The sequence below is a fragment of the Halorarum sp. SLYT50 genome (genome assembly GCF_059821265.1).
In genome coordinates this window covers 1933445-1986553 of record NZ_CM187555.1, presented here as the reverse complement: position 1 = coordinate 1986553, position 53109 = coordinate 1933445, and the positions used below count along the sequence as shown (strand labels likewise).

The following is a 53109-nucleotide window of genomic DNA, read 5'->3' as shown; positions in this document are numbered from 1 at the left end:
AACGCCGAGGTCGCCGCCCTGCTGGAGGAGTACGCCGACCTGCTGGAGGCACGGGGCGAGGAGTACAAGCCGAACGCGTACCGTCGGGCGGCCGAGAACGTCCGCGAGTACCCCCGCGCCGTCGAGGACCTCGCGGCCGAGGGGGAGGAGACGGTCGCGGAGATCGACCGCGTCGGCGACGCCATCGCCGCGAAAATCGTGGAGTACGTCGAGACCGGCGAGATAGCCGAACTGGAGGACCTCCGCGAGGCGCTCCCGGTCGACATGGCCGCGCTCACGCGCGTCGAGGGGGTCGGCCCGAAGACGGTGGGGAAACTGTACGAGGAACTCGGCGTCACCACGCTCGAGGAGTTGCGAGACGCCGCCGAGGCGGGTCGCATCCGCGAGGTGAAGGGGTTCGGCTCGAAGACCGAGGAGAACATCCGCGAGAACGTCTCGTTCGCCCAGCGGGCGGGCGAGCGCCAGCGGCTTGGCGACGCGCTCCCGCTGGCGGACGACGCGCTCGCGCACCTCCGGGGCGTGGACGCGGTCGACCGCGCGGAGGTCGCCGGGTCCATCCGCCGGTGGCGCGACACCATCGGCGACGTGGACGTCCTCGTCGCGAGCGAGACCGACGGGGCCGTCGTCGACGCGTTCGCCGAGTGGCCCGCGGCCGACGACGTCATCGAGGCCGGCGAGCAGAAGGCGAGCGTCCGCGCGGGCGGCGTCCGTGTCGACCTCCGCGTCGTCGTCCCCGAGGAGTTCGGCGCGGCGCTCCAGTACTTCACCGGGTCGAAGGCGCACAACCTCGCGGTACGCAACCGCGCCATCGACCGGGGACTGAAGCTGAACGAGTACGGCATCTTCGACGTCTCGGGCGTCGAGGACCCGGACGCCGACCAGCGGGCGGGCGAGCGCCTCGGCGGCGCGACCGAGGAGGAGATGTACGAACCGCTCGACCTGCCGGTGTTCGCCCCGGAGATTCGGCAGGACTCGGGTGAAATCGAGGCCGCCGACGAGGGGAGACTTCCGGAGCTTCTGAACGAGGAAGCCATCCGCGGCGACCTCCACACCCACACGGAGTGGTCCGACGGGAAGAACACGATAGCGGAGATGGTCGCGGCCGCGGCCGAACACGGGTACGACTACCACTGCGTCAGCGACCACGCCGCCGGGCCGGGCGTGTTCGGGAACACGGGCCTCTCGGACGCCGAGGTGCGCGAGCAGATGGAGGAGGTCGAGACCGTCCGCGCGGACGCCGACATCGAGGTGTTCCACGGGGTGGAGGCGAACGTCGACGCCGACGGCGACGTGACCACGGACGACGACCTGCTGGCGGAGTTGGACCTGGTCGTCGCCTCTCCACACGCCGCGCTCGGGCAGGGAGAGGGGACCGACCGGCTGATTCGGGCGGTCGAACACCCGGAGGTGGACGTGCTCGGTCACCCGACGGGCCGGCTCATCAACGAGCGGCCGGGCCTCGACGTGGACTTCGGACGGCTGGCCGACGCCGCCGCGGCCGCCGGGACGGCGCTGGAGGTGAACGCGAACCCCGCGCGTCTCGACATGCACGGCGAGGCCGTCCGCGCCGCCGTCGAGGCGGGCGCGACGGTAGTCGTCAACACCGACGCCCACTCGCCCGCGGAGTTCGACTACGTCCGGTACGGCGTCCACACCGCCCGACGCGGGTGGGCAGAGCCGGCCGACGTGCTCAACGCGCGCGACGCCGACGGCGTCCGGGTGTTCCTCGACGGCCGATGACGGACGAGCGCGCGGTGACGCCGGAGCGCGACCCGCTCCTGCTCGACGCGATGCTCGGGAAACTGGCGACGTACCTCCGGATGTGCGGCTACGACGCGGCGTACGCGCTCGACCGGGGGGTCGAAGCCGACGGCCGCCTGCGGACGCTCGCGGCCGAGGAGGGACGCCGGCTCCTCACGCGCGACCGGAGCCTCGCCGCGTCCACGCCGGGGGCGGTACTCGTGACCGACCGAGCGGTGGAGGACCAGTTACGGGAACTCCGCGACGCCGGCTTCGACCTGACGCCCGCGGACCGGCCGACGCGCTGTGGCGCGTGCAACGGCCCGCTCGCGCGCGTCGACTCCGGGGAGCCGCGCCCGGAGTACGCCCCCGACCAGCGACCCGTGTGGCGGTGTCGCGACTGCGGACAGTGCTTCTGGCGGGGGAGCCACTGGGCGGACGTGCGGGCGCGGCTGCGAGCGCTGTGAGCGAGCCGTACGCCGAACGAAGCGACCGACGGAGAACGGAGGACCGGACCGAAAGACACCGAACCGGGACGCGCTCAGCGCGGCGTCCACTCGTCGCAGGCGTCCATGTCGTCCATGAGGCCGTCGTGGAGGCCGCAGTACGGCTGCATACCGTCGTCCGTACGGACGTACTGGAAGTGTTGACAGCTCCCACAGTAGACGTCGCCGGCGTTCGCAGACCGGCCCTCCCGCTGCGACCGAGACTGCGACCGTGCGTCCGCGGAGGGGGACGGCGACGACCGCGACTGGGGAGTCCGGGTCGACGCCGCGTCGCCGTCGAGCGAACGGATGTCGTCCGTCGTCGCCCCGCCGTCGCTCACCGTCGCCCCGCCCGTCGATCGACGGGTCCGGCGCGAGCGCGTTCGGCCGCCGGAGTCGTCCCCGTCCGACCCCCCGTTCGTCGCGTCGTTGGTCTGCGTCTCCACGTCGCCGTCGGGCGTCCCACCGAGGAAGCCGACGCCGCCGAGCCCCCCCATCGAACCCTTCGCGCCGCGGAGCGAGGACTCCGGAACCTCGACGACGCGCGTCTCGCCCTCGCGGGTGACTTCGAGTTTGACGGTGCCGCCGGGGTCGTTGCGCGACTTGAAGTTGGCGACGCCGACGAACAGACACCAGAACGTGGTGATGGCTCCGAAGAAGTAGACGATGACCGTCGGGAGCGTGAGGTTCGCCAGCCCCGCGCCGCAGTTCGTCCCGGACCAGTGGCAGGGGTACGCGTGGGCGAACAGCGCGACGCCGAGCACCGCGACGCCGGCGCCGACGACGGCCGCCGCCCGCGTCCGTCGGTCGGCGGGGAGCACCGAGAAGATGCCGAGGAACACGGCCGGGAGGCCGAGACCGGCGAGCACGCCGCCGAGTTCGCGCGCGCCGGTGAGTCCGAGCGGTCCGATGCCGAGGTCCGTCGCCGCGACGACGATGCCCGCGATGACGAGGAGCGCGCCGAGCAGGAACAGTCCGACCCCCAGATACAGTCGCCGGAGGCTGGCGTACTCACCCACCTGTCCCTCGTACGCCTCCGCGAGACTGGTCATGGAACCCGGTATGACACCCGTACACAAAACGGTGCGTCAGACGCTCGGCTGACGCCGTCCCGTCGGCGGGGTGGCGGGCCGACGGGCCTCCGGCGGGCGGCGGCCCGCGGCTTCGAAAGCGTTACCCTCACCGCTTTCGAAGTCGAGGGCATGGCCGACGACGAATCCGAGGAGGAAGCGGAGGAATCCGAGGAGGAAGAGCCCGCCGTCGAACTCGGAGACGGCCCCGAGGTGGAGGGTGCGCCGCTCGCCCGCGTCGCCTCCCGCCTGACGTGGCCCCAGGAGAAGTCGCGCGTGCTCGCGAAGGAGGGCGACGCCGTCGTCCGGACGCCCGACGGGCCGCGCGAACTCGAGGCGGTGCTCGGCGAGGTGGACGAGACGTACTTCGACCGCCGACAGTCGTTCGTCGAGGCGGTCGAGGGCGTCGTCGGCACCGGCCCGGTCCGAACGACCGAGTAGCACCGGGCGCGCGCCGTCCCGAGACGCACTCTTTTGTCCCGGAACCGCGAACCGCGAGCCATGGCGCTGCCAATCGACCCCGACGCCGTCGCGGCGGGCGACTACGGCGAGAAGCGCGCGACGCTCGAGATGGACCACGAGGCGGCCGTCGAACACGTGCGCGAGACGTTCACCGACCACGGGTTCGGCGTCCCCGTGGAGTTCTCGCCGTCGGACCTCCTGAACGAGAAGGTCGACGCCGGCCGGGAGCCGTACTACGTCCTCGGCGCCTGCAACCCCGCGATGGCCGACCGGGCGCTCGACGCGACCGACGGCCGCATCGGCGCGCTGTTCCCGTGTAACGTCGTCGTCTGGGAGGAGGAGCCGGGCGTCCAGACGGTGTACCACGTGAGCATCATGCGCATCGCGCGACTGCTGGGGCTCGACACGGACGCGGAGGCGATGGCGGACATCGTCGCGGAGACCGGCGAGATGGTCGACGCGGCGTACGCCGACCTCGACACGTGAGAGAGCCGGAGCGCTGAAACGACGGAACACTGAAGCGCCCGCGTCGCCCGAGTCCGGCCTAGCGCCGGTCGCGGTCGGTCGCGTCGGCGTCGCGGCCCGCGTCGGCGTCCACCGGGTCGCCCGGGTCGCCGCGCTCCTCGCGGAGTTCGGCGAGTTCCGCGCGCGTCTCGGCCAGTTCCCGCTCCAGTTCGTCGACCCGGTCGTCGTCCGGGGCGTCGCGGTCCTCGCGCGAGGACCGCGATATCGAGTAGCCGAGCGCACCCCCGAACGCGAGGACGGCGACGGGGACGCCGAGCAGGAGGACGAACACGAGGAGGATGACGAGCAGTTCCAGACCGCCGGGAATCCCGCCGAACAGGAGGGCCATGTCCGGGGCGAGTCGGGCGCGACAGTTAGCTCTTGCCCGTCGCGAAGTCGGCCAGGCTCGACTGGAGGCCGGCCGCCATCGTCGACTTCGAGCGGAGTCGGGACAGCGAGACGGGCAGGTGTTCTGCCACCTCGCGGACGGCCGCCCCGAGCGTCTCCGCCTCGCCGTGTTCCCCCTCGAACGCGTTGCGGACCGCTTCGCGCACCTGCCAGACGCCGACCGGACCCCAGTAGTCGTCCGAGACGTGCCGGAGGACGAGCACCTTCGCCTGCCGCCCCCGCTCAGAGAGGTGTTCGAGTGCGCCGAGGCGGGCGGCGTAGTACGCGCCCGCCGTCTCGTCGACGTACCGCGTGCGGCCCTCGCGGTTCTCGTGGGCGCTCGACATGGCGACGCCTGTCTGGGGGTCGGGGTTCCAGATGCTCCCGGGGGCTTTCATCTCGACGAGTTCGTACTCCCAGTCGCCTGGCGCGAGCACGACCCAGAACGCGTTGCCGAGGTACTCGTTGCGCCACACCTCCACCGCGTCGACGCTCGGCGCGTCCCGAACGGTCCCCCGGAGGTACTGGCCGACGGTGTCGTCGACGGCGGTGATGGACCACCGCGTCGGCACCAGCCGCCGGGCCTCCTCGCGCCCGAGCGCGCCCGCCGAGAGGATGGAGTTGATGTCGTACACGTCGAAGTCGCGCCGGTAGAGGTACGTCATCGCTCCCTGCGCGTTCCAGTCGTCGTCCTCGAGCGTCTTCTTGACCGGCCGGGGGACGTGGGGGTTCTCCGCGAGTTCGGCCGACCGGGCGCGGGCGCGAGGACCGGTCGGCGTGGCGATGTCGTCGTCGGTCACGTCGAAGTCGAGGTCCGGCCCCCCGTTCAGCCCGATCTCCACGTCGACGGGTCGGTCGGCGATGGCGACCTCCCGCTGGGTGCCGAGGAACCCGTCCCACGCGTCCGCCACGTTCCCCACGTCTGCCGTCCGGTTGGAGTTCAGCAGCGACGTGCGCCGCTCGAACACGTCCGAGATGGAGACCCGCTCGTCGTACCAGCCGGCGCTGGTCTCGAAGCGCGCCGCGTCGGCCTCGTGGCCCACTGGCGAGAGGATGCCCGTCGACACCTCGGGGTAGTTCGACCGGCCGACGAAGATGGACGGGGAGACGGACCCGAATAGGGCGTCGCCGCTGGTCGCCTCCTCGAAGCGGTGCTGGAACGACTCCAGGTGGTCGATGAGTTCGTAGGACTTCTCCTCGGCGAGGCGGCGGCGCTCGGCCCGCTCGTTGGCCTCGAACTCCACGAACTCGTCCAGCCTCATGCGGTCGAGGCTAGCGGGGCCAGCGGTATGAACGTTCCCCGCGCGAGCGCCACGGTTCCGCCGGGAGACGGCGTCGAGCGGCGAGTGGCGGCGGATTCGACCGCCGCGCACGCTCGAACGGAACCCTTTCGCCGCCCGCCCCCGGACGACGCCCCATGCCGGTCATCGAGTGCGACCCGGCGGCCGCCCGCGAGCGACTGGAGGCGGGCGGGGTCGCCGTCACGGCGGGGAACACCGACCACGAGCGGTGGCGCGCCGAGGGCGACGGCGCGGTCGCCGTCGCGTACGACGACAAGGTCGTGGTGCAGGGGGGGGACCCGACGCGTCTGACCGGACTGCTCCGCGAGGGGGGCGGGCGGGGACACGTCTACTTCGACGGGGCCTCCAGGGGGAATCCGGGTCCGGCGGCCGTCGGGTGGGCCATCGTCACGAGCGACGGCGTCGTCGCGGACGGGAGCGAGACGGTCGGACGCGCGACCAACAACGAGGCCGAGTACGCCGCGCTGGTGCGGGCGCTGGAGGCGGCCCGCGACTACGGCCTCTCGGAGGTGGACGTGCGCGGCGACTCCCAACTCGTCGTGAAGCAGGTCCGCGGGGAGTGGCAGGTGAACGAGCCGCGACTGCGCGAGCGCCGGGTGAGAGCGCGCGAACTGCTGGAGGGGTTCGACCGCTGGAGCATCGAGCACGTCCCGAGAGAGATAAACGAGCGCGCCGACCAACTGGCGAACGAGGCACTCGATGACGCCTGACGACCGCACCGACGCGACGGAGCCGACGGGAGGACGACCGGCGGACGAGGACGGGGACGAGACCGAGGCGAGCGACGACGGGGGACGGGAACCGGACCCCGAACTCCCCGAACGGGTCGTCGAAGCGGCCGAGCGACTCACGCACCTGGCCCGCACGGCCGTCGACGACGAGGAGGCGGCGGCCTACCGGACGGACCGGAACGACCGCCTCGCTGACCACGGGTTCGCCGCGCGCGTCCGCGACGCCGACGACACGCTCGTACTGTACCCCGAGGAGTGGTTGGTCGACGGGACGGCGCGCGTCGACCGCATCGAGGACACCTCGCGCGCGGTCGAGCGCGCGCTCTCCGGTGCTGGGGACCCCGACGACTGGGCGGCCGTGGAAGAACACAACGCTGCGCTCGTGGCGGAGGTGGCGGGCGAACACGGAGCCGTCCACGAGGCGAACGCACGCGCGTTCGCCGACTTCATGGGGAACCACTACGCGCGCCGCGTCGACGACGCGACGGCGGACGAACTCTCCGAGTTCCTGACCGAGTACTACCCGCGCAACGCGTGGCCCTCCGCGGAACAGCGCGAAGTCGTCGAGGACTCGCTCCGTCGCCTCTTCGGCTGCGCCGACGCTCGGTACCCGCTGTAGCCGCCGAAAAATCCGACCGACCAGTCGACTCGACTACGCCTCGATGAGCGCCCGAACGTCGTCGGCCCGGTCGTCGTCCGTGACGTACTTCGAGAGCATCCAGTCGATGCGGTCGAGGACCGTCTGGCGGCCCTCCTCGGTCAGCGCGTACTGGTTCGTCCGCTTGTCCAGTTCGCTCTTCTCGACCAGGTCGAGTTCGACGAGGTCGTCGAGGTTGGGGTAGAGCCGGCCGTGGTTGACCTCGGCGTCGTAGTAGCTCTCCAGTTCGCGCTTGATGGCGAGCCCGTACATCGGTTCCTCGGCCAGGATGACCAGGATGTTCTGTTGGAACGCTGTCAGGTCGCGCGCCGCACCCGCACCATCCGTTTTACTTTGTGCCTCTGACATGGTATGTATAGGAGGATGTCATCCGTCTATTTAACCCTTGTTAACGGAATCGACCGTTTCGGTCGGTAAAAGGTAGAGAAACGGCTGTTTAGGGGCCCCAGTTAACAGTTCCTGGTTACGGTACGGACGAACGTGGGTGTCCTTGGTTACCACACGGGTGCCCCCCGGATAAGTCCTGTCCCAGCACCCCGACCGGCGCATGTCGAAAGGACTTTGCCCGAATTCGAGGTATCCACGGGCGCATGACGAATCTCTGGGAAGACCTCGAGACCGGGCCGAACGCTCCCGACGAGATATACGCGGTCGTCGAGTGTCTGAAGGGCGAGCGCAACAAGTACGAGTACGACAAGGACATCCCCGGCGTCGTCCTCGACCGCGTCCTGCACTCGAACGTCCACTACCCCTCCGACTACGGGTTCATGCCGCGGACCTACTACGACGACGAGGACCCGTTCGACGTACTCGTCCTCGTGAAAGACCAGACGTTCCCGGGGTGCGTCATCGAGGCTCGCCCGGTCGCGCTCATGAAGATGGACGACGACGGCGAACAGGACGACAAGGTCGTCGCCGTCCCGACCGAGGACCCCCGGTACGACCACGTCCACGACGCCGGCGACCTCACCGACCAGAAGAAAGCCGAGATCGAGGAGTTCTTCGAGACGTACAAGAACCTCGAGGAGGGCAAGCAGGTCGAGACCCTGGGCTGGGAGAACGCGGCGGCCGCCAAGGACGCCATCGAACACGCGCAGGACCTCTACGAGGAGCAGTTCGCGTAGACGGCGCCGTTCCCCGCGACCGGGGTCTCGCGCTGGGGTCGCATTATCGCCGAGTATATCGCCGCCTCGTCGCATGAGTTATGCGTATGGGTAATTATTAGGGGGACGAGCGGGTACGTTCGGACGAGCATGGCAGCGAAACGCCCCTCTCTCGGCGTGCGTCACCTCACGGTCGTCCCGACCAACTTCGACCCGCCGGCGGTCGACGACGACAGCGGCGACGCGGACTCCTGACCCGGACGGCGCGTCGGCGACCACAGCACCCGTGGGGCGAAGCCCTATAACCGCCCCGCGGTTAGGAGACGTGTAATGGCGAAGTGCGACGAGTGCGGCGAGTACGAGAACATGCCGTACCAGTGTCGCCGCTGCGGGCGGACGTTCTGTGCGGACCACCGGCTCCCCGAGAACCACGACTGTCCGGGCCTCGGCGAGTGGAACGACCCCGGCGGTGTCTTCGACTCCGGCTTCGACGACTCGGTGCGGACCGGCGGGTCGGGGGGGAGCGGCGGTGGGGTCACCTCCCGGGTGAAGTCGCGCATCGACCGCGAGACGGGGACCGGCGGGTTCCTCGGGTTCTTCCGCGGGAACATGACGTACGTCTTCCTCGGACTGATGTGGCTGACGTTCGGCGCGGAGTTCCTCGTGCTCAGCACGTCCGGGTACGCCGCGTTCGCGGACCTGTTCGTGCTCCGGGCGAGCGAACTGGACAACGTCTGGACCGTCGTGACCTCCATCTTCGCGCACTCGCCGACCGGGCTGTTCCACATCGCGGGGAACTCCATCGCACTGTACTTCTTCGGGCCGCTTGTCGAACGGTATCTGGGGTCGAAGCGATTCACCGTCATGTTCCTCGTGACGGGCGCGGTGGCGGGGCTCTCGCAGATCGGCGTCGGGATGCTGCTCGGCGCGCCGCCCGAGGGCGGCGTGCTCGGCGCGTCGGGCGCCATCATGGCCATCCTCGGGTTCCTCTCGGTCGTGAACCCGAACCTCAGGATCATGCTGCTGATTCCGCCGATTCCGCTGAAGATACGGACCCTGACGCTCCTGTACGCCGCCGCGTCGCTGTTCGGCGTCGTCTCCGCCGGCAGCCTCCTCGGCGGGAACATCGCGCACGCCGCGCACCTCTCGGGGCTCGTCCTCGGCGTCCTGTACGCAGGCGTGGCGAACGGCAAGCGGAACGTCCCGAACCAGATCGGCAGCGGCGGCGGCGGGATGGGTCCCGGCCGCGGCCGGTTCTGACCCGATGCCCGTCCCCGCCCGCCCCGAGTTCGTCCCGGACCCCGCGCTCGACCGCGGGGAGATGGAGGCGCTCCAGCGCGACATCGCGGCCGCCGCGGCGTTCGAGGACGACCTGCCGTTCGACCTCGCGGCGGTGACGCTCGCGGACGACCCGCCCGCGGACGCACCGCTCGTCGCCGGCGTCGACCAGGCGTTCCTCGACGAGGCGGCGGTGTCGGCCGTCGTCGTCGCGCGCGGCGGCACGGTCGTCGAACGGGCGTACGCCGTGTCGCCGCTGTCGATACCGTACGTGCCCGGCCTGCTCTCGTTCCGCGAGGGTGGCCCCATACTCGACGCGCTGGCGGCGCTGGACTGCGACCCGGACCTCTACGTCTTCGACGGGAGCGGTCGTATCCACTTCCGGCAGGCCGGCCTCGCCACCCACATGGGGGTGACGCTCGACGCCCCCGCCGTCGGCGTCGCCAAGAGCCTGCTGTGCGGGACGCCGCGCGAGGACGTGGACGGGCGGCCCGCGGGCTGGCGAACCCCCGTCGAAGCCGACGGCCGGGTCGAAGCCCGTCGCGGGCCCGGCGGGGACACGGAGTCGGTCGACGGTGCGGTCATCGGGTACGCCTACCAGTCCCGCCAGTACGATTCGCGGGCGGTAATCAACCCGCTGTACGTCAGCCCGGGCCACCGCGTGGGCGCGGGGACGGCCGTCTCGCTCGTCGCGGCGCTGTGTGACGGGTACAAACTCCCCGAGCCGACTCGGCTGGCGGACGCGTACGCCGACGAGGCGAAGGCGACCGTCCGCGAGTCGGCCGGGGTGGACGAATCGGACGGCTGACGACCGCCGTCGTCGCCGCTCGTTCCGTGACGCGGGAGTTAACACCCATGCGCTTGAGGGGCGAGTATGGAACGGACGGTCCTCATCACGGGCTGCTCGTCGGGCATCGGTCGCGCGACCGCGGCGGCGTTTCTCGACGAGGAGTGGACGGTGTACGCGACGGCCCGCAACCCGGCGGACATCGAGACGCTGGGCGACCGCGAGGGCTGTCGAATCGCGACGCTCGACGTGACCGACGGCGACGACGTGGAGCGGGTGGTCGACCGAATCCTCGACGAGGAGGGACGCATCGACTGCCTCGTGAACAACGCGGGGTACAGCCAGCGCGGTCCCGTCGAGGACGTGCCGACCGACGCGGTCCGCGACCAGTTCGAGACCAACGTGTACGGTCCCCACCGGCTCACGCGGGCGGTGCTGCCGGCGATGCGTCGGCGCGAGGACGGCGCCATCGTGAACGTCTCCAGCGCCGTCGGTCGGGTCGCCACGCCCGGCGCGGGCGTCTACTCCGGGTCGAAACACGCGCTCGAGGCCATGACCGACGCGCTCCGCAACGAGGTGCGCGAGTACGGCATCACGGTGTCGCTCGTCGAACCCGGACCGGTCGACACGGCGTTCGGCGAGCGCGCGAACGCCGAACTCGACGAACTCGACCGCTCGGGCGCGTACGACAGGTACTACGACCTGTACGACGACTACGACTCGCTCGGGGCGGGCGCACCCGGAACGGTGCCGCCCGAACGCGTCGCGGGCGACATCGTGAACGCCGCGAGCGCGACCAAGCCCGCCGCCCGCTACCCGGTCGGCGTCGTGGCGAAGGGGGCGGAACTCGTCCGGCACCTCCCCGCCTCGCTCTCGGACAAGGTGTGGGGACTGGTGCGGACGGTCGTCTGAACCGGCCGTGAACGACGCGACGTCGGACCGCGTCGAGACGATGCACCGGAACCTCGACGCGACGGCCGAACTCCCGGTGACGCGCGAGGCGAGCGCGTACCTCGGCGAGGCGGCGGCAGTCGCGCGCGACCTGTACGAACGGGAGGCGTCGGACGCCGTGGTCGGAGAGCGTGCGGGCCACGTCGTGCGTCTGCTCGACGCAGTCGACGGGACGGGCAACGAGGAGGCCGACGACCGTGTGGCTGCGGCGCGGGCTGCCGCGGCGGCACTCGCGGGCGACTGGAACGGAACAGCGTCGAGCGGTTGCGACGGGGCGGGTGACGGCTGAGCGGCGGCCGGTATCGGAACCCGATTACGCGAGGCAGGCGGCGACGACGCGCAGCGCGTCCACGCCGCGAACTTCGTCGGCGAGCAGGGGGACGCGCTTCACCTCGCGGCCGCGGAACAGGTCGGTCGCACGTGCGAGAGCGTCCTGCTGGACCTTCCAGCGGCGCTGGCAGAACGCGCAGTCGTCGAGGTTCGGCCGCACCACCCAGTCGTCGTCGACGGCCGACCCGGCCACCTCCCGGGGGTCCTCCATCACGCGGTTCACCACGAGCGTCCCGACCGGAATCTCGAACTCGTCGAGTCGCTCGACCAGTCGTTCGGACTCGACGACGCTCATCTCCTCTGGCACCATCACCACACGGAAGTCCGTCCGGTCGGGGTCCCGGAGCGTCGCGCGGAGCCGCTCGATGCGGTCTTTCAGTTCCTCCAGGTCCGCCCCCTCCTCCCCCTCGCCCATCCCGAACAGCCCCTTGAACCCGTCCATCATCCCGGAGAAGCGCTGGCGCATCGTCATCAGGCGGCCGACCATCGAGTCCAGGAGTTCGGGAAGCTGGAGCAGGCGGAGCGTGTGACCGGTGGGCGCGGTGTCGACGACGACCCGGTCGAACCGGGGGTCGTCGAGGTGTTCGAGCAGTTGGCGCATCGCGGCCGCCTCGTCCGCGCCGGGCATCGTCCCCCCGAGCATCGCGCCCATCGGCGAGTCCTCCACCGCCTCCCCCATCCCGCCGAGGCCGCCGAGCGGGTCCCCGTTCGCATCCGCGCCCGCGCCGCCCCCGTCGGGCCCGCTCTCGGCCCCACTGCCGCCGAGCATCCCCTCGGCCATCGCGTCGTCCGGGTCGATTTCGGCGGCGTACAGCGGCACGTCCTCGCGGACACGCGAGGGGTGCGCGGGCACGTCGGTCCCCAGCGTGTCGGACAGCGAGTGGGCCGGGTCCGTCGAGACGACGAGCGTCGCCGTCCCCCCGGCCGCGCTGGCGAGCGCCGTCGCCGCCGCACAGGTCGTCTTGCCCACGCCGCCCTTCCCCCCGTAGAGGACGTACTCGGGCGCGCCGGCCGCCGCCTCGGGCGTCACGCCGACGCTCGCGTCGGCCCGGTCCGGCGTGGTCTCGGCGGGGTCGGGCGGCGCGTCGCCGTCGTCGATGTCGTCGACCGCCTCGACGTCGATGTCGGTCATGGCTCCGCGTGGGAGACGCGCGCTTGTCTATCCGTTGGTCCGCTCGTCACGCGAAGTAGTCCGTCAGCCGCGCCGCCGCCTCCTCCACCCGGGGGGTGACCAGCGCGAACCGGAGCCAGTCGTCGCGCGCCGACCCGAACGTCTCGCCGGGCATCCCCGCGACGCCCGCCTCGTCGACGAGGCGCTCTGCGTTCGCCATCGTCCCGGGGAAGCCGTCGAAGCGCGCGAGGACGTAGAACGCCCCGTCGGGGCGGGAGTACTCCGCGCCTGCGGCGTCGAGCGCGTCGGTGAACGTCTCCACCCGCCCGCGCAACAGTGCGCGGGCGTCGGCGTAGTAGTCCGCGTCCGTCTCCCGGAGCGCGTTGAGCACCGCGTACTGGGAGGGCCGCGAGGTGGCGACGTTCACGAGCATGTGGCGCGTCTTCGCCGCGCCGACGAGCGACTCGGGGAAGACGGCGTACCCCACGCGGAACCCGGTGATGGCCATCGACTTCGAGTAGCCCGTCGTGACGACGACGCGGTCGGAGTCGAGCGTCAGCGCCGACTCGAACTCCCCCGAGAAGTCGAAGTGGTCGTACACCTCGTCGGCGACGAGCGTGGCGTCCACGTCGGCAGCGAGGTCCGCGAGCGCCCGCATCGTCTCCCGGTCGTACACCGCCCCGGTGGGGTTGTTCGGCGTGTTCACCACGACGAGCGCCGTCTCGTCGCTCGCCGTCGCGCGGAACCGGTCGGGGTCGAGCGAGCCGTCCCGCTCGGCCGGGACGTACGTCGCGTCCCCGCCGAGCATGCTCGTCTTGCCCGGGTAGTACGGGTAGACGGGGTCGGTGAGGAGCACCTCGCTCCCGGCGTTCCGGTCGAGCGCCTCGGCCATCGCGAGGTAGTTCGCCTCGCCCGTTCCGTTGGTGACGACGACCCGGTCGGGGTCGACCCCGCGCCGGGACGCTATCTCCTCGCGCAGGTCGAGCAGCCCCTCGCTCGGCGGGTACTGGAACGCCGCCGGGTCGGCGTCGGCGTACTCGCGGAGTCCCTCGCGGAGCGCGGTCGGCGGCTCCCAGTCGGGGTTGCCCGACACCATGTCCACCACGTCCCGGTCCGCGCGCGCGGCGTACTGCATCACGTAGAAGAACTGCGGGCGCTCGTACTCCATGTTCCCCCTCCCGGGCGCTGGCACGTGGGTGTTTCGTCGCCTCACCGCGACCCACTGGGAACGAGTGGCACGGCATCGGAACGGCTATTCCGGTGGGGCGATACCCCCTACCAGCACCTCCATGACCCCGTTCGTCCGTTTTTGAGACCCCGTCGGTTCCGGCGAGCCCCGGCGACGGCGGAGCGCCGCCGTCCAGTCACCGTCCGCCGCGACGGCGGACGCAACCTCCACGGCGACTACCCACTCCATGACATCCCACGCGGACGACGACGCGTTCGAAGACCAGCGCGCGAACGTCGACCGGCCGATGCGCCGGCTGTTCGGCGAGTACGGACGCGACCGTTCGCGCTCCCGCTCGTTCCCGACGCCTGGGTGCCGAGCGATCGGACGGCGCAGTTCTGGTTCGCGGTCGGCGTCGTCGCCGCCTCGTTCGTCGGCGAGTCGGTCTTCTCGCTGACGAAGGGGTGGGGGCTCAACGAGTTCGCCCAGTCGGTCCAGCACGACGTCCGGACGGACACGTACTGCGCGATGCAGCGGCTCGACCTGGCCTTCTTCGCGGACAAGCAGACGGGCGAGCTGATGAGCATCCTGAACAACGACGTGAACCGCCTCGAACAGTTCCTCAACGGCGGCCTCCAGACGGCGACGATGATCGGCGTCACCGCCGTCGGCGTGGTGGGCGTGCTCGTCTACCTCCAGGCGCAGTTGGCCGTCGTGACGCTGGTCGTCGTCCCCGTGGTCGCCCTCTTCACCCACAAGTTCGTCCAGTACATCCAGCCGATGTACGCCGACGTCCGCTCGACCGTCGGCCGGCTCAACTCCCGGCTGGAGAACAACCTCGGCGGCATCGAGGTCATCAAGGCGAGCAACACGGAGTCGTACGAACTCGACCGGGTCGAGTCCACCTCGAAGGAGTACTACGACACCAACTGGCGCGCCATCCGGACCCGCATCACGTTCTTCCCGGGGCTCCGCCTGGTGGCCGGCGTCGGCTTCCTCCTCACGTTCGTCGTCGGCGGCATCTGGGTGTTCGACGGCCCGCCGCTGTTCTTCAGCGGCGAGTTGAGCGCGGGCGCGTTCGTCACCTTCATCTACCTCTCCCAGCGGTTCATCTGGCCGCTCGCGCAGTTCGGACAGCTCGTCAACATGTACCAGGAGGCGGTGGCGTCCGCCGAACGGGTGTTCGGCCTCATCGACGAACCGGGAGCGCTCCCGGAGGACCCCGACGCGCCCGACCTGACGGTGTCGAGTGGCGACGTGGCGTACGACCGCGTGAGCTTCGGCTACGACGGCGACGACCGGGTGATAGAGGACGTGAGCTTCGACGTCGCCGGCGGGGAGACGCTCGCGCTGGTCGGCCCGACCGGCGCGGGCAAGTCGACCGTGCTCAAACTCCTGTTGCGCCTCTACGACCCCGACGAGGGGACGGTCCGTATCGACGGGCAGGACGTCCGGGAGGTGAGCGTCGGGAGCCTCCGGCAACGCGTCGGCTACGTGAGCCAGGAGACGTTCCTCTTCGCCGGCACCGTCGCCGAGAACGTCCGGTACGGTTCGTTCGACGCCCCGCGCGAGGCCGTCGTCGAGGCGGCGAAGGCGGCGCAGGCTCACGAGTTCATCACCGACCTCCCCGAGGGGTACGACACCGAGGTTGGCGAGCGCGGGGTCAAACTCTCCGGGGGGCAGCGCCAGCGGGTCGGCATCGCGCGGGTCATCCTGCAGGACCCCGACGTACTCGTCCTCGACGAGGCGACGTCCGACGTGGACACCGAGACGGAGGTCAGGATTCAAGAGAGCATCGCCGAGGTGACCCGCCACCGGACGACGCTCGCCATCGCTCACCGGCTCTCGACGGTGAAGGACGCCGACACCATCCTCGTCCTGGAGGGCGGCGAGGTCATCGAACGGGGCACACACGAGTCGCTCCTCGACCGGGGGGGCCTCTACGCCGACCTGTGGGGCGTGCAGGCCGGCCAGCGGGACACCGTGTCGAGCCTGTAGCGGGCCGGGTCGCCCGACCTGTCCGGCGGCGGCGCGCACCTGCACCTTCTTGCGCGGGGCCGCCGTACCGCCGGCCATGCGCGAGTTCGCGGACGACCCGCCGGTCGAAGAGCGCGTCGGCGACGCCCTCCGGGCGGCCGGCGACACGGTGGCGTCGGCCGAGTCGTGTACCGGCGGCCTCGTCGGCTCGTTCCTGACCGACGTCCCTGGGTCGAGCGACTACTTCGACCGCTCCGTCGTGACCTACTCGTACGACGCGAAACTGACCGAACTCGCCGTCTCGCGCGAGTCGCTCGACGCCGAGGGGGCGGTGTCGGAACCCGTCGCCCGGCAGATGGCCGCGGGCGTCCGCGACACCGCGGGGACGACGTGGGGCGTGGCGACCACCGGCATCGCCGGACCCGGCGGCGGAACCGACGAGAAGCCGGTCGGGACGGTGTACGTCGGCGTCGCCTACCGCGGCGCGTGGGGGAGCGGGGAGAGCCGGACCGACGTGTCGCGATACGAGTTCGACGGGAACCGAACTCAGGTAAAAGAGCGAATCGCTCGGCAGGCACTCACAGACCTGCTTGACGCGGTCGAGTCGCGGTAAGTAGACCGAAACCGTTTGGAACCCGGAGGGCTCACGACCACGCGATGAACAAACGGGGGCACGTCCTGAACGCGGTCCTGCTGGCGGTCGGGCTGGGGTACATCCTGGAGCCGAGCGGCGACGTGGAGACGTTCGTCGAGATCGCCCGCCTCTCGGTGCCCATCGTGCTCGGGGCGCTGTTCCCGGACGTCGACACCGCGTTCGGCCGCCACCGCAAGACCCTGCACAACCTGCTCGTGCTCGGCGTGTTCCTGGCGTACCCGGTGTACTTCGACAACCTCCAGTTCGTCTGGGTCGGCGTCGCCACCCACTACGTCCTCGACCTGCTGGGGAGCAAGCGGGGCATCGCGCTGTTCTACCCGTGGGACCGGGAGTTCGACCTCCCGGTGGGCGTCGCCACGAGCAGCAAGTGGGCCGAGGTGGTGACCGTCGCCGTCACGCTGTTCGAGTTGGCCGTCCTCGCGGCGCTCCACGTCTACCTCGTCGACCTGAACACGGGCGCGGTCCGGACGGCGACGCTCGCGGGCGTGGTCTGACGCGCCGGAGCGGAACGGCGGCGCGGCGCTCGCGGGCGGGTCGTTTCGGAGGGACCGAGCGTTCTGGAGGGTTCGAACGCCCGAGGATTCGGTGGTTCGGGGTCAGTAGACCGCCACGTCGTCGAACCGGCCGTCGTAGGCGATGTGGCGGGGGTGGGTCGGCTCCATCCCCGAGAGGAACAGGCGGTCGAGCTTCCCGTACGTGTTCTCGTAACCGAGGTACGCGAACTCCACCAGACGGCGAACCCGCGTCGCCGGGTCCCGCCGGGCGACGACGGAGCGCTCGACGCGCGACCGGAGCGCGTCGACGAGCGCCCCCTCAGTCGGGTCGAGGCCGGGGAACTCGGTCCACGCCGCGCCGACGGTTCCGAGCAGGTGCGCGTACGAGGAGCCGAACTCCGGGAGGTCGAACGCCGCCGCGATGCGCGCCCCGCGGTCGTTCTGTCGGTCGAACAGCTTCGCGTTGTGCGTCTCGACCGCGTGGAGTCGGTCGCGGTACGCGCCCACCTCCCCGCGGGTGAGGCTCACGTTCAGGTACTCGGGGTGGGGGACGAGGACGGCCGCCTCCTGCCGTTCGAACTCCGCGAGCGCGCCCTCGAAGGAGATGAAGTCGGGCACCGGGTCGTCGAGACCCAGCGCGAGGAGGTGGCGGCGGTTGTTCCAGTCGCCGGTGAACACCTCCCGCGCCGGGACGACCGTGAGGTCGTCCGTCGAGAACCGTTCGGCGCGCTCGCGGATGACGGGCAGCCGCGTGAAGTGCGGCGCGTACACCAGCACGTCGATGCCCGCCGCTCGCGCCCGCTCGACGACGCGTTCGTCGAGTGTCTTCACGTGCAGGTCCACGCGCGTCCGACCGTCGCTCACGTCCGACCCGAGTGAGGGAGAACTGTTAGGGATTGCGTTTCCGGGAAACGCGAGCGCGACCGACCCGGGAAACCCTTTTGCGAGCGTCACCCGTCTGCGAGAGCATGTCCCCGTGGGCCTGCGGTATCGCCGGTTGTGGCGCCGTGTTCGACTCGGTCGAGGACGCGGTGGTCCACCAGACCCGTGAGCACGAACGACACGAGTGTCGGGTGTGCGGGACGGTCGTCCCCGAGGGGTACTTCGCCATCCGGCACGCGTTCGAGCAACACACCCGCGCGGAGTTCGTCCGCGCGTACGCCGCCGACGCGGACGCCATCCGCGAGCGCGAGCGGGTGAAGGCGGCTATCGAGGCCGAGATGGACCTCGAGTCCGTGGTGGCGCGAATCGACGGGAGCCCGTAGCGGACGCTCGGGCCGGTCGAACGCGCCGGTCGCGTACCGCGAGGGACTACCGCTCCTCCGAGTCGAGCACGCGAATCTGGTCGCCGCGTACCGTCACCGGAATCGGGACCGTCGCCTCGTACAGTTCGACGGTGACCTGGTCTTTCCCCTCGTCGATGCGCTGGACCTGCGCCTTCTCGCCCTTGAACGGGCCGGCGATGAGTTCGACGATGTCCCCCTCGGCGATACCCTCCACGTCGGGCGTCGGCGAGAGGAAGTGCTCGACTTCGGTCATCGACGAGCGGCCGGCCTCCCCGTCGGGCCCCTCGACGAGTCCGCGGGCGTGGGGCACCTCGTCGAGCGTGCGGCGGATGGCGGCGTCGTCGTCCGCCTCGACCATCACGTAGCTCGTGAGCTGGTCGGGCGCGAGCACGGCGTGGATGGAGGGTTCCTCCTTGCTCGCGATCATGTCGGCGACGGTCCGCTCCTGGCTGGCCGTCGTCTTCACCGAGTAGATGGGCATCTACACGCCCCCCGTCAGCACCGTCATGACGGCGAAGATGACGAACCCGAGGAACCCCACGAGGAAGATGCCGACGCCGGCGATCTTGGAGATCTGCGAGAACTCCCCCCACGAGGGCGTGCTCGCCAGCTTGAGCACCCGTACGTAGCTGTTCAGGTCGTACTTGACGTCCATATTGCCGGAGAGTACTTCGTCGCTCCTTCTATATCTGTTGCATCGTTGCACCGCTCGGGAACGGGACCGCGAGGACGCCGGACGTAACGGGCAGACGGCGCGAGGACGGAGAGAGCGAGCGGAGCCGAGGGTGACGGCCGACGACTCAGTTGACGTAGTCGATGTCCTCGAGGTTCTCCTCCGCCTGCTGCTGTGCGGCCTCGTTGCGGCCGTAAATCTGCGGGGAGTCGACGCCCGTGACGACGATCATCGTCCGCATCTGTCCCTCGAGGTCCTCGTCGATGGAGGTCCCCCAGATGATGCGCGCGTCGGGGTCGATGCGGTCGTATATCTCCTCGACGACCCCCTCCGCCTCCTCGATGCTCATGTCGGACCCGCCGGTGACGTTGACGAGCGCGGAGTTCGCGCCGGAGATGTCCACGTCGAGTAGCGGCGAGCGGAGCGCCGACTGCACCGACTCCTGCGCCTTGGTGTCGGACTCGGACTCGCCCAGACCGATCATGGCGACGCCGCCCTTCTCCATCACCGTTCGGACGTCGGCGAAGTCGAGGTTGACGAGACCGGGCTTGGTGATGAGTTCGGTGATGCCCTTCACCGAGCGCATCAACACCTCGTCGGATATCTTGAACGCCTGCTTGACGGGGAGTTTGCCGACCGCGTCGAGGAGGCGGTCGTTGGGGACGACGATGACCGTGTCGGCCACGTCGCGGAGGCGTTCGAGGCCGGCCTCGGCGTTCGTTCGGCGGACCTCCCCCTCGGCCGTGAACGGGGTGGTGACGATGGCGATGGTGAGCGCGCCGATGTCGCGGGCGGCCTTCGCGACGACCGGCGCGGACCCGGTGCCGGTGCCGCCGCCGAGACCGGCGGTGACGAACACCATGTCGGACCCGGAGATTGACTCGCTGATCTCCTCCTGGGACTCGATTGCCGCCTCCTCACCCACCTGCGGGAGCGACCCGGCGCCGCGGCCCTTCGTCTTCTCCTGGCCCATCAGGATCTTCGTGTCCGCCTCGATGTTGACGAGGTGCTGGACGTCGGTGTTGGCCGCGACCAGCGCCGCGCCGTGGATGCCCTCCTCGGACATCCGGTTGACCGTGTTGCCGCCGGCGCCGCCGCAGCCGACGACGGTGATGTTGGTCTGGAGGTCGTCGAGGACGTCCCGCAGTTGTTCGTCGGTCATCTTGCCCGAGTCGGCGGGCGCGGACCCGGTTCCCCCTCCGGCCGACTGCGAGTTGCCGACGTTGGCCGACGCCCCGTTCGCGTTCTGCGGCTCGCCCTCCCCCTCGGCCTCCTCGATTGCGTCCTCGACGATGGAGTCCATATGTATGGGCGCGTTTAGCGAACGGGACGTTATTATTGTTCCCCATTCGTCTTGCGCGCGTCAGACGCCGCGCCGTCTCCGACTCGCGCGCTCAGACGGGGAACGTCACTTCGCGCTCGCGCCGCACGTCCGCCGGCGTCACCGTCTCGCCGTCCACCTCGACGGCCTCCCCGCTCGCCAGCGCGCCGAACGCCGGCCCCTCGGAGACACCCAGCGCGGCCGCCGCCTCGGGGTCGAACGCGGCGGTCCGCGCGACCACGGCGGCCGGCCAGCGCTCGACGCGGTCGTACTTCTCGCGGAGCAGGTCCGCGAGTGCGTCCACGAGCGTATCGCGCGCGTCGGCGTCCGGGACCGCCGCGCGCCCGGCCGCGCGGGTGCCGCTCTCGCGCGTCTCGAACGCGACGGTCCGCTCCGCGACCGCCGCACGCGCCCGCTCGGCGTCGATTCCGTGCGCCTCCGCGAGCAGGTCCGCCGGCAGGTCGACGACGACGTACTCGGGCGCGCGCGCCGCGCCGAACCGGAGTCCCTCCCCGACCGGACGGAGGTCCGATTCGAGCGCCGCCACCGCGTCGAGCGAGCGGTCGTCCACCTCGCGGACCCACGTCTCGCTCACGACCCGGTAGCCGCGCTCGGAGACGGCGCGTTCGAGCGCCGGTCGGTCCCCCTCCACCAGCGCGAACCGGGCGTCGCTCGCGTCGAACGCCGCCGTCAGCGTGTCCGCGTGTTCCCCCGGGTGGCCGAGTTCGTCCAACTGCCAGTCCGACGCGACGTGCCCGACGCCCCACGCCGTCTCGCGGAGGACGCGCTCGAACCGCGGGGCGTAGTGGCCCCCGCCGAACCCGACGAGGTGGCGCGGGTCGTCGGGGTCCTCCACCGCGACCGTCGCCCCCCGCTCCGGGAGTTCGAGGACGGCGCGGGCCACCGCCTCGGCCCCCGCGGGGTCGTCCCACTCCGCGTCGTCGCTCCCGAGTTCCGCGAACAGCGAGGGGACGGCCACGTCCGTCGGTCCGTGGTGGGTGCACTCGACCGCGACGTCGTAGCCGTCGGGCGCGTGGTCGTCGAACCCCGCGACGAGCGCGCGCTGGACGCCCGGACAGGCGGGCGCGAACGCGCGGGCGTCGCCGCCGTACTCCGCGTCGCCGAAGTTGCCCGTGAAGTGGCAGGTGAGCAGCGGCCCGGTGTCGCCCGAGTGGCGCGAGACGAACACGAGCGAGTCGGGACGCGCGGAGAACGCGGGCGTCGGGTCGTCGAGGCGGATGTGGAGGTCGGCGAACGTCCGGAGTTCGACCGCCTCGTCCGCGACGGTCGTCCGGTGGTACGTTCCGCCACCGTCCTCGTTGGGACGGCGTTCGTCCTCGCGGGCGGTCCAGTCGGCGAGCGCGAGCATCCGCTCGCCGATGTGTTCGGACGCCCGGTCGGCGCGGGAGACGACGACGGCTAGCACTGGCCGGACGAACGCGTCGCCGCGTGGAAAAAGAGTCGATTCCGGGCGAGGGAGTCGGCGTCGGCGCGTCGGTCAGTCGGCCGACTGGCTCGTCGCTCCGCCCCACGCGTCGCGGACGGTGTCGGCGGTAATCCGGGTCACTCGCTTCAGGTCGTCGCGACGGAAGTACAGCAGGCCGGCGGTGAGAAGCACGTAGACGACCGAGTACGCGTGCAGCATGACGATGGAGTACGCCTCGGCGGTCGCCTCCGGGTACATCTCGATGAGGGCGAACTCGATGACCACCTGCGAGACGAACAGCACGAGCAGCGCGACCGCCTCCCGACCGGATATCTTGAAGTTGATGAGGATGGCCAGCGCGAAGAAGCTCTGGGCGGCGGTGAGCCAGATCTCGGCCGCCTGCTTCGTGTCGAACGGGAGCGTCCCGTACCGGCCGAGCGAGATGCTGTACACGACGACGAGCGTCCCGATGAGCAGCGTCCACTGGTTCAGCTTCGAGGAGATGAGCGCGTTGAACGCGGCGGTCGAGCGCGCCTTGTTCACCAGGTACGCGGTGACGATGAGTTCGGGGCTCTCGCTGGCGAGCGGCGCGAACCACTGCACCATGAAGAACTCGGGGATGCCGTACTGGAGTCCGATGCTCTCCAGCCCGTGTGCGAACGGTTCGACCGCGGTGAAGATGAGGAAGCCCGAGTAGGCGAACAGGAGGAGGACCATCGGGATACGGACGTTCCGCGGGCGGGCCTGGAGGTACGCCGGGACGCCGACCTGCTCTTCGACCTCCTCGACGTCGCCGCGGACGATGATGGCGATGTAGGCGACGTACAGACCGACGAGGACGATGGTGTCGACGAAGCCGATGCCGCCGCTAAGCGGGACGAAGAACGCGTACACCGTCGCGGCGAACAGGAAGAGAATCTCCAGCGCGATACTCCGGTCGAGTTGGACGTAGTTCGAGAGCGCCCCGCTCCGTTCGACGACGTTGGTGTCCCTGGTCCCCTTCTGCGACTGGTACAGCGAGAACAGCGCGATGCCCGACCAGCCGAGGCCGATGAGGATGCGGTTCGCGCCCGTCATGTTCGCGACGGCGAGGTTCGCCCTGCTCGGGTCGTTGGCCGCCTGCCACGCGTACAGCGCGTCGACGGCGTACTCGGGCGCGACGGCCAGCACCGCGAGCACCGCGATGGCGAACGCGCGGGGGACGTCCTTCTCGGCCGTCTCCGCGCCCCAGGCGAGCAGGAACGACGCCGCGAGCACCGCGAGGCCGCTCACGGCGACGCGGGGCATCGTCGCGAGACTCTCGGCCGACCCGGTCGCCCAGACGGACACCCACGGCAGGCTCAACAGCGTCCCTCCGAACAGCGCCGTGAGCGGGTGGCGGAGGCGTGAACTCATTACGCGAGCAGTGCGCCCGCGGGGGTCTTACACCTGTCCCTTCGGGTCGAACGTGGCTCCGCGTCGGGTTCGGGCACGCAGACAGCAGCGAGTCGCCAGTCCCGGCCCACCAGGAGTGCGAACTCGCCCGACCGAGAGGGTCGACGGCCGCGGAACGCGAGGCGGACGCCGAGTCCCGCGGACGCGAGCGGCTCCGGTCGCCGTCACGGGGTTTATGCGGGGAGTCGCCCACTCGGAGGCATGGACGTGTACGGCCTCATCGGGAACCCGGTGGGACACTCGCTGTCGCCGCCGATGCACGAGGCGGCCTACGAGGAACTCGGGCTGGACGCGCGGTACGTCACCTTCGAACCCACGGACGGAGCCGCCGCGGTGGAGGGCGCGGCCGCGCTCGGCGTCGCCGGGTTGAACGTGACGGTGCCGTTCAAGGAGGCGGTACTCGACGCCGTCGACCCGGACGACGTCGCCGCGCGCGTCGGCGCGGTCAACACGGTCGACTTCTCGACCGACCCACCGACGGGGACGAACACCGACGTGGCGGGCGTGCGACGGGCGCTCGCGCACCACGGCGTCGGACTCGACGGCGCGCGCGCCGTCGTCGTCGGCGCCGGCGGGGCGGCCCGGGCGGCGGCGTTCGCGCTCTCGGACGGCGCCGCCGCGCTCCACGTCGCCAACCGCACGGAGAGGCGGGCGACGGCACTCGCGGCAGACGTCCGCGAGTCGCTCGGCGGCGAGGGCGAGGCGGGGGAGGCGGAGGACGGACCGTCGGACGTCACCGCCGGCGGACTCGGGAGCCTCGCGGACCACGTCCCGGGAGCGGACGTGCTCGTCAACGCGACGAGCGTCGGGATGGAGACGGACGAGACCCCCGTCCCCGCAGCGCTGTTACACGCGGACCTCGCGGTGCTCGACGCGGTGTACGCGCCGCTCGACACTCGGCTGTTGCGCGAGGCGCGCGCGGCCGGCGCGACGACCGTCGACGGCGGGTGGATGCTGCTGTATCAGGGCGCCGAGGCGTTCGAGCGGTGGACCGGGCAGGACGCCCCGCGAGAGGCGATGAATCGGGCGCTTCGGGCGGAATTAGGTTAACCGAACGTGACACTTGCGCTGGTTTTTTAAATACCGGCTTCGTTTTCTCGAGGGAGAATGGAGTTATTGGGGAAGATAAAGCGCCTGCTGGGCATCGGACGCGCGTCCGAGGAGAGCCGTGCGCCGGCGGAGACGTCGGTGACGGTCGAGCGGGAGCGCGACCCGGAACCCGACGCGGAGAGCGAGGCCGCCGTGAAAGGCGAGACCGAGGAGGTCGACGCCGCCCCCGGGGGCGAATCCACCCCGTCGACCGAGGGAACCGAGGCGGAGGCTGAGGAACCGGTGTCGGCCGACACCGACGCCTCGGGGTCGACCGAGTCCATCGTCGACGAGGACGAGGCCAGCGAACGGCCCACCGACGCCGCCGAACCCGCCGAGGCCGCCGGACCGGGAGCCGACGACGTCAGCACCGACGTCGACGAGGTGGACGTCGACACGAGCGGCGAGGACGAACCCGTCTCCGACCGCGACGAGGAGGAGGAACCGGTGTCGGCCGACACCGACGCCTCGGGGTCGACCGAGTCCATCGTCGACGAGGACGAGGCCAGCGAACGGCCCACCGACGCCGCCGAACCCGCCGAGGCCGCCGGACCGGGAACCGACGAGGTCGACACGGACGAGGAGGTCGGGACGGCCGACGAGGACACGGACGGCGTGGCGTCGTCCAGCGGGAGCGTCTCGGTGGACGAACTCAAGGGAATCGGCCCGGCGTACGCCGAGCGACTGTCCGAGATGGGCATCGACACCGTCGCCGACCTCGCGGACGCCGACGCCGCCGAGGTCGCCGAGGGAATCGACGTCTCGGAGAAGCGAGTGGCGCGCTGGATCGACCGCGCGAACGAGTACGACGAGTGACCGGCTGGTAACCGGACGCGTCGCTCCCCGCGGGAGGCTGGTTTCTCACGCCGTCGAGCACCGCCACCGGCCCGACCGGACGCGTCGATCGACGGACCCGCTCGGCCCGGCGTCGCGAGCGGAACGGCTTTTCGCCCGCCGGTCGGAGCGGTAGCATGGAGACGGGCTCGGATTCGGACTCGGGCGACACGGACGGCGCCTCGCTCCGCTACCACGTCGACGGCGCCCTCGTCCCGGCCGCCGAGGCGTCGGTGTCGGTCCGCGACCGGGGGTTCCGGTACGGCGACGCCGCGGTCGAACTCGTCCGGGCGTACGGCGGGACGCTCTTCCGGTGGGACGCGCACGTCGAGCGACTGTTCGAGACCTGCGAGACGCTGGGGATGCCGGCCGGCGAGGTGGGGCTCTCGGCGCTCGACCTCCGGGCGCGGGTGCGCGACACGCTCGCCGCGAACGGCCTCGCGGACGCCCGAGTCCGACTGTCCGTCACGCGCGGCGAGAGCGAGGGGGTCGCGCCGCCGCCCGCGTCCGAGGTCGACCCGACGGTCGTCGTCACCGTGGCACCGCTCCCCCGCGGCGGGAGCGGGAGCGACCCCGTCTGGGACGGACCGGCGACGCTCCAGACCGTCAAGACGCGCCGCGTCCCCGACCGGTCGGTGCCCGGCGACGCGAAGACCCACAGCTACCTCGACGCCGTGCTCGCCCGGGTGGAGACGCGCGTGACGGGCGCGGACGAGGCGGTCCTGCTCGACGCGGAGGGAGGCGTGACCGGCTGTGCGGCCGCGAACCTGTTCTTCGTCGCGGACGACGCGGTCCGGACGCCGGCGCTCGACGGCCCGGTGTTCCCCGGCGCGACCCGTGCGACCGTCCTCGAAATCGCCCGTAGCGAGGGGCTTCCGGTCGAGACGGGGCGCTACGCGCCCGGAGACGTGCGCGCCGCCGACGAGGCGTTCGTGACCTCGACCGTCGAGGAGGTGCGGCCGGTCGGGACGTACGACGGCGTCGACGTCGGCGGCGGACCGGTGACGACGCTCCTCTCGCGGCTGTACGACGAGCGGGTGGAACGGGTGTGTTATCCGACGGACGGCGGCCTCGACGGGACGGCCGACGGCGCTCCCGACGACGCGAACCAGTAGGCGTACACCGCTGGCCGCCGGAGGGGAACTGAACCATGGACGAGGACGCGCGCGTCGCGGCAGTCGAGGCGGTCCCCGACGACTCCACGCTGCTGTTCACCGTCCGCGACGAGTCGGGAGCGCTGGGCGAGGCGTTCCTGACGCGACTCGACGACGGGACGGTCGCGGCGTTCCGGAACTACTGTCAACACTGGACGGACGTCCGCCTCGACAAGGGGAGCGGCGCGCTGGTTCGCAACGGCGAGGTGGTGTGTCAGAGACACGGCGCGACGTTCCAACTCGACTCCGGGCTCTGTGACTTCGGCCCCTGCGAGGGGTCGGTGCTGGAGGACGTCGCCGTGGAGACCGTCGACGGGGCGGTGTATCTCACGGACGACGACTACGCGTTCGAACACGCGGGCGAGAGCGGGGCGGACGAGCCCGGAGGGGGGAGCCGTATCGACTTCACGGGGTCGTAGCCGACACCCGAGCGAGACGCGGGTCGTGCCCGTCAGCGCCTCCCCAGCGCCAGAACGACCGCGCCGAACGCGAGCGCGCACACCCCCGCCGCGAGCAGAGGGGCCCGGTACCCGCTCAGGGTGCCGAGGGTCGCGAAGAGGACCGGACCGGCCGCCCGACCGAGGAACGTCGCGCTCCCGCGGAGGCTCAACGCGCCGGCGCGAAACCGCGTCGGGACGATGTCGCTGACGCCGGCGTCTATCGACGGGAGCGTCAGCCCCCAGCCCGCGCCGAACCCGAGCGTCGCGACGGCGATGAGGAGCGGGGTGTCCGCGAGCCACGCGCCCACGAGTCCGACGGCGATGGCCCCGAACCCGACCGCGATGATGGTGTAATCCGAGCGGTACCGGGCGAGACGCGCGTTCTGCGTGGCGGCGACGATCGACCCCACCTCCCCGGTCGTCACCACGAGGCCGACGAGGACGGGCGGCAGGCCGTACGTCGCCGTCAGCAGGAAGGGGGAGCGCGGTGAACACCGCTCCGAACAGCAGGAGGTCGACGACGAACGCCGAGCCGTACAGCATCGTCGCTTCCCGAGCGGAGAGCGCGGACACCACCCGCCTGAGGTACGTGAGACTCCCGGTCTCGCGCTCCCCGAGGGGTTCCTCGAGGACGCGGAACGCGAACAGCGCGACCGGCACACCGAGGAGGTAGGTGGCGAACGGCGCGTTCCACGACAGGGCGACGAGCGCGCCCCCGGCGAGCGGGTAGACGGCCGCCCCGGCCGAGAGCGCCGCCGTGTTGACCCCGAGGACCGCGTTTCGCTGGACGTCCTCGAAGACGTCGCCGATGAGCGTTATCGTGGTGACGCCGATACCGGCCAGCGCCGCCCCCTGCACGAACCTGAGCGCGAGGACGAGCGAGAACGGCGGGCGGAGCGCGATGGCGCTTCCCGCGAGGCTCCAGACGAGGAGGCTGGAGACGAGCACCCGTCGCCGGCCCACGCGGTCTGCGAGGAGCCCCACGGCGGGCGAGAGGAAGACGCCCGGTACCAGCACCGCCGAGAGGAGGAGGCTCGCCTCCGCGTCGGTGAGTCCGAACGCGTTCCGGAAGACCGGGAGCCCGGGACTGATGAACGCCACGCTAAACGGCGCCAGTACCGTGCTCAGGAGGACGACCTGGAGGGTCCGGGAGCGCCACGGAATCGAGCGGTCTTCGGACGCGTCGTCTGTCGTCATCGGGGCACCTGCCGAGCGAACGAGCCGGGTCGGTCGTCCCCGGCGCACCGTCGGGAACGCCGCTCGCGCACCTGTTCGTGAGAGAACGTGTTAAACGCACCTCCGGGACTCGACGACTCGGGCGCTCCGAGAGAACATAGCGGGAGGTAGATTTGAACTACCGATCTCCGGGTTATGAGCCCGGCGGAATCTCCTGGCTATCCCATCCCGCTATCGAAACGAAGACCGCCGCGGCACGTAAGGGTTGTGTTTTAGGTGCCCGCCGTATGCGACTCTCACCCACACGTCCGACCGGTCACTCGAGGACGCGCCAGGTGAACAGGCTCTCCGCGACGTAGTTCACGAACATGCCGACGCCGATACCGGTGGCCTTGGAGACGACGAACCAGCCGTCGATGCCGGCGACCGTGAGCGGGAGCGCGAGCCCGCGGTACAGCAGCGAGAACGTGGTCAACTGGACGACGATTCCCCCGAGGCGCACGACGTTCGAGCGGGCGAGGCGGCGCAGCGTGGCCCCGAGGTCGGTCGTCCCCTCCTCGGAGAAGGTGTAGCGGTCGTTGAGCAGGAACATCACGACCACCGCCACCTCGATGCCGACGAGCACCGCGAGTTCGGGGAACACGCCGAGTTCGCGCAGGGCCGTCGACGTCGTCACGTCGAAGCAGAACCCGACGACTCCGACGGAGACGAACTGTCCGAATCGGGCGGCGGAGGCGAGTTCTCCGAGCGCGGCGCCCGCCCCGTCGGTGTCCCCGTCAGCGCGTGGGGTGTCGGGTCCGTCGCCGCGTCCGGTGTCGTCGGCGCGGCCGCTCATCAGACGCCGTTACCCGCCTCCGACTCGGGGTCGCGAGAGGCGGACTCGCGCTCGACGAGCGTCGGGGCGTCGGTCCGGTCGAGGAGACGGTGGAGTCGGTCGTTCCGGATGAGGCGGGCGCGGTGGCGCGCGACGAGCAGCCCCCGCCCCATGTCGAGCGTGTCGTCCACGGGGGAGACCGTTGAGCCGGGCTGGTCCTCCCACGTCACCGGCACCTCCAGGAGCCGGTACTCCATCGCAGCCGCGACGGCCAGCAGTTCGATGTCCCACGCGAAACCCGGTTCGTACAGGTGGTCGCGGACGGACTCCCACGCCTCGGCGGTGAGCGCTTTCGCCCCGCACTGGTAGTCGTACAGTTTCGCGTCCAAGAGGCGGCGCGCGACCCACGCGAAGCCGTCCCCGAGGAACCGGCGCGCGAACGTCTGGTGTGAGCGCACGTCGGCCGCCGGGTGGCGGCGCGAGCCGACGCCGATGTCGGCGTCGCCGGCGCGCACCCGCGCGACCACGTCGGCGAACGAGTCGGCCGGGGTCGCGCCGTCGGCGTCGACGAACGCGAGGACGTCCGTCGAGAGTTCCTCGAACCCGGCCGAGACCGCCGCGCCTTTGCCGCGGCGGCGCCGGACCACCCGGCAGTCGACGTCCGGCGGGAGGTCGAGCACGGGCGGGTCCGTCGACGGAGGGGCGTCGAGTTCGACCCGGAGTTCGTCCGGGTCGAGCGTCGCTCGCAGGTCGCGGAGGAAGCCTGCGAGACGGTCCGGTCGGGGTCTGTACGCGGGAACCACGACCCCGACGGTCGGCGACATGCACACCGATAGGCGGGGGACGGGTGAAAAAGCGTCCGAAACCGACCGCTCCCGCGGTACGAACCGGGCCGGCGGCGCTGTCGGGCGAGCGGCCGGCCACGGCGGGTGCATCCCAAAAGGGACTTACCCGGGCGGGCACCTCTCACTGTCGATGGAATACGGGCTCGTCGCCGTGTGGCTCCTCGCCTTCCTGGCGCTCTCGTCACTCGGCCTCCCACTGGCGGCGCGGCTGTTCCCCCGCTTCGAGACCGGGGGGTCGGGTTCGCGCTCCCGCTCGCGCTGCTCGTCTCGGGGTCGTCGGCTTGGGTCGGCCGCGTCGCGTTCGGGGTCCGCGGCCGGCTGGTCGTCCTCGCCGTCCTCGCGGCGCTCGCGGCGTTCGACCGCGACGCCCTCCGCGAGGGGTCGGTCGAGTTCGACCCGCGTGTGAGCGCCGCCGTGAACCGTGCGGCCGCGGTCGACGCCGGCGTCGTGTTCCTCGCCGCGTTCGCCCTCCTGCTCGCGGTCCGGGCGACCGACCCGGCGGTCCACGCCGGCGGCGGAGAGAAGTTCCTCGACTTCGGCCTGCTCAAGTCGCTGCTGCGCGGCGGGGTGCTCGCTCCCGAGGACATGTGGTTCGCGAACGAGCCGGTGCGCTACTACTACGGCGGGCACCTGCTCACGGCGCTGCTCGCGACGTTCACCGGGACGCCCGCCCGGTTCGCGTACAACCTCGCGCTGGCCGGCTTCTACGCCGCGCTCGTGACCGCCGTCTTCGACCTCTCGGGCGCCGTCGCGGCGGCGCGCGGCCTGTCGCGCCGCCGCGCGGGGCTGCTCGGCGCGTTCTTCGTCGGGTTCGCCGCCAACCTCTACACCGCGACCCGCGTCGTCCTCGGCGCGCTTCCCGAGGGACTCCGCGCGGCCGTCGGCAGCACGCTGGGGTTCGACCCCGCCGAGTACGTCGGCGGCGCGTTCTCCTACTGGACGGCGAGCCGCGTCATCCCCGGCACGATAAACGAGTTCCCGCTGTTCGCGTGGCTCAACGGCGACCTGCACGCGCACATGCTCGACACGCCGTTCCTCCTCCTCGCGGCCGCGCTCGCGTTCGCGCTGTTCCGCGCCGGCCCCGACGAGACCCGGCGCCGACGCCTGCTGCTGTTCGGGGTGGTCCCCGTCGTCGGCGGGTTCCAGGCGGTCGTGAACACGTGGAGCTTCCCGTCGGTGTTCGGGGTCGTGTGGCTCGGCCTCGCGCTCGCGCCGACGCCGCCGCGGACGCTCCTCCCGGCGACGCTCCGCGTCCCGGTCGAGCGTGCCGTCGCCGGGCGGCCGCGCGCCGAACTCGCCCGGCCGGTCGTCGCGCTCGCGCTCGTCGCCGTCGGGCGTCCTCGCCGTCCTCGTCGGGTCGCCGTTCCTGCTCGGCGCCGCCACCGGGGGCGGGAGTTCCCGGGTGCCGGCGCTCGTGACGCCGGAGATGCGCTCCTCGCTCGGGAACCTGCTGCTGGTCCACGGCGCGTTCGTCGCCGCCCTCGGCGCGTACCTGTTCGGCCGACTCCGGGGGGAGAGCGGGAGTCCGCTCGAACTGGCCGGCGTCGTGGTCGCCGTCGCCGTCGCCGCCGTCCTCGTGGGTCTGCCCATCCTCGCGGTGGCCGCACCGCTGCTCGTCGGCGGCTGGGTCGCCGCGCGGACCGAGCGGGCGGGGTTCGAGGCGGCGCTCGTCGTCGCCGGGACGGGGCTGGTGCTGCTCGTGGAACTGGTGTACCTGAACGAGCAGGCGGGGCCGGGCCGGATGAACACGGTGTTCAAGACGTACGCGCAGGTGTGGCCGCTGTGGGCCGCCGCGACGGGGCCGGCGCTCGCCGCGCTCCTCCGGCGACCCCGGCGGACGGCGTGGCCGAGTCCCGGCGCGCGCCGCGTCGCCGCGTCGGCGTTCGTCGCCGTGCTCGTCGTCTCCACTGCGGCGTACGGGGCGTTCGCGCTGCCGGCGCACTTCTCGGACGAGTACCCGGACGAACCGACGCTGGACGCCACGGACTTCGTGGCGACGTACCACCCGGCCGAGGAGCGGGCCATCGACTACCTCGACGGGCGCGCCGGCCAGCCGACGCTGCTGTCCGCGCCCGCGACGGGGACGTACCCCGACGCCGCGAACCGCCACGGCCACGAGCCGGGGATGTACTCGTGGTGGTCCAGCCCGGCGGCCAGCCTGACGGGCGTGCCGACCGTCGCCGGGTGGGAACACGAGGTGGGCTACCGGGGAGCGGAGGCGTACTTCGAGCGCGTCCGCGACGTGGACGCGGCGTACACCGACCCGGAGGAGACGGCCGGGGTGCTCAGGGAGTACGAGGTGCGTTACGTCTGGGTCGGCCCCGCGGAACGCGCACGGTACGGCGCGGACCTGCAGTCGTTCGGCGACCTCCGGGGCGTCGAACCGGTGGTGGAGACGCCGGAGGTGACGCTGTACCGCGTGACTCCCTCGGAACTCCCGGAGAACTGAGCGGGGTGCGTGGACCGAGCGAGCCGGCGAACCGGGAGAAGCGGAGAGACTGGGAGAGTCGAACGGGTCGAACCGGGGGCGGAGCGAAGTCGGCCGGGGGTCTCAGACGGAGAGGTCGCCCTTCGCCTTCACCACGTCGAGCGCCTCGCCGTCGATGGTCTCGACGTCGAGCCAGTGGGGGACGTACTGGCGCTTGTCGAACGCGTCCCGCTCGTCCTCGGTGCCGATGGTACACCAGAGCTGCGGCTCGTCGGGGCCGTGGTAGTCGCCCTGCCGGTCGATGGCGAACACCACGTACTCCTCGCCGTCGTAGTTGATGACCGCGTCCCGCCGGATGCCGGGGTCACCGTGGACGATGAGCTTCTGCATGCGCCCGGCTACCCCGCGTCCGACACTAAGGGTTTCGATGGGGTTCGGCGGGGGCCGATAGGTCCGGACCGCCGGTCCCCGGACGAGGGCGGAGGCGAACGGGAGACCCACACCGCAGACCCGCACCGCTTATGCGGCGCGCCCGCCCACGGCCACGCGATGTCCACCCTCGCCGAGAAGCGCGTGTTCACCGAGCAGGACGACCGGACCCGCGTGCTCGTCGCCAGTTCGCTCGGCGTCGTCGGCGTCTCCGTCTCGGGCGACCTCGTGGGCGAGTTCGGCGTCGAACACCGCTGTACCGCCCGCGACGTCGGGGCGAGCGCACGCGCGCTCGCGGTGGCCACCGACGAGGACGTGCTCGTCGGCGAGTACGAACCGACCGGCCACGGCCCGGCGGTCGCCGTCGCCCTCCGCGAGGCCGACGGCGGGACGGACGTGCTCGCGGCCGCGCCCGACGGCACCGTCTCGCGGCTCGCGCCCGACGGGACGGGAACGACCGACGACGGCGCAGGCGGCGGCGAGCACGAGTGGACCCCGCTCGGGGCCGTCGACGACCCCCGCCGGATGGACGGCCCGCTCGTCGCGGCGGCGGACGGCGTCCACCGCGCGGTCGGCGACGCGCTGGAGTACGCGGGACTGGACGACGCCCGCGACGTCGCGGCCCGCGGCGTCCCGCTGGCGGTCACGAGCGAGGCGCTGTACACGCTCGGGAACGGCTGGATGCGCGACGTCGAGGGTGCGTTCCGCGCGGTGGCGACCGACGCCGACGGCGAGCGAGCGCTCGCCGCGACGGCCGACGCGGTGTACGAACGCACCGCCGCGACGGACGTGGAGTGGGAGCGGCACGACGAACCGGACGTGGTCGACGTCGCCGTCGCGGGCGACCTGCGCGTCGCCGTCACTGACGGGGGAGCCGTACGCGTGAACCACGACGGCGAGTGGCGCGGGCGGAGCCTCGGCGTGCCGGACGTGGCCGCCCTCGCGGTGCCGACCGGGGCGGACGTGTCGGCGGACGAGGACGCGCCGGGTTCGCCCGAGTAGGAATCGGTTTGTATCCGGGGGCGGATACCCTCGCGTATGCTCGTGCCCGGCTCCGCCTCGCAGTCGCTCGCGGCCGCGCTCGCCGCCGAGACGGGGCTCCCGCTCGCGACGCCGGAGTACCGCTGGTTCCCCGACGGTGAGGAGTGCGCCTCGGTCCCCGACCTCGAGACGGGGGTCGAGGAGGCCGTCGTCGTCGCCGGGACGCCGTCGAACGACGCGCTCGTGGAACTCCTCCAGCTACAGGACGCCTGCCTCGAGGCCGGCGTCGAGCGCGTGACGACCGTCCTCCCGTACATGGGGTACGCCCGGCAGGACAGCGCGTTCGGACCCGGGGAGCCGGTGTCGGCGCGCGCGGTGGCCCGCGCCGTCTCGACCGGGACCGACCGGGTCGTGCTCGTGACGCCCCACGAGCGGAGCGTGACCGACTTCTTCGACTGCGAGACGGCCGTGCTCGACGCCGCCGCTCGCCTCGCCGCGCCGCTGCCGGACGACCTCTCCGAGCCGCTGTTCCTCGCACCGGACGCGAGCGCCGAGTCGCTCGCGACGAGCGTGCGCGACGCCTACGGTCGCGGCGCGACCGACTTCTTCGAGAAGGAACGCGACCGCCGGACGGGCGCGGTGTCGGTCGAACCCAGCGACGCCGACGTGACGGGCCGCGACGTCGTCCTCGTGGACGACATCGTCGCCACCGGGTCGACGATGAGCGAGGCCGTCGCCACGCTCCGCGAGCGCGACTGCGGACGCGTGCTCGCAGCCTGCGTCCACGGCGTGCTCGCGGGCAACGCCCGGACGAGGCTCGCCGCCGCGGGCGTCGAGTCCGTCGTGACGACCGACACCGTCGAGCGGACCGAGAGCGCCGTCTCCGTCGCGCCCGTCGTCGCTGACGCGCTCTGAGCGCGGGCGGCCGAGGGGGAGAGGCGGCGGGGACGGACGACGGCGAATCTCGTCACGTAACTAACTACTTGCGTCGTCCGTCCGTACGCCCCACATGAATCGTCGGGCTTGGATGGCCCTCGCACTCGTCGTCCTGCTGGCCACTGCGGGATGCGTCGCCCCGGGGAGCGCCGGGCCGACGCCCCGCGAGTACCCCGACCGGCCGGACCCGCTGACCGCCGACACGGTCGGGGTCTACGTCGCGCAGTACGAGGAGGTGTACCGGCACAACGCGATTCTCGACGGCGAGACCGAGGAGGTGAAGGAGATCGTCGTCGGCGCGGGCGTCGTCTCCGTGAACGAGACGGCCGACGGGTTCGAGGTGGTCGTCTCCGTCGGGTTCTACTACACGTTCGGGGACGACGGGACCGGGAGACCGACCGGCATCGCCGACGGGCGGCCGTACGAGGCGACGTACGTCGTGAGCGCGACGACGACCGAGCGAGTCGACGACACGCTGTGAGCCGGTGGGTACTCCCGGACTATCGGGGCCTCAGTTCGCGTCGGCGTCCCGCGCGACCAGCGCGAGCGTCCGCGGGAGTAGCTGTCGGTAGCCGAAGAGGTAGACGCCGAACACGAGCAGAATCGCCGCGAGCAGGAAGTCGACCGCGGCGTGCTGGAAGTTCGCGGCCGCGAGCGCGGTTCGCCCCACCTCCTCGACTCGGATGCCCGCGCCGGTGAACGCGACGCTTCCGACAGCCACGACCAACCACTCGAACGCCGCCCACACCGCGTCGAAGGTACCCTCTCGCATACGCCAGCGGAGCGGGTGGGTGGTCGTCAACCTTTCGCCTCGCAACGAAACCGTCTTCTGGGTGGAACGGCCGACACCGACCATGACAGGTCGATACGGGAACGTTGACTACGCTCGGCTCACGAAGGGAGGCGTACTCGTCAGCCTGCTCGCGTTCGGACTCGCGCTCGCGGCGCAGTTCGCCGCGAGCGCAGTCGGGGTGACCCTGCCGGGGTGGGAGCGGACGCTCCTGACCGACGTGGAGTACCTCGCGATACTCGGGATTCCGGTCTCCGTGTTCGTCTTCGGCGTCGTCATGCCGCTCACGGAGTGAACCGCGACGACCCGCGGCACCCGTCCGCGGACGACCGCCTCGTCCTCCGACCGGGCTGCCGCCGCTGTCCCGCGCTCGTCGAATCGCGGACGCGTATCTCGTGGGGGAACGGCCCGCGCGACGCGAGCGTGGTCGTGGTCGGGGAGGCGCCGGGCGCGGGCGACCCGGACGCGCCGGTCTGGAAGGGCGGCAACCACACGGGCCGTGCGTACACCTCTCGCCACTCCGGCCGGCGCGTCCGCCGGCTGATGGCCGCGCTCGGGTACGCCGACGACGCCTTCTACACGAACGCGGTGAAGTGCTTCCCCGAGGGCGACGACGGGAGCAACCGCAAGCCGACGGCCGCCGAACTGTCGAACTGCCGCACCCACCTCGAAGCCGAACTCGACGCCGTCGACCCCGCCGTCGTCGTGGCCACCGGGAAGCACGCGACGGAGACGCTGCTCGCGTTCGAGGGCCGGAGCCTCGAGGGGTTCGTCGACTCCGTCTGTGAACCGGTCGACTGTCCGGCGCTCGGCGTCACCCTGCTGCCGATTCTCCACCCGAGCTACCAGGACGTGTGGCTCTCGCGCCTCGACCTGAGCGAGGACGAGTACCGCGAGCGCATCGCGGAGCACCTGCCCTGACCGTCCGTGCGGTTCGGGCGAACCCACCCGTCGCCCCCAGATTCAAGCGGACTCGCGGAGATGGTCGGAGCATGAGCGAGGACTGCATCTTCTGTCGCATCGTCTCCGGCGACATCCCCGGCCGAATCGTCGGCGAGTCGGAGGACGCCGTCGCGTTCCTCGACGCGAATCCGATGGCGCCGGGCCACACGCTCGTCGTGCCGCGCGCGCACCGCGAGCGCCTCGCGGACCTGAGCGGCGAGGAGTCGCGGGCCGTCTTCGACCTGCTGTCCGACCTCGTGCCGCGCGTCGAGGCGGCGGTGGACGCCGACGGCGCGACGGTCGGCCTGAACGACGGTTCCGCGGCCGGACAGGAGGTGCCTCACGTCCACGCGCACGTCATCCCGCGGTTCGACGACGACGGCGGCGGTCCCATCCACGTCGCGGCCGGGTCCCGCCCCGACCTCTCGGACGAGGAACTGGACGACATCGCGGCGGACATCTCCGGGTCGTCCGGGCAGTAGCGGGCTCTCACCCGAGCGCGAGACGGTATCGTATCGAGGGGCGGTCAGCGGCCAGTCACCGCCCGAGCGACGCGCTCCTCAGACGAACGGAATCCCGGTCGCCTCCGGGGTGACGATGCCCAGCGCGCCGAGAATCCACGCGACGACGACCACCGCGAGCCACGCGACGAGCGTGATGGCGACGGCGTCGCCCCAGCCGCCGGGGTACCGCCAGTTGATGACCGCGAGGTAGGCGACGAGCGCCAGCACCAGCCCGAGCCACCCGAAGGGGACGAGGAACACGACCACGGCGTAGACGAGCGACCCGACGAGCGCCGTCACGATGGCGTACGTGTAGTCCTCGACGCCGGCGATGACCCTCGCGCCGACGTAGATGCCGAACGCTCCGACGAGCAGACTGGCCACGAACACGATGATCGAGTCCACAAGCGTCACAGTTGTTTGCAGCATGAGACGACGGAGGGCGACGTGACGGCATTCGAATGTCGCTTGCATATGCAAGCGTTGACACGAGCGAGCCAGCAGCACACCGGCGTGGGCGCGGCGAGAGCGACGACGCCGCGGCTGACGCATCTGAGAATCGGAGCCGACCCCTTATCCGAACCGAGGCGCGCACCGCGTGTATGACACGGACGCGAACGCGAACGGCCGCGCTCGTCGGCGTCGCCGGCGGCGTCGGCACCACACGGACGGCCGTCGAGTGCGCGGCGGCGCTCGCGCGCGCCGGACGCGACGTCGCGGTGCTCGACGCCGCGTACGCCACGCAGGGGCTCGCGCGGTTCGTCGACGGCCGCGTCGACCCCGACGTGACCGCGCTCTGTCTCGCCCCCGACCGCCCGCTGTCGACGGGGCTGTACGACCTCCCGCTCGACGCCCCCGGCCGGGTCGCACTCGCGCCGGCGCACGCGCCGTTCGAGCGTCTCGCCCGCGCGAAGACCGCGGACGCGGCGCGTGCGTTCGAGGACCGCGTCGCGGCGGCCGCGGAGTCGGTCGACCACGTGCTGCTCGACGTGCCGCCGGTCGCCGCCAACCAGGCCGTCGCCGCCGTCACCGCCGCCGAACGGGTGACGCTCGTCGCACCGGGAGACGCGCGAGGAGCCGACGCCCGCCGCCGAGCGGCCGACCGGCTGGCGGACGTCGGTGCGCCAGCGGACGCGACCCTGACGGTCGGCGGCGATCTCGACGCGGCGGACGCGGCCGTGCCGGACCTCGCCGACCGCCCGAGCTACGCCGCCAACCCGGACCGCTCGGACGAGTCGGTCGCGGCGCCGGTCGCACTCGACGCCGACGCCGCCGCGGCGGGCGTCGTCGCCGCGGCCGAGACGCTCGTCGACGAGCAACTCGACGTCGAGTTCGCGAACGCCGGCGTCCTCGAACGCGTCCGCTCGGGCGTCCTCGGCCTCCGCTGAGCGACCGGCGCGGTCAGAACAGGTCGGTCGTCTCGGTCATCGTCCCCGCGAGCGCGTCGCGCTTCTCGACGCTCGCGCTCCCGTTCCCGCCGAGCGCCAGCGTCCCCTCCGCGGCGTCGGCCAGTTCGGGGACCGCGTCGTGCGCCTCGACGTAGCCTGCGAGCGCGAAGTCCGCCTCGTCGCCGCCCGTCAGCGCGAGCGCGTCCGCGCGCGTCAGGTCGCCCGCCAGCCAGTCGCGGACCACCTGTCGCGCCGTCGGTGCGAGCGGCGAGACGCCCGCGACGCCGCAGCGGTGCAGCGCCTTCGCGGCCGCCACCGGCGCGACGCCGGCCGCCCGGGCGCTGTCCCCGACGCTCGCGCCGCTCGCGTGCTCCTCGAGGACGGTGGCCGTCGCCGCCGGGGTACACGGGAGCGCGTCGGCGTGCGGGGCCAACCGGTCGACCAACGGCTCGTCGGTGTCGTCCACCGTGGCGACGCCGCGCTCCTCCTGTTCGGCCGTCACCTCGATGCCGGCGGCGATGTCCGAGAGCGTCATACGCGTGCTTGTCCATTGATTACTATAAAGTTACGCTCTACCGTCATCATGCGTGGTAATCGGCGGGCGGCGGAACGTACCGGTAATCGGTACGTTCACCGGCGCCGTCCGGGGGCCGAACCCCCGATTCCCCCCGTAGTTAAGTATGGGTTCGGGACCGAGTTTCGGGTATGAGCAAGGCAACGACGGCCTGCCCGGAGTGTGACGGACGAGTGCGTGCGGACGGGACCGAGACGGTCTGTCGCGACTGCGGACTCGTGGTCGCGGCCGACCGGGTCGACCGCGGCCCCGAGTGGCGCTCGTTCGCGGACGACGACACCGACCCCCGCCGGACCGGCGCGCCGCTCACCCGCTCGCGCCACGACCGCGGGCTGTCGACCGAGATAGGCTACACGCGCGTCAAGGGACGCAAGCGGCGACAGTGGGCGCGGATGCGCCGCCAGCACACGCGGGCGCGCATCTCCTCGAAGCGCGAGCGGAACCAGGTGTACGGGTTCACCGAGGTCCGCCGGCTGACCAGCGTCCACTCGCTCTCCGAGCAGGTGCGCGACCAGGCGTGTTCGCTGTTCAAGTCCGCACAGGAGGAGGACCTCCTCCGCGGGCGCTCGCTCGAGGGGTTCGCCGCGGCGGCGGTGTACGCCGCCTGTCGGGCCGCCGGTGTCGCGCGGACCCGCGGCGAGTTGCTCGCGGACGCGAAGGCCACGGCGGACGAGTTGGAGGCCGCGTACGACGCGATGAACCGCGAACTCGGTCTCCCCATCGGTCCCATCGACCCCGTCGAGTACGTTCCGCGGTTCGTCTCGGAACTCGGGCTGAGTGCGGCGGTCGAGCGGGGCGCCCGCGCGCACCTGGAGACGGCCCGCGAGCGGGGACTGACGAACGGCCGGAACCCCGGCGGCGTCGCGGCCGCGTGCGTCTACACCGCGGCGCGCGACGAAGGGGAGCCCTGCACCCAGAGCGACGCCGCGGAGGTAGCCGACGTGACTCCCGTGACGCTCCGGAACACGTACACCGACCTTCGGGAGTGACGGGGCGCCACGGCCGACCCGCCGCGTGACGACGGCCGAGTTCTCGTTCTCCCGAACCGCCTGTCGCGAAGAATCTCACGCGCTCCGAGCGGCGCTGTTACCGCCTCGGAAACGGTCGACGGCCCGCGAGCGCGGCAATCGACGCTCCCGCGTCACCGCCGGGTCGCGCGGACCGCGTCGGCGAGCGCGTCGACCGCCCGTCCGGCGGCGCTCCCGGAGTGGGCCGTCGAAACCGGTCGCTCGTCCGCTATCGCACGGCCCAGCCGCGGGTCGGCCGGCACGACGACCGCTCGAGCGCCGAGCGCGCGCTCGACCGGGTCGGTGGGCGGCGCGTCGACGACGCGGTTGAGCGCGACGCACGCGACGCCCGTGTCGAGTTCCCGCGCGAGTTCCCGGCTCCTGACGGCGTCGGCGAGCGCCCACGCCCTGGGCGAGGTGACGACGACGCACGCGTCCGCGAGCGCCAGCGGGACGCCCGCGTCCGCCCGGAGTCCCGCCGGACAGTCGAGCACCACGTCCCGTCCCCGAGCGACGGTGCGGACCGCGTCGTCGAGCGCGCCCACGTCGGCCGCCCGCGCGCCGGCGAGCGACCGACCGCACGGGAGCAGGTCGACCGGACCCGGACGGACCGCCTCGGCCGGAGCGGCGCAGCCCGCGAGGACGTCGTGGAGGTCGGGTCCGCGCTCGCGCCCGCCGGGCAGGTCGGCCATCGCGAGGTCCGCGTCGACGACGAGCGCATCGAGCGCCGCGCCGAGTTCGTACGCCAGCGTCGACTTCCCGACGCCGCCCTTCCCGCCCGTGACCGCGAGAATCACGCCAACCCCCGGAGCGCCGCGACCGGAACGTCCGTCTCCTCTGCCCGCTCCGCGAGCCGTTCGGCCCGCTCTGCGAGCGTGCGGAGTGCGGCCGCGTCCCCCGCGAGAGTCCGTGGGAGGTCGGCCACGCGCGTCTCCGTCGGGTCCGTTTCCGCCAGCGCGGCCGTCGCGTCCGCGACCGACGCGTCCGTCAGTCGCTCCCCCAGACCGACGCGCCCCTCGACCGTCTCGAGGTACGAGTCGACGACGTCCGGAACACCCGACGCCCGGTCGGCGGACGGACGGTCGGGGGAGTCGTCGGTCGAATCGGTGTGGGGCGACTCTCGACCCGCTTCGACGGTCGGCGCCTCCGGATGCTCCCGGTCGCCGTCGGGCTCTAGCTCTCGCCGTCGCTCGCTCGCGCGCTCGGGAACGGGGACGACGTCGCGCGGCGGGCGAGCGGGTTCGAGGTCCCGTCGGGCGCGCTCCGCCGACGGGTCGGTCGCGTCGTGCGGGGGACCGACCGACGCCAGTTCGAGCGGTCGCTCGGCGTCCACGCCGCTCGCGACGGGGCAGGCGTATCCGAGCGCCAGCGTCCCCTCCGCGGGCACCGTTCCCTCGAACACGTCGTCCGACCAGCCAGAGACCGGCGCGCCGCGGCGACGTGGCGGGAGGACGGGACCGTCGAGGCGACTGCGGAGTCGTACGCCGCGAGCGACGGGCGTCGGATTCGAAACGCGCGCGGTGACGAGCGCGACGCCGGCGCGGACGTCGGTCGTCGCGTCGAGCGAGACGGACACACCGCCGGTGGTCGCGTCCTCGTACTTAGTGATACGCCGTCAGACCCGCGCGACGGGCGCGTCGAGACGCGTCGCCGCTTCGGCGGCGCTCTCGAACCGGCGAACCGCGAGGACGACCGGCTCCGTCCGCGCCGCGACGCATACGGCCGCAAGCGCCGCCGTCACCCGGTCGCCGTCGAACTCGTCGGGCGCGTCACCCGGGGAGGCGCCGTCGGAGAGTCGCCGCACGGCGTCCGCGAACGAGGGGTACACCGCCGCCGCGAGGTCGGCGCGCGCCTCGCGCCGCCGGTTGGCGAGCGCGTCGCGGAGCCGGAGTCGGCGCTCGCTGGCGTCGCGCCGCTCGCGCGCTCGGTCGCGCGCCCGGTCGAGCGCCTGCTCGGCAGCGACCCGCTCCGTCTCCGCTTCGGTGAGTTTCCGCGTCGCCTCGGCGAGCGCCGCCTCGGCCGTTGCCGGGTCCCGGTCGGCGCCGCGGGCCGCCTGTACCCGACCCCGACAGGCCGCGACGCGTTCGCGGAGGCGGGCGGCGTCCTCGCCCGCCGTCGCCGCGCGCTCGCGAGCCGCGGCCAGCGTCGTCCGGTCGGCGGACTCGTCGGTCAGCGCGTCGAGTTCCGCCTCCAGTTCGGCGATACGAGCGGCGTTCGCCGGCGTGTGACCGCGGCTCCGCGCGGCGGCCGCGAGTAGTCGAAGGAGCGACGGCGGGGCGTCGCTCACGACGGCGAGCGGGGCGGTGACGTCCAATCCGAGTGCGTCCGCGACCGCTTCCGGGTCGGCGCCGGTCCCCGCCAGGTCGACGGCTCGACCGGCGTACGTCCGACCGGCGAGTCGGAGTCTCACAGCTCCGACTCCCGCATGGCGTCGACGTCGGGATGGTCCGTTCCCGCGGCGAACTTCGCGTACGGCGTGCTGGGCGACTCGCGCGCCTCGTACGCGTCGGCCGCCTCCCTGACGTCGGGAGGGACGGCCTCGAACTCGTTGAACGGGGCGGTTCGCTCCACCTGTACGTCCGTCCCGTGTTTCGCCCGCAAGCGGAGCGCCAGGAACGCCCTGAGTTCGGTCGCCTCCAGCAGGGCCGCGCGGCCGAACCCGCGGACCACGGTCTCCTCGTGTGACCGGCAGGCGTTTCGGAGCGTCGTTCGCGCCGCCTGCGAGTAGGTGATTATCAACAGCACGACTCGTTCTCCCTCCGTCGCGAGTGCGTCCGTTCCGTCTGCATGTTCGAAAGCAGCGACCCGCGCGGCCCCGTCGCGTCGGGACGCGTCGGTCGACTAGCGCGTTCTGACCGTTCGCTCACCCTCGCCGACGTCGACGACGGCGTCGAACAGGGTCGTGATTACCTCGACGGTGCTCTCGTCGTGCGCCGACGGGTCCATGTGGAAGTGTGCGACCGCGTCGACGGCGGCGAGTCGGCCGGTGAGCACGTGGAGGAACTCGTAGGCCGTCTGGAGGTCGACGTACTGCAAGAGCGCGGTGAGCGAGTCGAAGCAGACGACCGTCTGTCCGCCCGCCGTGGACCACTCGCGGAGGTACTCCGTGACGCGGATGCCGAGGCCGGTGAGGTCGCTGGGGTTGGTCACCGTCTCCGTCGGGCCACCCGGACCGGTCGGGCCGGTCGGACCGGTCGACCCTGCCTCGCCGCCACTCATCGCCGCGGCCGACCGAGCGCCGTTGTCCACGCTGACGATACCGAGGTTCTCCGGGCGGGTCCCCGACCGGGCGCGGTAGCGGCGGATCTGCTCGTCCGGCGCTTTCGTGTAGGCGACCCACAGCGCGTTCTGTTCGCCGTTCTCGTCGGGGAGCAGGAGGTCTGCACAGACCGTCCCGCAGTCCGTCGACATGGCGGGCGAGAGCAGTAGCACGCTCGCTGCGTCGCCGATTTGTGCGGTCACCTCCGCCCCGTGTTCGTGTGACATCAAAGTGCCGTCCGTCCTCCTGGTAACCACCTAGATTCAAATGCGTAAATATTTTCCCTCACTCGAGGGGTTCCACGGCGTCGGGGTCCGCACCCGCGAGCGTCGCGATGCGCTCGCGTGCCGTCGACGGCGAGGGGGCGACCACGACGGTCCCGTCCGGCTCTCCGCCGACGGCGCGGTACGCCCGCCGGTCGTCGGTCTCGAACTCCGTCGCGAACGTCCGCAGGACGGTGCCGACGCGGCGCTCCGTCGTCGCCAGGTCGGCCTCGCCGTCCTCGAAGGCACGGAGGGCGTCCTCGACGTTACGGATGGCGGAGATGCGGTCCATCTACGTGGTCCTGACGTAGCCGCCCTGTGGTTCGTATATCTCGCCCCGCGTCCGCAGCTTCTCCAGTTCCTGTTCCGCCTTCCCACGGTCCATCCCGACCTCGTCCGCACGGTCGAGTATCTGCTCGACCGGCGCGCCGGGTTCGTCGTCGTACTCGTCGGCGATGGTCGTAATCAGTTCTCTGAGGCTCTTGATGCGGTCGCGCTGGCTCTTCGAGGTCCCGGTCTCGACCACGTCCGCGTCGAACTGCCCCGTCTCGGGATCGACGCCGATGTCCTGCAGGCACGACCGGACGATGTCGATGACGCGCTCGGCGTCCTCCTCCTCGACGAAGTCGGCGAGGCGAACCCGCGCGCTCGCCTCCGAGAGGCGCACGAGCGCCTCCAGTTTCCGCGCCGTGACGGGCACCGGCGCGTCCTCGTCGGCCCCCCGCGCCCGGAGGTCGACGTAGAACTCGCGGATGGCCTCCTTCGCCTCGTCGGTCATCGTCGGGAAGCAGTTCCGCTTGGCGTACGCGATGTACTTCCGGAGGAGTTCCGGGTCGATGGCGGGTTCGACCTCCTCGGTCACGTCCTCGACCTGCTCGCGGCTGAAGTTCGAGGTAGCGAGGTTCTCCCGCTGGGTGTTGAGTTCGCCCGCGTAGTTCGTCGTCAGGATGTGGTCCGCGAGCTTCGCGTCGTGGTCGGGGTCCGGCTGGTCGGTGACGGTGAAGATGAGGTCGAACCGCGAGATGAGCGCGGGTTCGAGGTCTATCTGCTCTCCGATGGGTTCGTACTGGTCGAACCGGCCGTACTTCGGGTTCGCCGCGCCCAAGAGCGAGCACCGCGACTTGAGCGTGGCGTTGATGCCTGCCTTCGAGACGGATATCTGCTGCTGTTCGAGCGCCTCGTGCATCGCCGAGCGGTCCTCCGGGCGCATCTTGTCCAACTCGTCGACCGCCGCGATACCCTTGTCGGCGAGCACGAGCGCGCCGGCCTCCAGCGTCCACTGCTGGCCGTCGCCGAAGTCGTCGCGGACGGCCGCCGCGGTCAGCCCCGCCGAGGAGGAGCCCTTCCCCGAGGTGTAGACGGAGCGGGGGGCGATGTTCCGGATGTACGAGAGCATCTGGCTCTTCCCCGTACCCGGGTCACCGATGAGCAGCATGTGGAGGTCGCCGCGGATGCGCGACCCGTCCGGGAGGTGTTTGGTCACGCCGGAGAACAACTGGAGGATCATCGCGAGTTTCTCCTCGTCGTAGCCGTAGATGGACGGCGCGACGGACCCCACCATCTCCTCGTAGATGCCGTCGTGGCTGGAGAGTTCGACGATCTCCTGTTTGTCCTCCTCGGTGATGTCCATGTCCTCGAACTCCTCGTCCTCGACGGTGAGCGACACGCCCTCCATGTACGGGTCGAAGACGGTGGTCTTCTCCTGCCCCGAGGTGACCTGTTCCATCTCCAGGCGGCCGACGACCGTCACGTGGTCGCCGGGCGTCACCTGCCCGCAGATGTCGTCCTCCAGGTTCACGTCGATGGACTGGGGCGTCTCGCCGCCGCGGAGCCCCTCGGGCGACTCCTGGACCCGAAGCTGCTGGGAGTCGATGAACTGCGACTCGTTGTTGTTCACCCGGAACGGCCCCTGCCGTTCACAGCCCTGACACTCGTGGGGTTCCTGGAACCCCGAGTCGTTCTGCGGGATGTACGTCATCGTCCCGCAGCGCTGGCACTCGAACGCCGCCTCGACGATCTTCGGGCGCACGTCCGTCGCCTTCCGGACGATTCCCTGCACCGCGACCATCGAGCCGATGTGGTCGTCGCTGACGCGGATGTTCCGGATGTCGATGGTGTTCTCGCGCGGCAGGTCCCGCAGGCGGACGTGCGCCTGCCCGAGCGAGATGTCGACCGGCAGGTCGTACGTCCGGAGCGCCTCCTCGGCCACCTCCTGCATCTCGCCCGGGCGGCTGAGGTAGCGCTCCGCGAGGTCCATCTCGAACGTGTAGAGGTCGTCGTACTCGACGTAGAGCGAGCGCTGTTCCTTGGGATACCGCTGTGCGAGCGTGGCGATATCGTCGTCGTAGTACGTGCGGAAGAAGCTCAGGAACTCGTCGAGTTCCCCCCGCTCCGCTTGACTCATTACCCGAACGTAGTCGCCTTACCGTGTAAGAACTTCGCCCCCGGAGCGGAAGTGGTCGCTCGCGCGGGTGCCCACACCGAGGAGACGGCGGAGACCGGTCCCGCTCTCAGTCACCCCCCTTCTCGCTCGGCGACGCTGGGGGACGACCCGCGTCGGAAGTGGGACCGCCCGGATTCGAACCGGGGTCACGGGCACCCAAGGCCCGAAGTATACCAGGCTAACCCACGGTCCCGTACTCGCTCTGCGGTCGAAACGCGGTAAAGCGTTTCGCTCCGATTCCCGGCGTCCGCACGGTGACGTCACAGCCCGAGTGGGAAGAACACGCTCACGCCGAGCGTCGTCACCACCGCGAACGCCGCCTGCAGCGGCGCGCCGACGCGCACGTAGTCGGTGAACCGGTAGCCGCCGGGACCGTAGACGAACAGGTTCGTCTGGTAGCCGACGGGCGTCATGAACGCCGTGCTCGCGGCGAACGTGACGGCCATGGCGAACGACAGCGGGTTCGCCCCGAGCGACTCGGCCACTTGGATGGCGACCGGAATCATCAGCACGACGCTCGCGTTGTTCGAGATGACGTTGGTGAGCAGCGCCGTGACGACGTAGAACACGCCGACGAGCACGAGCGGCGAGACGAGCGCCGACGCGCCGACGACGCCGTCGGCGAGGAGTGCGGCCGCGCCCGACTCCTCCAGCGCGATGCCCAGCGGGATGACGCCCGCGAGCAGGAAGATGACGTCCCACTGGACCGCGTCGTACACCTCCGTCGGCTTCAGACAGCCGGTGACGACCATCGCGAGCGCCCCCGCCAGCGCGGAGGCGACGATGGGCATCACGTCGAGCGCCGCGAGCCCCACCACCGCGGCGACGATACCCACCGCGACGACGGTGCGCGACTCGCGGTAGTCGTGCGTCTCTATCTCGCCGGCGACGATGAAGTTCCGGTTGGCGTCGAGCCGTTCGATGCTCTCGGTACTCGCCTGCACCAGCAGCGTGTCGCCCACCCGCAGGGGGATGTCGTCCATGCGCTGGCGGATGAGTTCCCCGCCGCGCCGGAGCGCCAGCACCGTCGCGTCGTAGCGCTGGCGGAAGCTCGCGGACGCGAGCGACTCGCCGACCAGCGACGACCCCGGGGCGATGACCACCTCCATCAGGTTCTGACCGCCCTCGGCGGCCTCCAGTTCGCTCTCGTCGACGGTGACCTCGGGGACCAGGTCCAGCCCCTCGACGTCGAGCAGGTCGAGCAGCGTGTCGCGGTCCGTCCGGACGGCGAACACGTCGCCCGGCTGTATCTCCTTCGGTCCGAGCGGTTCGAGGAACACGCGCCGGTCCCGGATGAGTTGGACCAGGTCGACGTCGAACTCCGTCTCGACGAGCGCCGCCTCCACCCGCTGGCCGACCAGCGGCGAGTCCTCGCGAACCACCACCTCGGTGAGGTACTCGGCCATCCCGAACTCCTCGGTGAGGTCCGCACGGGGCTTGATGCGCTCGGGGGTGAGGTACCGTCCGAGCGTGAACAGGTAGAGCGAGCCGACGACGAGCAGCACCGACCCGAGCGGCAGGAACTCGAACATGGTGAAGGTCCGCGCCACGTCGGGAGGCGCGAGCCGGGCGTACAGGTCCGACGCGAGGATGTTCGTCGAGGTGCCGATGAGCGTGAGCGTCCCCCCGAACATCGACGCGTAACTCAGCGGGAGCAGGAGCTTCGACGGGGAGGTTCGCCCGCGCTCGGCCAGGTCGGTCACCATCGGCAGGAGGATGGCGACGGCGGCGGTGTTGTTGATGAACCCCGAGATGGGGCCGACCAGCCCGACCGTGGCGCCGAGCTGTCTCGTCTCGTCGCCCCGCGTCACCCGCGAGAGGAACGCGCCGAGCCGCTGGACGATGCCGGTCCGGCGCACCCCGTCGCTGAGGACGAACATCGCGAGCACGGTCAGCGTCGCCGTGTTGGCGAACCCCGAGAGCCCCTGCTCGGTCGTGACGAGCGTCAACCCGCTCGCGATGAGACCCCACTCGGCGAGCGTCGCGGACACCGGGTCCACGACCAGCAGGGCGACGAGCACCGCGAGCGCGGTGATGTCCACCGGCACCGGCTCCGTCGCGAACAGGAGCAACGCGCCGAGGACGAGGAGGAAGACGAAGAGCATCTCGGGCGTCAGTGGCACGCCGGGGAGGACGCTGCCACCGGGCAAAAAGGGACGGGACGCGGCGACGTCTCTCTGGTCGCCGACCGATCGGTCGGGGGAGCTACAGGTCCTCGTCGGCGAGTTCCAACTCCCCGACGATGTCGTACGGGTCCGAGCCGGCGCGGACGCCGTCGAGGATGCGGAACGCGTCGTCGGGCGCGAGGAAGTGGCGCGTCACCGCGCGCCCGAGCGGCGTCGGCGAGAGGCCGTCGATGAACCCCCACTCCAGCAGCTTCCCGACCGCGTGGGTCGTCGGTACGTCGCCGAGCATCCGGTCGTTGAGCGCCTTCGCCCGCTTGCCCGCAACGACGATGTTCGCCAGCGTCTCTTCCGCGGCCGCGGACTCGTCGTACACGGTCGTGACGTCCTCCATCTCGCCCTTCAGGAGCTTGAACGCCACCTCGTCCTCGGTCATCTCCATCGAGTTGTGGTACGAGCAGTCGGGTTCGACCAGCATGTAGACGGTCCCCCTGTCGTGGTAGTCGGGTCGGCCCGCCCGCCCGAGCATCTGCTCGAACTCCTGCACCGAGAGCCACTCGATGCCCATCGCCAGCGTGTCGAACACCACCTGCGAGGCGGGGAAGTCGACGCCGGCCGCGAGCGCCGCCGTCGTGACGACGGCCGCGAGGTCCTGGTTCCCGAACTGCCGCTCGACGGTCTTCCGCCGGCGGTAGTCCAGGCCCGCGTGGTACGGCGCGCTGGAGTACTCCAGCTTTCGACTGATCTCGTGACACCGCCGCCGGGAGTTGGTGAAGATGATGGTCTGCCCGCGGTACCCCTTCGAGGACTCGCTGTCGAACTCCCGCTTGACGAGGCGGTTCTCGATGCGGAGCTTCTCTCGGCTGTCCGCGAACGTGACGTGCCGCTCGATGGGGACGGGCCGCTCCTCGAACTCGATGAGCGTCGCGCGCAGCCGTTTCGCCAGCCACTCGGGGTTCCCCACGGTCGCCGAGAGGTACACCCACTGGGCGGTCGAGTTCCGGCGCTCGGTGTAGTGTTTCAGCCGGCTTATCATCCCGTCGAGGCGGTGACCCCGCTCGCCCTCCTTCAGGGTGTGCACCTCGTCGATGACGACGGTGCCGATGTCGCCCATGTCCTTGCCCGTTCGCAGGGCGTGGTCGATGCCCTCGTAGGTGCCGACGATGACGTCCGCCCCGGGGTCGAACCGGTTGCCGTCGTCGTTGATGCGGGACGCCCCCACCCGGATGGTCACGTCCAGCACGTCGCCGTACCGCTCCTCGAAGTCCTCGTGTTTCTGGTTCGCGAGCGCCACCAGCGGCACCAGAAACAGCATCTTCCCCTCGCCGTTCAGGGCGCTGTTCACGCCCGCGAGTTCGCCCACGAGCGTCTTCCCCGTCGCCGTCGCGCTCACCACGAGCTGGTCGTCGCCCGCGCCGCCCCCGTCCGCGAACAGGCCGTTCCGGACGGAGAGCGACTGGACCGGCAGGAGTTCGTCGAACCGCCCCTCCACGCGCTCCTGGAGCGCCGGGTGGAGGTCCAACTCGTCCGTCCGGACCGGGTCGACGTCCTCGACGGTGGCGGAGATGGTGTCGAACTTCGTGAGGTCCGGGTCGAGGTTCCCCTCGAGGAGGTTCGTGATTCGTTCGAGGTCCTGTACCTCGAACAGCAGTTCCTCGAGACGGTCCTGCGCGGCCCCGGTGAACTGTCCCTTGAACGACAGCTCACGCTCCAGCTCGCGCTTCGCGCAGTCCTGGCAGATGTAGTCGCGGTCGGCCTTCACCGCCGTCTCGCTCGTGACCGGCGAGTAGCGGCCGGCGTTCGCGCAGTAGCGACAGGTTCGGACCTGCTTCGCGTCTAACTGGTAGCCGTCGAGCATCGCCTGCAGTCGGTCGCGCGCACCGGAATCGGTCTGCTCGGAGATACGGATGCGTCTCGCGTTGCGCGCCAACTCGACGAACTGGTCGGGCTGGCGTGGCTCCTCTCCCGAGTCGCGCTTCACCCGGAACCGCCGTGGGCGCGGCCCGGCGTTCGTCTCCTTCAGTTCGAGGACGCCGCGGAGCACCCGCGTGCCGTCTCGCGTGACCACGACGGTGTACTCGCCGTCGCGCTCGTGGAGGAACAGGGTCTCGACCTGCGGGAGTTGTTCGGACACGTCGTTGTCACCGATAGGAGGATGTGGTATTTCAGCCGTTCGCCTTCGGTATCGGAACCGGTAGGCGGGAACCCGGGGTAGTCGTCGCCCGGACCGGCTCGCTACTCGTCGTCGACGACCTGAATCGCGTCGTCGCCGTTGGGCACACAGCAGACGAACGCCCCCTCCTCGTCGCCCTCGTTCCGGTACCAGTGGACGACGCCGGCGGGGACGAGGAGCGAGTCGCCCGCGGAGACGGTGTACTCCTCCTCACCGATACCCACGGTGTACTCGCCAGCGAGCACGTACTGCTCGTGTTCGACCTCGTTGGTGTGTCTCGGCGCCGTCGCGCCCGGCGCGAGGGTGAACCGCCGCATCGCGAAGGTCGGCGCGCCGTCCGACTCGTCGAGGAGGACGCCCTTCGACAGGCCGTCGGCCGCGTCGACCGGTTCGTACGCCACCTCGTCCGCGCGCTTCACGACCGGCCGCGTCCCGTCGTCCGTCCGGCTCATGTCTCCCACGTCGGGACGGACCCCCTTAACGGCCGGGTTTATACGGGTCGGTGCGCTAGTCGCCCCCATGCGAGGATTCACGGTGGGGCGGGTGGCCGGCATCCCCATCCAGTTGAACTGGACGTTCCTGCTCGTGCTTCCGCTGCTCGCGTGGCTCATCAGTCAGCAGGTCGGCACGTTCGTCGACCTGCTCAACACGTACGGGGCGGCCCTCGACACGGCGACGCTCACGACCGGGTCGCTCCCGCTCCTGCTCGGCGTGGCGGCGGCGGTGGGGCTGTTCGTCTCCGTGTTGCTCCACGAGTTCGGCCACTCGCTGACGGCGATGCACTTCGGCTACGAGATCGACTCCATCACCCTCTGGCTGTTCGGCGGCGTCGCCAGCTTCCGGGAACTCCCCGAGAACTGGAAACAGGAGTTCGTCATCGCCATCGCCGGTCCGGCCGTCTCGTTCGCGCTCGGCGTGCTCGCGTTCGCCGGCTTCCGGGCGTTCACGCTCCCGCCGGGGGTCACGTTCGTCCTCGGCTACCTCGCCGTGATGAACGTCGTCCTCGGCGCGTTCAACATGCTCCCCGGCTTCCCGATGGACGGCGGGCGCGTCCTCCGCGCGCTGCTGGCGCGGAACCGCTCGCACGCCCGGGCGACGCAGATCGCCGCCGAGGTGGGGAAGGGGTTCGCGTTCCTGCTCGGCCTGTACGGCCTGCTCAACTTCGACCTGCTCATGGTGGGGCTGGCGTTCTTCATCTACATCGCGGGGGCGGGCGAGGCCCAGCAGACCGTCCTCAAGGCCGCCTTCGAGGGCGTGACGGTCGCGGACATCATGACACCCCGGACGGACCTGCACACGGTCGAACCCCGGACGTCGGTCGCGGACCTCATGCAGCGGATGTTCGCGGAGCGCCACACGGGCTACCCCGTTCTCGAGAGCGGGTCGCTCGTCGGCATGGTCACGCTGGAGGACGCCCAGAGCGTCCGCGAAATCGAGCGGGACGCGTACACCGTCGAGGACGTGATGGAGCGGGACATCGCCAGCGTGACGCCCGACTCCGACCCGCTCGACGCGCTCCAGCTCATGCAGGAGCGCGGCGTCGGCCGCCTCCCGGTCATCGACACCACGGGCGAACTCGTCGGGCTCGTCTCGCGGAGCGACATGATGACGGCGTTCAACGTCATCCAGTCCGGCGGCACGTCCCCCTCGCTCGCCGGACTCCGCGGCGACGACACGCTCGCGAACGTGAACGGCCGGTAGGCGGCCGACCGCCGGCGCAGTCGCACAGCGTGGGCAGCGCGCCGGGACTTCACGGGGCGTCGAGCAGGATGTTCGACGAGCGCGAACCCCTCCTCCGCGGCCCACTCGACGGCTCCCGTGAAGTCCATGCCGAGACCGACGGTGAAGCCCACGTCGAGGTCGAGCGCCGGGTCTCGCTCCGAACTGCTGGGTGACACGGGAACGACACCGGGATCGGACGCCGTAGCGGTTGCGGTCCGGCGGCTCCCGCGTCGCGCCGCTCCTCGGGTCGGCCGCCGAAGAAGGTCCAGGTGCGAGAATCGAACCCGCGTCTCAGCCTCCACAAGGCTGAAGGATAGTCCACTACCCCAACCCGGACACGCACCTACACGTAGGCACAGACGCGCCCAAATACGTTACGAATCGCCGGCCGCCTCCGTGCCACACCAACACACGCCCGGTCGTGGGAGGGGTCGTCGGAGCGGGGGTCGACCGCCGCGCTTTTCTCGCTCAACCGGCTAGAGCGACCAACAGTGGCCATCACGGACAAGATATACCTCAAGAACCACCGCCAGATCGCGGCCCAACTCGACACCAACGTCCCCAAGGGGGCGTTCAAGGGGGCGACGCTGGACCTGGTGTTCACCGGCGACGGTCTCGCCGAGTTGGACGAGGCCACGCGGGACCGGGTGCTGGAGTTCGCGGAGGACTTCATCGACTGCGGCTGCGACGACGCGCCCTACTGCGGGCACCCGGAGCGGAAGTTCGTGACGTACCTGCTGGAGTTGCGCGCGCAGGGGCTGGGTCCCGACGCCATCGTGGACGTGATGGGCGACGACTACATGCTGTACGCCTACCCGGGCGACGTGCTCTCGTTCCTCGACGACGCGGTGCGGACGCTGGAGGCCGTCGAGTCGCTCGCGGACGTGGAGGACGACGCCGAGATGGCCGAGAAGGCTCGGCGGGCGCGCCGCGCGCTCGCGGGCTGAGGCGGGCCCGGTCGGTCGAGTGGGTGGCCGAGTCCCCTACCCCAGCCGGAACGGCTCGTCCGTGCCGTACTCGCTCTCCGTTCGTCTCTCGCGGTCCGCCCGGTCCCCGTCGATGTCCTCCAGCGAGACCACCTCCTCCTCGCCCTCGTCGAGGCGGTCGTGGAGCGCCGTGACGTACCGCTTGTACTCGTCCAGTTGCTCGCGGAGGTGGTCCGCCTCCAGTTCCAGTCGCTCGTGTTCGCGCACGAAGCTCTTGGGCACCGTCACCGTCGGCGGGAACGCGGACTCGTCCTCACCGTCCGCCTCGTACTCGTGTTCCGGGACGACCCTGACCCGGCCGTCGTGGGCGACGAGCGCGTCGACGTAGTCGCGGAACACCGCCGACAACGAGAGGTCCCGCTCGTCCGCGATCTCCCGCAGCGCGTCGAAGGCGTCCTCGTTGACGCGGAAGGAGACCGTCTTGTTCTTGTTGCCCATCGTCGACACGTCGGCGGTCGCGCCACTTAACCGTTCGTCA

The 53109-nt window shown here is 71.2% G+C and carries 59 protein-coding genes, 3 tRNA genes and 3 pseudogenes (1 of these 65 running past the window's edge); 31 read left to right on the top strand and 34 right to left on the bottom strand.

Annotated features, from left to right (window positions below; translation table 11 throughout):
* Both polX and AC6RUA_RS10430 read left to right on the top strand, forming a co-directional pair.
* Nucleotides 1-1740, top strand: partial view of a DNA polymerase/3'-5' exonuclease PolX gene (gene polX, locus AC6RUA_RS10435; RefSeq protein ID WP_499812952.1) — the 3' portion only. Its footprint begins 6 nt before the window's first position; only the last 1740 of its 1746 coding nucleotides appear in the window; the start codon falls outside the window, past its left edge; its stop codon occupies nucleotides 1738-1740.
* Nucleotides 1737-2207 (top strand): Mut7-C RNAse domain-containing protein, encoded by a 471-nt coding sequence (locus AC6RUA_RS10430; RefSeq protein ID WP_499812951.1) that lies wholly within the window; start codon nucleotides 1737-1739, stop codon nucleotides 2205-2207. Before polX ends, AC6RUA_RS10430 begins: the two co-directional genes overlap by 4 nt.
* A 74-nt stretch (nucleotides 2208-2281) precedes the next feature.
* On the opposite strand, the gene AC6RUA_RS10425 is transcribed toward AC6RUA_RS10430, so the two are convergent.
* Nucleotides 2282-3277 carry a cell division protein CdpA domain-containing protein gene (locus tag AC6RUA_RS10425; RefSeq protein ID WP_499812950.1) on the bottom strand — a complete coding sequence of 332 codons (996 nt, stop codon included), beginning with the start codon at nucleotides 3275-3277 and terminating at the stop codon, nucleotides 2282-2284.
* Between the two features lie 150 nt (nucleotides 3278-3427).
* Between AC6RUA_RS10425 and AC6RUA_RS10420 the strand changes: the two genes are divergently transcribed.
* Together AC6RUA_RS10420 and AC6RUA_RS10415 are read left to right on the top strand one after the other, a co-directional pair.
* Entirely contained in the window at nucleotides 3428-3736 is a 309-nt protein-coding gene (locus tag AC6RUA_RS10420; RefSeq protein ID WP_499812949.1) for a DUF5789 family protein, read from the top strand.
* Nucleotides 3737-3796: 60 nt separating this feature from the next.
* Nucleotides 3797-4243: a DUF302 domain-containing protein gene (locus AC6RUA_RS10415; protein ID WP_499812948.1), complete on the top strand. Its 447-nt coding sequence runs from the start codon at nucleotides 3797-3799 to the stop codon at nucleotides 4241-4243.
* Nucleotides 4244-4301: 58 nt separating this feature from the next.
* Here the strand turns inward: AC6RUA_RS10415 and AC6RUA_RS10410 are convergent, their stop codons facing one another.
* Nucleotides 4302-4610 carry a preprotein translocase subunit TatA gene (locus AC6RUA_RS10410; RefSeq protein WP_499812947.1) on the bottom strand — a complete coding sequence of 103 codons (309 nt, stop codon included), beginning with the start codon at nucleotides 4608-4610 and terminating at the stop codon, nucleotides 4302-4304.
* A 25-nt stretch (nucleotides 4611-4635) separates the two neighbouring features.
* Nucleotides 4636-5910, bottom strand: coding sequence for a DNA repair protein NreA (nreA, locus tag AC6RUA_RS10405; RefSeq protein WP_499812946.1), 1275 nt, complete (start codon nucleotides 5908-5910; stop codon nucleotides 4636-4638).
* 155 nt (nucleotides 5911-6065) lie between these two features.
* Here nreA and rnhA point away from each other — a divergent pair, with 155 nt between their 5' ends.
* Together rnhA and AC6RUA_RS10395 are read left to right on the top strand one after the other, a co-directional pair.
* A complete protein-coding gene (gene rnhA / locus AC6RUA_RS10400) occupies nucleotides 6066-6659 on the top strand; it encodes a ribonuclease HI (RefSeq protein ID WP_499812945.1) in 594 nt (197 codons plus the stop codon).
* Nucleotides 6649-7299 (top strand): DUF7108 family protein, encoded by a 651-nt coding sequence (locus AC6RUA_RS10395; protein ID WP_499812944.1) that lies wholly within the window; start codon nucleotides 6649-6651, stop codon nucleotides 7297-7299. The genes rnhA and AC6RUA_RS10395 overlap by 11 nt, the downstream gene beginning before the upstream one ends.
* Nucleotides 7300-7332: 33 nt before the next feature.
* Here the strand turns inward: AC6RUA_RS10395 and AC6RUA_RS10390 are convergent, their stop codons facing one another.
* A complete protein-coding gene (locus tag AC6RUA_RS10390; protein ID WP_499812943.1) occupies nucleotides 7333-7686 on the bottom strand; it encodes a PadR family transcriptional regulator in 354 nt (117 codons plus the stop codon).
* A gap of 242 nt (nucleotides 7687-7928) precedes the next feature.
* Between AC6RUA_RS10390 and AC6RUA_RS10385 the strand changes: the two genes are divergently transcribed.
* The 5 genes from AC6RUA_RS10385 to AC6RUA_RS10365 all read left to right on the top strand — a co-directional run bounded on the left by AC6RUA_RS10385 (nucleotide 7929) and on the right by AC6RUA_RS10365 (nucleotide 11746).
* Entirely contained in the window at nucleotides 7929-8462 is a 534-nt protein-coding gene (locus AC6RUA_RS10385) for an inorganic diphosphatase (protein ID WP_499812942.1), read from the top strand.
* A 309-nt stretch (nucleotides 8463-8771) separates the two neighbouring features.
* Complete coding sequence (locus AC6RUA_RS10380; protein WP_499812941.1) at nucleotides 8772-9701, top strand: rhomboid family intramembrane serine protease; 930 nt, start codon at nucleotides 8772-8774, stop codon at nucleotides 9699-9701.
* 4 nt (nucleotides 9702-9705) lie between these two features.
* Entirely contained in the window at nucleotides 9706-10527 is an 822-nt protein-coding gene (locus tag AC6RUA_RS10375; RefSeq protein ID WP_499812940.1) for an endonuclease V, read from the top strand.
* Nucleotides 10528-10593: 66 nt separating this feature from the next.
* Nucleotides 10594-11418, top strand: a complete 825-nt coding sequence (locus AC6RUA_RS10370) for an SDR family oxidoreductase (RefSeq protein WP_499812939.1) — start codon at nucleotides 10594-10596, stop codon at nucleotides 11416-11418.
* 7 nt (nucleotides 11419-11425) lie between these two features.
* A complete protein-coding gene (locus tag AC6RUA_RS10365; protein ID WP_499812938.1) occupies nucleotides 11426-11746 on the top strand; it encodes a DUF8152 family protein in 321 nt (106 codons plus the stop codon).
* 24 nt (nucleotides 11747-11770) lie between these two features.
* On the opposite strand, the gene AC6RUA_RS10360 is transcribed toward AC6RUA_RS10365, so the two are convergent.
* The gene (locus AC6RUA_RS10360) at nucleotides 11771-12919 is read right to left on the bottom strand and encodes an ArsA family ATPase (protein WP_499812937.1); all 1149 of its coding nucleotides are present in this window, start codon (nucleotides 12917-12919) and stop codon (nucleotides 11771-11773) included.
* A gap of 46 nt (nucleotides 12920-12965) precedes the next feature.
* Nucleotides 12966-14066: a pyridoxal phosphate-dependent aminotransferase gene (locus AC6RUA_RS10355; protein ID WP_499812936.1), complete on the bottom strand. Its 1101-nt coding sequence runs from the start codon at nucleotides 14064-14066 to the stop codon at nucleotides 12966-12968.
* A 247-nt stretch (nucleotides 14067-14313) separates the two neighbouring features.
* Between AC6RUA_RS10355 and AC6RUA_RS10350 the strand changes: the two are divergent.
* The 3 genes and pseudogenes from AC6RUA_RS10350 (at nucleotide 14314) to AC6RUA_RS10340 (ending at nucleotide 17192) form a co-directional block, all read left to right on the top strand.
* Nucleotides 14314-16064, top strand: a pseudogene (locus AC6RUA_RS10350) (ABC transporter ATP-binding protein).
* 76 nt (nucleotides 16065-16140) lie between these two features.
* On the top strand, nucleotides 16141-16656 hold the full coding sequence (locus tag AC6RUA_RS10345; protein ID WP_499812935.1) for a CinA family protein: 516 nt from the start codon (nucleotides 16141-16143) through the stop codon (nucleotides 16654-16656).
* 44 nt (nucleotides 16657-16700) lie between these two features.
* Nucleotides 16701-17192, top strand: coding sequence for a metal-dependent hydrolase (locus tag AC6RUA_RS10340; protein ID WP_499812934.1), 492 nt, complete (start codon nucleotides 16701-16703; stop codon nucleotides 17190-17192).
* Between the two features lie 102 nt (nucleotides 17193-17294).
* Here the strand turns inward: AC6RUA_RS10340 and AC6RUA_RS10335 are convergent, their stop codons facing one another.
* A complete protein-coding gene (locus AC6RUA_RS10335) occupies nucleotides 17295-18056 on the bottom strand; it encodes a PHP-associated domain-containing protein (RefSeq protein WP_499812933.1) in 762 nt (253 codons plus the stop codon).
* A gap of 104 nt (nucleotides 18057-18160) precedes the next feature.
* Between AC6RUA_RS10335 and AC6RUA_RS10330 the strand changes: the two genes are divergently transcribed.
* Nucleotides 18161-18457, top strand: coding sequence for a DUF7565 family protein (locus tag AC6RUA_RS10330; RefSeq protein WP_499812932.1), 297 nt, complete (start codon nucleotides 18161-18163; stop codon nucleotides 18455-18457).
* A gap of 46 nt (nucleotides 18458-18503) precedes the next feature.
* Here the strand turns inward: AC6RUA_RS10330 and AC6RUA_RS10325 are convergent, their stop codons facing one another.
* The 5 genes from AC6RUA_RS10325 to AC6RUA_RS10305 form a co-directional block, all read right to left on the bottom strand.
* Nucleotides 18504-18959, bottom strand: a complete 456-nt coding sequence (locus AC6RUA_RS10325) for a transcription elongation factor Spt5 (RefSeq protein ID WP_499812931.1) — start codon at nucleotides 18957-18959, stop codon at nucleotides 18504-18506.
* Nucleotides 18960-19133 carry a protein translocase SEC61 complex subunit gamma gene (locus tag AC6RUA_RS10320; RefSeq protein ID WP_499812930.1) on the bottom strand — a complete coding sequence of 58 codons (174 nt, stop codon included), beginning with the start codon at nucleotides 19131-19133 and terminating at the stop codon, nucleotides 18960-18962. It lies immediately after the preceding gene.
* Nucleotides 19134-19278: 145 nt separating this feature from the next.
* Complete coding sequence (gene ftsZ, locus AC6RUA_RS10315; RefSeq protein ID WP_499812929.1) at nucleotides 19279-20454, bottom strand: cell division protein FtsZ; 1176 nt, start codon at nucleotides 20452-20454, stop codon at nucleotides 19279-19281.
* 91 nt (nucleotides 20455-20545) lie between these two features.
* Entirely contained in the window at nucleotides 20546-21898 is a 1353-nt protein-coding gene (locus AC6RUA_RS10310; protein WP_499812928.1) for a D-aminoacyl-tRNA deacylase, read from the bottom strand.
* A 72-nt stretch (nucleotides 21899-21970) separates the two neighbouring features.
* The gene (locus AC6RUA_RS10305) at nucleotides 21971-23293 is read right to left on the bottom strand and encodes a calcium:cation antiporter family protein (protein ID WP_499812927.1); all 1323 of its coding nucleotides are present in this window, start codon (nucleotides 23291-23293) and stop codon (nucleotides 21971-21973) included.
* A gap of 240 nt (nucleotides 23294-23533) precedes the next feature.
* Between AC6RUA_RS10305 and AC6RUA_RS10300 the strand changes: the two genes are divergently transcribed.
* The 4 genes from AC6RUA_RS10300 (at nucleotide 23534) to AC6RUA_RS10285 (ending at nucleotide 26828) form a co-directional block, all read left to right on the top strand.
* Complete coding sequence (locus tag AC6RUA_RS10300; RefSeq protein WP_499812926.1) at nucleotides 23534-24382, top strand: shikimate dehydrogenase; 849 nt, start codon at nucleotides 23534-23536, stop codon at nucleotides 24380-24382.
* Between the two features lie 57 nt (nucleotides 24383-24439).
* Nucleotides 24440-25237: a helix-hairpin-helix domain-containing protein gene (locus AC6RUA_RS10295; RefSeq protein WP_499812925.1), complete on the top strand. Its 798-nt coding sequence runs from the start codon at nucleotides 24440-24442 to the stop codon at nucleotides 25235-25237.
* A gap of 155 nt (nucleotides 25238-25392) precedes the next feature.
* Nucleotides 25393-26370 (top strand): aminotransferase class IV, encoded by a 978-nt coding sequence (locus tag AC6RUA_RS10290; protein WP_499812924.1) that lies wholly within the window; start codon nucleotides 25393-25395, stop codon nucleotides 26368-26370.
* Nucleotides 26371-26405: 35 nt separating this feature from the next.
* Nucleotides 26406-26828: a Rieske (2Fe-2S) protein gene (locus AC6RUA_RS10285; protein ID WP_499812923.1), complete on the top strand. Its 423-nt coding sequence runs from the start codon at nucleotides 26406-26408 to the stop codon at nucleotides 26826-26828.
* A gap of 32 nt (nucleotides 26829-26860) precedes the next feature.
* On the opposite strand, the gene AC6RUA_RS10280 is transcribed toward AC6RUA_RS10285, so the two are convergent.
* The 5 genes and pseudogenes from AC6RUA_RS10280 to AC6RUA_RS10260 all read right to left on the bottom strand — a co-directional run bounded on the left by AC6RUA_RS10280 (nucleotide 26861) and on the right by AC6RUA_RS10260 (nucleotide 29663).
* A complete protein-coding gene (locus AC6RUA_RS10280; protein ID WP_499812922.1) occupies nucleotides 26861-27274 on the bottom strand; it encodes an MFS transporter in 414 nt (137 codons plus the stop codon).
* Between the two features lie 115 nt (nucleotides 27275-27389).
* Nucleotides 27390-28046 (bottom strand): annotated as a pseudogene (locus tag AC6RUA_RS10275) (MFS transporter); the annotation flags it as partial.
* A gap of 137 nt (nucleotides 28047-28183) precedes the next feature.
* Nucleotides 28184-28258, bottom strand: a tRNA-Met gene (locus AC6RUA_RS10270).
* An 83-nt stretch (nucleotides 28259-28341) separates the two neighbouring features.
* The gene (locus AC6RUA_RS10265) at nucleotides 28342-28860 is read right to left on the bottom strand and encodes a GtrA family protein (protein ID WP_499812921.1); all 519 of its coding nucleotides are present in this window, start codon (nucleotides 28858-28860) and stop codon (nucleotides 28342-28344) included.
* Nucleotides 28860-29663 (bottom strand): glycosyltransferase, encoded by an 804-nt coding sequence (locus AC6RUA_RS10260; RefSeq protein ID WP_499812920.1) that lies wholly within the window; start codon nucleotides 29661-29663, stop codon nucleotides 28860-28862. The genes AC6RUA_RS10265 and AC6RUA_RS10260 overlap by 1 nt, the downstream gene beginning before the upstream one ends.
* A 151-nt stretch (nucleotides 29664-29814) precedes the next feature.
* Here AC6RUA_RS10260 and AC6RUA_RS10255 point away from each other — a divergent pair.
* Nucleotides 29815-32133 (top strand): annotated as a pseudogene (locus AC6RUA_RS10255) (DUF2298 domain-containing protein).
* Nucleotides 32134-32235: 102 nt separating this feature from the next.
* Here AC6RUA_RS10255 and AC6RUA_RS10250 read toward each other — a convergent pair.
* Nucleotides 32236-32502, bottom strand: a complete 267-nt coding sequence (locus AC6RUA_RS10250; protein WP_499812919.1) for an HAH_0734 family protein — start codon at nucleotides 32500-32502, stop codon at nucleotides 32236-32238.
* A 159-nt stretch (nucleotides 32503-32661) separates the two neighbouring features.
* Between AC6RUA_RS10250 and AC6RUA_RS10245 the strand changes: the two genes are divergently transcribed.
* The 3 genes from AC6RUA_RS10245 to AC6RUA_RS10235 all read left to right on the top strand — a co-directional run bounded on the left by AC6RUA_RS10245 (nucleotide 32662) and on the right by AC6RUA_RS10235 (nucleotide 34939).
* A complete protein-coding gene (locus AC6RUA_RS10245) occupies nucleotides 32662-33543 on the top strand; it encodes an HVO_0234 family beta-propeller protein (protein ID WP_499812918.1) in 882 nt (293 codons plus the stop codon).
* 36 nt (nucleotides 33544-33579) lie between these two features.
* Nucleotides 33580-34437 (top strand): ribose-phosphate diphosphokinase, encoded by an 858-nt coding sequence (gene prs / locus AC6RUA_RS10240; RefSeq protein WP_499812917.1) that lies wholly within the window; start codon nucleotides 33580-33582, stop codon nucleotides 34435-34437.
* 112 nt (nucleotides 34438-34549) lie between these two features.
* Nucleotides 34550-34939, top strand: a complete 390-nt coding sequence (locus AC6RUA_RS10235; RefSeq protein ID WP_499812916.1) for a hypothetical protein — start codon at nucleotides 34550-34552, stop codon at nucleotides 34937-34939.
* A 30-nt stretch (nucleotides 34940-34969) separates the two neighbouring features.
* On the opposite strand, the gene AC6RUA_RS10230 is transcribed toward AC6RUA_RS10235, so the two are convergent.
* Nucleotides 34970-35230: a DUF8151 family protein gene (locus AC6RUA_RS10230; protein ID WP_499812915.1), complete on the bottom strand. Its 261-nt coding sequence runs from the start codon at nucleotides 35228-35230 to the stop codon at nucleotides 34970-34972.
* An 82-nt stretch (nucleotides 35231-35312) separates the two neighbouring features.
* Between AC6RUA_RS10230 and AC6RUA_RS10225 the strand changes: the two genes are divergently transcribed.
* The 3 genes from AC6RUA_RS10225 to AC6RUA_RS10215 all read left to right on the top strand — a co-directional run bounded on the left by AC6RUA_RS10225 (nucleotide 35313) and on the right by AC6RUA_RS10215 (nucleotide 36672).
* Nucleotides 35313-35543 carry a DUF7860 family protein gene (locus AC6RUA_RS10225; RefSeq protein ID WP_499812914.1) on the top strand — a complete coding sequence of 77 codons (231 nt, stop codon included), beginning with the start codon at nucleotides 35313-35315 and terminating at the stop codon, nucleotides 35541-35543.
* Nucleotides 35540-36169: a uracil-DNA glycosylase gene (locus AC6RUA_RS10220; RefSeq protein WP_499812913.1), complete on the top strand. Its 630-nt coding sequence runs from the start codon at nucleotides 35540-35542 to the stop codon at nucleotides 36167-36169. Before AC6RUA_RS10225 ends, AC6RUA_RS10220 begins: the two co-directional genes overlap by 4 nt.
* A gap of 71 nt (nucleotides 36170-36240) precedes the next feature.
* Nucleotides 36241-36672 carry an HIT family protein gene (locus AC6RUA_RS10215; RefSeq protein ID WP_499812912.1) on the top strand — a complete coding sequence of 144 codons (432 nt, stop codon included), beginning with the start codon at nucleotides 36241-36243 and terminating at the stop codon, nucleotides 36670-36672.
* A gap of 78 nt (nucleotides 36673-36750) precedes the next feature.
* Here AC6RUA_RS10215 and AC6RUA_RS10210 read toward each other — a convergent pair whose 3' ends face one another.
* Entirely contained in the window at nucleotides 36751-37122 is a 372-nt protein-coding gene (locus AC6RUA_RS10210) for a hypothetical protein (RefSeq protein WP_499812911.1), read from the bottom strand.
* 173 nt (nucleotides 37123-37295) lie between these two features.
* Here AC6RUA_RS10210 and AC6RUA_RS10205 point away from each other — a divergent pair, with 173 nt between their 5' ends.
* A complete protein-coding gene (locus AC6RUA_RS10205; protein ID WP_499812910.1) occupies nucleotides 37296-38081 on the top strand; it encodes a CpaE/TadZ family protein in 786 nt (261 codons plus the stop codon).
* A gap of 13 nt (nucleotides 38082-38094) precedes the next feature.
* On the opposite strand, the gene AC6RUA_RS10200 is transcribed toward AC6RUA_RS10205, so the two are convergent.
* Nucleotides 38095-38616: a DUF7858 family protein gene (locus AC6RUA_RS10200; protein WP_499812909.1), complete on the bottom strand. Its 522-nt coding sequence runs from the start codon at nucleotides 38614-38616 to the stop codon at nucleotides 38095-38097.
* 170 nt (nucleotides 38617-38786) lie between these two features.
* On the opposite strand from AC6RUA_RS10200, the gene AC6RUA_RS10195 reads away from it, so the two are divergent.
* Nucleotides 38787-39644 (top strand): transcription initiation factor IIB, encoded by an 858-nt coding sequence (locus AC6RUA_RS10195; RefSeq protein WP_499812908.1) that lies wholly within the window; start codon nucleotides 38787-38789, stop codon nucleotides 39642-39644.
* Between the two features lie 152 nt (nucleotides 39645-39796).
* Here the strand turns inward: AC6RUA_RS10195 and AC6RUA_RS10190 are convergent, their stop codons facing one another.
* The 11 genes from AC6RUA_RS10190 to AC6RUA_RS10140 all read right to left on the bottom strand — a co-directional run bounded on the left by AC6RUA_RS10190 (nucleotide 39797) and on the right by AC6RUA_RS10140 (nucleotide 50375).
* Nucleotides 39797-40459: a MinD/ParA family ATP-binding protein gene (locus AC6RUA_RS10190; RefSeq protein WP_499812907.1), complete on the bottom strand. Its 663-nt coding sequence runs from the start codon at nucleotides 40457-40459 to the stop codon at nucleotides 39797-39799.
* Nucleotides 40456-41238: a DUF7857 domain-containing protein gene (locus AC6RUA_RS10185; RefSeq protein ID WP_499812906.1), complete on the bottom strand. Its 783-nt coding sequence runs from the start codon at nucleotides 41236-41238 to the stop codon at nucleotides 40456-40458. The genes AC6RUA_RS10190 and AC6RUA_RS10185 overlap by 4 nt, the downstream gene beginning before the upstream one ends.
* Nucleotides 41239-41277: 39 nt before the next feature.
* Nucleotides 41278-42072, bottom strand: coding sequence for a DUF7856 family protein (locus tag AC6RUA_RS10180; protein ID WP_499812905.1), 795 nt, complete (start codon nucleotides 42070-42072; stop codon nucleotides 41278-41280).
* Nucleotides 42069-42407 (bottom strand): DUF7855 family protein, encoded by a 339-nt coding sequence (locus AC6RUA_RS10175; RefSeq protein ID WP_499812904.1) that lies wholly within the window; start codon nucleotides 42405-42407, stop codon nucleotides 42069-42071. The genes AC6RUA_RS10180 and AC6RUA_RS10175 overlap by 4 nt, the downstream gene beginning before the upstream one ends.
* A gap of 96 nt (nucleotides 42408-42503) precedes the next feature.
* Nucleotides 42504-43148, bottom strand: coding sequence for a DUF7504 family protein (locus AC6RUA_RS10170; protein ID WP_499812903.1), 645 nt, complete (start codon nucleotides 43146-43148; stop codon nucleotides 42504-42506).
* A gap of 58 nt (nucleotides 43149-43206) precedes the next feature.
* Nucleotides 43207-43476 carry a DUF7854 family protein gene (locus AC6RUA_RS10165; protein WP_499812902.1) on the bottom strand — a complete coding sequence of 90 codons (270 nt, stop codon included), beginning with the start codon at nucleotides 43474-43476 and terminating at the stop codon, nucleotides 43207-43209.
* Complete coding sequence (locus tag AC6RUA_RS10160; protein ID WP_499812901.1) at nucleotides 43477-45588, bottom strand: minichromosome maintenance protein MCM; 2112 nt, start codon at nucleotides 45586-45588, stop codon at nucleotides 43477-43479. It abuts the gene before it with no gap.
* Between the two features lie 159 nt (nucleotides 45589-45747).
* Nucleotides 45748-45820 (bottom strand) — tRNA-Pro (locus AC6RUA_RS10155).
* Nucleotides 45821-45887: 67 nt separating this feature from the next.
* Nucleotides 45888-47732, bottom strand: coding sequence for an SLC13 family permease (locus AC6RUA_RS10150; protein WP_499815436.1), 1845 nt, complete (start codon nucleotides 47730-47732; stop codon nucleotides 45888-45890).
* Between the two features lie 100 nt (nucleotides 47733-47832).
* Entirely contained in the window at nucleotides 47833-49884 is a 2052-nt protein-coding gene (locus AC6RUA_RS10145) for a DEAD/DEAH box helicase (RefSeq protein ID WP_499812900.1), read from the bottom strand.
* 101 nt (nucleotides 49885-49985) lie between these two features.
* Entirely contained in the window at nucleotides 49986-50375 is a 390-nt protein-coding gene (locus AC6RUA_RS10140) for a cupin domain-containing protein (protein WP_499812899.1), read from the bottom strand.
* Nucleotides 50376-50442: 67 nt separating this feature from the next.
* Here AC6RUA_RS10140 and AC6RUA_RS10135 point away from each other — a divergent pair, with 67 nt between their 5' ends.
* Both AC6RUA_RS10135 and AC6RUA_RS10130 read left to right on the top strand, forming a co-directional pair.
* Nucleotides 50443-51624 carry a CBS domain-containing protein gene (locus AC6RUA_RS10135; RefSeq protein ID WP_499812898.1) on the top strand — a complete coding sequence of 394 codons (1182 nt, stop codon included), beginning with the start codon at nucleotides 50443-50445 and terminating at the stop codon, nucleotides 51622-51624.
* A gap of 68 nt (nucleotides 51625-51692) precedes the next feature.
* Nucleotides 51693-51818, top strand: coding sequence for a hypothetical protein (locus AC6RUA_RS10130; RefSeq protein WP_499812897.1), 126 nt, complete (start codon nucleotides 51693-51695; stop codon nucleotides 51816-51818).
* A 90-nt stretch (nucleotides 51819-51908) separates the two neighbouring features.
* On the opposite strand, the gene AC6RUA_RS10125 is transcribed toward AC6RUA_RS10130, so the two are convergent.
* Nucleotides 51909-51981, bottom strand: a tRNA-His gene (locus tag AC6RUA_RS10125).
* Nucleotides 51982-52136: 155 nt separating this feature from the next.
* Between AC6RUA_RS10125 and AC6RUA_RS10120 the strand changes: the two genes are divergently transcribed.
* Nucleotides 52137-52592 (top strand): DUF5814 domain-containing protein, encoded by a 456-nt coding sequence (locus AC6RUA_RS10120; protein WP_499812896.1) that lies wholly within the window; start codon nucleotides 52137-52139, stop codon nucleotides 52590-52592.
* 36 nt (nucleotides 52593-52628) lie between these two features.
* On the opposite strand, the gene AC6RUA_RS10115 is transcribed toward AC6RUA_RS10120, so the two are convergent.
* Nucleotides 52629-53069 carry a DUF8146 domain-containing protein gene (locus AC6RUA_RS10115; protein WP_499812895.1) on the bottom strand — a complete coding sequence of 147 codons (441 nt, stop codon included), beginning with the start codon at nucleotides 53067-53069 and terminating at the stop codon, nucleotides 52629-52631.
* Between the last annotated feature and the right edge of the window lie 40 nt (nucleotides 53070-53109).

Bases quoted from the DNA above. Each gene is read 5' to 3' on its own strand.
- AC6RUA_RS10215 (WP_499812912.1), top strand. From the start codon at position 36,241: ATGAGCGAGGACTGCATCTTCTGTCGCATCGTCTCCGGCGACATCCCC.
- AC6RUA_RS10245 (WP_499812918.1), top strand. From the start codon at position 32,662: ATGTCCACCCTCGCCGAGAAGCGCGTGTTCACCGAGCAGGACGACCGG.
- AC6RUA_RS10380 (WP_499812941.1), top strand. From the start codon at position 8,772: ATGGCGAAGTGCGACGAGTGCGGCGAGTACGAGAACATGCCGTACCAG.
- AC6RUA_RS10395 (WP_499812944.1), top strand. From the start codon at position 6,649: ATGACGCCTGACGACCGCACCGACGCGACGGAGCCGACGGGAGGACGA.
- AC6RUA_RS10355 (WP_499812936.1), bottom strand. From the start codon at position 14,066: ATGGAGTACGAGCGCCCGCAGTTCTTCTACGTGATGCAGTACGCCGCG.
- AC6RUA_RS10250 (WP_499812919.1), bottom strand. From the start codon at position 32,502: ATGCAGAAGCTCATCGTCCACGGTGACCCCGGCATCCGGCGGGACGCG.
- AC6RUA_RS10430 (WP_499812951.1), top strand. From the start codon at position 1,737: ATGACGGACGAGCGCGCGGTGACGCCGGAGCGCGACCCGCTCCTGCTC.
- AC6RUA_RS10360 (WP_499812937.1), bottom strand. From the start codon at position 12,919: ATGACCGACATCGACGTCGAGGCGGTCGACGACATCGACGACGGCGAC.
- AC6RUA_RS10115 (WP_499812895.1), bottom strand. From the start codon at position 53,069: ATGGGCAACAAGAACAAGACGGTCTCCTTCCGCGTCAACGAGGACGCC.
- AC6RUA_RS10295 (WP_499812925.1), top strand. From the start codon at position 24,440: ATGGAGTTATTGGGGAAGATAAAGCGCCTGCTGGGCATCGGACGCGCG.
- AC6RUA_RS10410 (WP_499812947.1), bottom strand. From the start codon at position 4,610: ATGGCCCTCCTGTTCGGCGGGATTCCCGGCGGTCTGGAACTGCTCGTC.
- AC6RUA_RS10230 (WP_499812915.1), bottom strand. From the start codon at position 35,230: ATGCGAGAGGGTACCTTCGACGCGGTGTGGGCGGCGTTCGAGTGGTTG.
- AC6RUA_RS10385 (WP_499812942.1), top strand. From the start codon at position 7,929: ATGACGAATCTCTGGGAAGACCTCGAGACCGGGCCGAACGCTCCCGAC.
- AC6RUA_RS10340 (WP_499812934.1), top strand. From the start codon at position 16,701: ATGAACAAACGGGGGCACGTCCTGAACGCGGTCCTGCTGGCGGTCGGG.
- AC6RUA_RS10325 (WP_499812931.1), bottom strand. From the start codon at position 18,959: ATGCCCATCTACTCGGTGAAGACGACGGCCAGCCAGGAGCGGACCGTC.
- AC6RUA_RS10300 (WP_499812926.1), top strand. From the start codon at position 23,534: ATGGACGTGTACGGCCTCATCGGGAACCCGGTGGGACACTCGCTGTCG.
- AC6RUA_RS10320 (WP_499812930.1), bottom strand. From the start codon at position 19,133: ATGGACGTCAAGTACGACCTGAACAGCTACGTACGGGTGCTCAAGCTG.
- AC6RUA_RS10170 (WP_499812903.1), bottom strand. From the start codon at position 43,148: ATGTCACACGAACACGGGGCGGAGGTGACCGCACAAATCGGCGACGCA.
- AC6RUA_RS10420 (WP_499812949.1), top strand. From the start codon at position 3,428: ATGGCCGACGACGAATCCGAGGAGGAAGCGGAGGAATCCGAGGAGGAA.
- AC6RUA_RS10375 (WP_499812940.1), top strand. From the start codon at position 9,706: ATGCCCGTCCCCGCCCGCCCCGAGTTCGTCCCGGACCCCGCGCTCGAC.
- AC6RUA_RS10260 (WP_499812920.1), bottom strand. From the start codon at position 29,663: ATGTCGCCGACCGTCGGGGTCGTGGTTCCCGCGTACAGACCCCGACCG.
- AC6RUA_RS10305 (WP_499812927.1), bottom strand. From the start codon at position 23,293: ATGAGTTCACGCCTCCGCCACCCGCTCACGGCGCTGTTCGGAGGGACG.
- AC6RUA_RS10265 (WP_499812921.1), bottom strand. From the start codon at position 28,860: ATGAGCGGCCGCGCCGACGACACCGGACGCGGCGACGGACCCGACACC.
- AC6RUA_RS10345 (WP_499812935.1), top strand. From the start codon at position 16,141: ATGCGCGAGTTCGCGGACGACCCGCCGGTCGAAGAGCGCGTCGGCGAC.
- AC6RUA_RS10160 (WP_499812901.1), bottom strand. From the start codon at position 45,588: ATGAGTCAAGCGGAGCGGGGGGAACTCGACGAGTTCCTGAGCTTCTTC.
- AC6RUA_RS10165 (WP_499812902.1), bottom strand. From the start codon at position 43,476: ATGGACCGCATCTCCGCCATCCGTAACGTCGAGGACGCCCTCCGTGCC.
- AC6RUA_RS10205 (WP_499812910.1), top strand. From the start codon at position 37,296: ATGACACGGACGCGAACGCGAACGGCCGCGCTCGTCGGCGTCGCCGGC.
- AC6RUA_RS10130 (WP_499812897.1), top strand. From the start codon at position 51,693: ATGTTCGACGAGCGCGAACCCCTCCTCCGCGGCCCACTCGACGGCTCC.
- AC6RUA_RS10330 (WP_499812932.1), top strand. From the start codon at position 18,161: ATGTCCCCGTGGGCCTGCGGTATCGCCGGTTGTGGCGCCGTGTTCGAC.
- AC6RUA_RS10225 (WP_499812914.1), top strand. From the start codon at position 35,313: ATGACAGGTCGATACGGGAACGTTGACTACGCTCGGCTCACGAAGGGA.
- ftsZ (WP_499812929.1), bottom strand. From the start codon at position 20,454: ATGGACTCCATCGTCGAGGACGCAATCGAGGAGGCCGAGGGGGAGGGC.
- AC6RUA_RS10425 (WP_499812950.1), bottom strand. From the start codon at position 3,277: ATGACCAGTCTCGCGGAGGCGTACGAGGGACAGGTGGGTGAGTACGCC.
- AC6RUA_RS10150 (WP_499815436.1), bottom strand. From the start codon at position 47,732: ATGCTCTTCGTCTTCCTCCTCGTCCTCGGCGCGTTGCTCCTGTTCGCG.
- AC6RUA_RS10140 (WP_499812899.1), bottom strand. From the start codon at position 50,375: ATGAGCCGGACGGACGACGGGACGCGGCCGGTCGTGAAGCGCGCGGAC.
- AC6RUA_RS10290 (WP_499812924.1), top strand. From the start codon at position 25,393: ATGGAGACGGGCTCGGATTCGGACTCGGGCGACACGGACGGCGCCTCG.
- AC6RUA_RS10285 (WP_499812923.1), top strand. From the start codon at position 26,406: ATGGACGAGGACGCGCGCGTCGCGGCAGTCGAGGCGGTCCCCGACGAC.
- AC6RUA_RS10210 (WP_499812911.1), bottom strand. From the start codon at position 37,122: ATGCTGCAAACAACTGTGACGCTTGTGGACTCGATCATCGTGTTCGTG.
- AC6RUA_RS10390 (WP_499812943.1), bottom strand. From the start codon at position 7,686: ATGTCAGAGGCACAAAGTAAAACGGATGGTGCGGGTGCGGCGCGCGAC.
- AC6RUA_RS10200 (WP_499812909.1), bottom strand. From the start codon at position 38,616: ATGACGCTCTCGGACATCGCCGCCGGCATCGAGGTGACGGCCGAACAG.
- AC6RUA_RS10195 (WP_499812908.1), top strand. From the start codon at position 38,787: ATGAGCAAGGCAACGACGGCCTGCCCGGAGTGTGACGGACGAGTGCGT.
- AC6RUA_RS10415 (WP_499812948.1), top strand. From the start codon at position 3,797: ATGGCGCTGCCAATCGACCCCGACGCCGTCGCGGCGGGCGACTACGGC.
- prs (WP_499812917.1), top strand. From the start codon at position 33,580: ATGCTCGTGCCCGGCTCCGCCTCGCAGTCGCTCGCGGCCGCGCTCGCC.
- rnhA (WP_499812945.1), top strand. From the start codon at position 6,066: ATGCCGGTCATCGAGTGCGACCCGGCGGCCGCCCGCGAGCGACTGGAG.
- AC6RUA_RS10370 (WP_499812939.1), top strand. From the start codon at position 10,594: ATGGAACGGACGGTCCTCATCACGGGCTGCTCGTCGGGCATCGGTCGC.
- AC6RUA_RS10135 (WP_499812898.1), top strand. From the start codon at position 50,443: ATGCGAGGATTCACGGTGGGGCGGGTGGCCGGCATCCCCATCCAGTTG.
- nreA (WP_499812946.1), bottom strand. From the start codon at position 5,910: ATGAGGCTGGACGAGTTCGTGGAGTTCGAGGCCAACGAGCGGGCCGAG.
- AC6RUA_RS10235 (WP_499812916.1), top strand. From the start codon at position 34,550: ATGGCCCTCGCACTCGTCGTCCTGCTGGCCACTGCGGGATGCGTCGCC.